Origin of the sequence: Sphingobacterium endophyticum (assembly GCF_009733535.1) — a bacterium.
GTDB lineage: Bacteria > Bacteroidota > Bacteroidia > Sphingobacteriales > Sphingobacteriaceae > Sphingobacterium > Sphingobacterium endophyticum.
The window spans coordinates 230,686-288,356 of record NZ_ML771899.1 but is presented as its reverse complement, the minus strand read 5'-3'; the positions used below and the strand labels follow the sequence as shown (position 1 = coordinate 288,356).

At 37.9% G+C, this 57,671-nt stretch carries 47 protein-coding genes (2 of these 47 only partly in view); 16 read left to right on the top strand and 31 right to left on the bottom strand.

Going from position 1 to position 57,671, the window contains the following annotated elements:
• Positions 1-1,102 carry the 5' portion of an amidohydrolase gene (locus E0Y80_RS01370; RefSeq protein ID WP_156305610.1) on the bottom strand. The gene continues 611 nt to the left of window position 1, outside the view, so 1,102 of the gene's 1,713 nt are visible here — the first part of the coding sequence; it begins with the start codon at positions 1,100-1,102; the stop codon falls past the left edge of the window.
• 307 nt (positions 1,103-1,409) lie between these two features.
• Between E0Y80_RS01370 and E0Y80_RS01365 the strand changes: the two genes are divergently transcribed.
• Positions 1,410-2,048, top strand: coding sequence for a response regulator transcription factor (locus E0Y80_RS01365; RefSeq protein ID WP_156305609.1), 639 nt, complete (start codon positions 1,410-1,412; stop codon positions 2,046-2,048).
• Here the strand turns inward: E0Y80_RS01365 and E0Y80_RS01360 are convergent.
• From E0Y80_RS01360 to E0Y80_RS01345, 4 genes are all read right to left on the bottom strand, one after another.
• Complete coding sequence (locus E0Y80_RS01360) at positions 2,045-3,229, bottom strand: glutaminyl-peptide cyclotransferase (RefSeq protein ID WP_231595880.1); 1,185 nt, start codon at positions 3,227-3,229, stop codon at positions 2,045-2,047. The two genes, E0Y80_RS01365 and E0Y80_RS01360, sit on opposite strands and share 4 nt — an antisense overlap.
• Before the next feature lie 63 nt (positions 3,230-3,292).
• Positions 3,293-5,272, bottom strand: a complete 1,980-nt coding sequence (dnaG, locus tag E0Y80_RS01355) for a DNA primase (RefSeq protein WP_156305608.1) — start codon at positions 5,270-5,272, stop codon at positions 3,293-3,295.
• Between the two features lie 714 nt (positions 5,273-5,986).
• Entirely contained in the window at positions 5,987-6,181 is a 195-nt protein-coding gene (locus tag E0Y80_RS01350) for a hypothetical protein (RefSeq protein ID WP_156305607.1), read from the bottom strand.
• 239 nt (positions 6,182-6,420) lie between these two features.
• Positions 6,421-6,615 (bottom strand): hypothetical protein, encoded by a 195-nt coding sequence (locus E0Y80_RS01345; RefSeq protein WP_156305606.1) that lies wholly within the window; start codon positions 6,613-6,615, stop codon positions 6,421-6,423.
• Positions 6,616-6,703: 88 nt separating this feature from the next.
• Here E0Y80_RS01345 and E0Y80_RS01340 point away from each other — a divergent pair, with 88 nt between their 5' ends.
• A complete protein-coding gene (locus tag E0Y80_RS01340) occupies positions 6,704-6,961 on the top strand; it encodes a hypothetical protein (RefSeq protein ID WP_156305605.1) in 258 nt (85 codons plus the stop codon).
• 1,508 nt (positions 6,962-8,469) lie between these two features.
• Here E0Y80_RS01340 and E0Y80_RS01335 read toward each other — a convergent pair.
• Positions 8,470-8,772, bottom strand: a complete 303-nt coding sequence (locus E0Y80_RS01335; RefSeq protein WP_156305604.1) for a hypothetical protein — start codon at positions 8,770-8,772, stop codon at positions 8,470-8,472.
• Between the two features lie 352 nt (positions 8,773-9,124).
• On the opposite strand from E0Y80_RS01335, the gene E0Y80_RS01330 reads away from it, so the two are divergent.
• The gene (locus E0Y80_RS01330; RefSeq protein ID WP_156305603.1) at positions 9,125-9,382 is read left to right on the top strand and encodes a hypothetical protein; all 258 of its coding nucleotides are present in this window, start codon (positions 9,125-9,127) and stop codon (positions 9,380-9,382) included.
• A gap of 528 nt (positions 9,383-9,910) precedes the next feature.
• On the opposite strand, the gene E0Y80_RS01325 is transcribed toward E0Y80_RS01330, so the two are convergent.
• Positions 9,911-10,063 (bottom strand): hypothetical protein, encoded by a 153-nt coding sequence (locus tag E0Y80_RS01325; protein ID WP_156305602.1) that lies wholly within the window; start codon positions 10,061-10,063, stop codon positions 9,911-9,913.
• A 205-nt stretch (positions 10,064-10,268) separates the two neighbouring features.
• Entirely contained in the window at positions 10,269-10,541 is a 273-nt protein-coding gene (locus E0Y80_RS01320; RefSeq protein WP_156305601.1) for a hypothetical protein, read from the bottom strand.
• Between the two features lie 376 nt (positions 10,542-10,917).
• Here E0Y80_RS01320 and E0Y80_RS01315 point away from each other — a divergent pair, with 376 nt between their 5' ends.
• The 3 genes from E0Y80_RS01315 (at position 10,918) to E0Y80_RS01310 (ending at position 12,637) form a co-directional block, all read left to right on the top strand.
• Positions 10,918-11,094 (top strand): hypothetical protein, encoded by a 177-nt coding sequence (locus E0Y80_RS01315; protein ID WP_156305600.1) that lies wholly within the window; start codon positions 10,918-10,920, stop codon positions 11,092-11,094.
• A 307-nt stretch (positions 11,095-11,401) separates the two neighbouring features.
• Positions 11,402-11,524, top strand: a complete 123-nt coding sequence (locus E0Y80_RS20850; protein ID WP_262885843.1) for a hypothetical protein — start codon at positions 11,402-11,404, stop codon at positions 11,522-11,524.
• A 51-nt stretch (positions 11,525-11,575) separates the two neighbouring features.
• Positions 11,576-12,637: a fatty acid desaturase family protein gene (locus E0Y80_RS01310; RefSeq protein ID WP_156305599.1), complete on the top strand. Its 1,062-nt coding sequence runs from the start codon at positions 11,576-11,578 to the stop codon at positions 12,635-12,637.
• An 896-nt stretch (positions 12,638-13,533) separates the two neighbouring features.
• Here the strand turns inward: E0Y80_RS01310 and E0Y80_RS20965 are convergent.
• The 8 genes from E0Y80_RS20965 to E0Y80_RS01270 all read right to left on the bottom strand — a co-directional run bounded on the left by E0Y80_RS20965 (position 13,534) and on the right by E0Y80_RS01270 (position 24,128).
• Positions 13,534-13,809 (bottom strand): LytR/AlgR family response regulator transcription factor, encoded by a 276-nt coding sequence (locus tag E0Y80_RS20965; RefSeq protein ID WP_394350213.1) that lies wholly within the window; start codon positions 13,807-13,809, stop codon positions 13,534-13,536.
• 86 nt (positions 13,810-13,895) lie between these two features.
• Entirely contained in the window at positions 13,896-14,246 is a 351-nt protein-coding gene (locus E0Y80_RS01300) for a LytR/AlgR family response regulator transcription factor (protein WP_156305596.1), read from the bottom strand.
• Positions 14,247-14,495: 249 nt separating this feature from the next.
• Entirely contained in the window at positions 14,496-14,816 is a 321-nt protein-coding gene (locus E0Y80_RS20960) for a histidine kinase (protein WP_197091442.1), read from the bottom strand.
• 871 nt (positions 14,817-15,687) lie between these two features.
• Positions 15,688-16,287 (bottom strand): hypothetical protein, encoded by a 600-nt coding sequence (locus E0Y80_RS01290; protein WP_156305592.1) that lies wholly within the window; start codon positions 16,285-16,287, stop codon positions 15,688-15,690.
• A 407-nt stretch (positions 16,288-16,694) separates the two neighbouring features.
• Positions 16,695-17,294 carry a hypothetical protein gene (locus E0Y80_RS01285; protein ID WP_156305590.1) on the bottom strand — a complete coding sequence of 200 codons (600 nt, stop codon included), beginning with the start codon at positions 17,292-17,294 and terminating at the stop codon, positions 16,695-16,697.
• 849 nt (positions 17,295-18,143) lie between these two features.
• Positions 18,144-19,106 carry a discoidin domain-containing protein gene (locus tag E0Y80_RS01280; protein WP_156305588.1) on the bottom strand — a complete coding sequence of 321 codons (963 nt, stop codon included), beginning with the start codon at positions 19,104-19,106 and terminating at the stop codon, positions 18,144-18,146.
• 13 nt (positions 19,107-19,119) lie between these two features.
• On the bottom strand, positions 19,120-20,946 hold the full coding sequence (locus tag E0Y80_RS01275) for a RagB/SusD family nutrient uptake outer membrane protein (RefSeq protein ID WP_156305586.1): 1,827 nt from the start codon (positions 20,944-20,946) through the stop codon (positions 19,120-19,122).
• 8 nt (positions 20,947-20,954) lie between these two features.
• Positions 20,955-24,128: a SusC/RagA family TonB-linked outer membrane protein gene (locus E0Y80_RS01270; RefSeq protein WP_156305584.1), complete on the bottom strand. Its 3,174-nt coding sequence runs from the start codon at positions 24,126-24,128 to the stop codon at positions 20,955-20,957.
• 605 nt (positions 24,129-24,733) lie between these two features.
• Between E0Y80_RS01270 and E0Y80_RS01265 the strand changes: the two genes are divergently transcribed.
• Positions 24,734-25,129, top strand: a complete 396-nt coding sequence (locus tag E0Y80_RS01265) for a DoxX family protein (RefSeq protein ID WP_156305582.1) — start codon at positions 24,734-24,736, stop codon at positions 25,127-25,129.
• Entirely contained in the window at positions 25,101-25,475 is a 375-nt protein-coding gene (locus E0Y80_RS01260; protein ID WP_156305580.1) for an iron chaperone, read from the top strand. The genes E0Y80_RS01265 and E0Y80_RS01260 overlap by 29 nt, the downstream gene beginning before the upstream one ends.
• Positions 25,476-26,238: 763 nt before the next feature.
• On the opposite strand, the gene E0Y80_RS01255 is transcribed toward E0Y80_RS01260, so the two are convergent.
• Positions 26,239-26,829, bottom strand: coding sequence for a hypothetical protein (locus E0Y80_RS01255; RefSeq protein WP_156305578.1), 591 nt, complete (start codon positions 26,827-26,829; stop codon positions 26,239-26,241).
• Positions 26,830-27,089: 260 nt separating this feature from the next.
• Here E0Y80_RS01255 and E0Y80_RS01250 point away from each other — a divergent pair, with 260 nt between their 5' ends.
• Positions 27,090-27,737 (top strand): WG repeat-containing protein, encoded by a 648-nt coding sequence (locus E0Y80_RS01250; RefSeq protein WP_156305576.1) that lies wholly within the window; start codon positions 27,090-27,092, stop codon positions 27,735-27,737.
• Positions 27,738-27,961: 224 nt separating this feature from the next.
• Here the strand turns inward: E0Y80_RS01250 and E0Y80_RS01245 are convergent, their stop codons facing one another.
• On the bottom strand, positions 27,962-28,147 hold the full coding sequence (locus E0Y80_RS01245) for a hypothetical protein (protein WP_156305574.1): 186 nt from the start codon (positions 28,145-28,147) through the stop codon (positions 27,962-27,964).
• A gap of 609 nt (positions 28,148-28,756) precedes the next feature.
• Between E0Y80_RS01245 and E0Y80_RS01240 the strand changes: the two genes are divergently transcribed.
• From E0Y80_RS01240 to E0Y80_RS01220, 5 genes are read left to right on the top strand one after another with little or no spacing between them, the layout of a single operon-like run.
• Entirely contained in the window at positions 28,757-31,963 is a 3,207-nt protein-coding gene (locus tag E0Y80_RS01240) for a SusC/RagA family TonB-linked outer membrane protein (protein ID WP_156305572.1), read from the top strand.
• Between the two features lie 10 nt (positions 31,964-31,973).
• The gene (locus tag E0Y80_RS01235; RefSeq protein ID WP_156305570.1) at positions 31,974-33,674 is read left to right on the top strand and encodes a RagB/SusD family nutrient uptake outer membrane protein; all 1,701 of its coding nucleotides are present in this window, start codon (positions 31,974-31,976) and stop codon (positions 33,672-33,674) included.
• 1 nt (position 33,675) lies between these two features.
• Entirely contained in the window at positions 33,676-35,592 is a 1,917-nt protein-coding gene (locus tag E0Y80_RS01230) for a heparinase II/III domain-containing protein (protein ID WP_156305568.1), read from the top strand.
• Between the two features lie 4 nt (positions 35,593-35,596).
• The gene (locus E0Y80_RS01225) at positions 35,597-36,868 is read left to right on the top strand and encodes a DUF2264 domain-containing protein (protein WP_156305566.1); all 1,272 of its coding nucleotides are present in this window, start codon (positions 35,597-35,599) and stop codon (positions 36,866-36,868) included.
• Positions 36,869-36,879: 11 nt separating this feature from the next.
• Complete coding sequence (locus E0Y80_RS01220; RefSeq protein WP_197091441.1) at positions 36,880-38,121, top strand: glycoside hydrolase family 88 protein; 1,242 nt, start codon at positions 36,880-36,882, stop codon at positions 38,119-38,121.
• Between the two features lie 55 nt (positions 38,122-38,176).
• On the opposite strand, the gene E0Y80_RS01215 is transcribed toward E0Y80_RS01220, so the two are convergent.
• From E0Y80_RS01215 to kduI, 3 genes are read right to left on the bottom strand one after another with little or no spacing between them, the layout of a single operon-like run.
• Entirely contained in the window at positions 38,177-38,947 is a 771-nt protein-coding gene (locus E0Y80_RS01215; RefSeq protein ID WP_156305564.1) for an SDR family oxidoreductase, read from the bottom strand.
• Between the two features lie 6 nt (positions 38,948-38,953).
• Positions 38,954-40,069 (bottom strand): DUF4861 family protein, encoded by a 1,116-nt coding sequence (locus E0Y80_RS01210; protein WP_156305562.1) that lies wholly within the window; start codon positions 40,067-40,069, stop codon positions 38,954-38,956.
• Position 40,070: 1 nt separating this feature from the next.
• A complete protein-coding gene (kduI, locus tag E0Y80_RS01205; protein WP_156305560.1) occupies positions 40,071-40,916 on the bottom strand; it encodes a 5-dehydro-4-deoxy-D-glucuronate isomerase in 846 nt (281 codons plus the stop codon).
• Positions 40,917-41,130: 214 nt separating this feature from the next.
• Here kduI and E0Y80_RS01200 point away from each other — a divergent pair, with 214 nt between their 5' ends.
• Complete coding sequence (locus tag E0Y80_RS01200) at positions 41,131-42,699, top strand: MFS transporter (protein ID WP_156305558.1); 1,569 nt, start codon at positions 41,131-41,133, stop codon at positions 42,697-42,699.
• On the opposite strand, the gene E0Y80_RS01195 is transcribed toward E0Y80_RS01200, so the two are convergent.
• The 7 genes from E0Y80_RS01195 to E0Y80_RS01165 form a co-directional block, all read right to left on the bottom strand.
• The gene (locus E0Y80_RS01195; protein WP_156305556.1) at positions 42,689-43,714 is read right to left on the bottom strand and encodes a LacI family DNA-binding transcriptional regulator; all 1,026 of its coding nucleotides are present in this window, start codon (positions 43,712-43,714) and stop codon (positions 42,689-42,691) included. The genes E0Y80_RS01200 and E0Y80_RS01195 overlap by 11 nt on opposite strands.
• A gap of 814 nt (positions 43,715-44,528) precedes the next feature.
• The gene (locus E0Y80_RS01190) at positions 44,529-44,726 is read right to left on the bottom strand and encodes a peptidase associated/transthyretin-like domain-containing protein (RefSeq protein WP_156305554.1); all 198 of its coding nucleotides are present in this window, start codon (positions 44,724-44,726) and stop codon (positions 44,529-44,531) included.
• A 625-nt stretch (positions 44,727-45,351) separates the two neighbouring features.
• Positions 45,352-46,101, bottom strand: a complete 750-nt coding sequence (locus E0Y80_RS01185; protein ID WP_156305552.1) for a 6-phosphogluconolactonase — start codon at positions 46,099-46,101, stop codon at positions 45,352-45,354.
• Positions 46,102-46,142: 41 nt separating this feature from the next.
• Positions 46,143-46,883 (bottom strand): glycoside hydrolase family 16 protein, encoded by a 741-nt coding sequence (locus tag E0Y80_RS01180; RefSeq protein ID WP_156305550.1) that lies wholly within the window; start codon positions 46,881-46,883, stop codon positions 46,143-46,145.
• A gap of 1 nt (position 46,884) precedes the next feature.
• Complete coding sequence (locus E0Y80_RS01175; protein ID WP_231595879.1) at positions 46,885-48,327, bottom strand: CBM96 family carbohydrate-binding protein; 1,443 nt, start codon at positions 48,325-48,327, stop codon at positions 46,885-46,887.
• A gap of 24 nt (positions 48,328-48,351) precedes the next feature.
• The gene (locus tag E0Y80_RS01170; RefSeq protein WP_156305546.1) at positions 48,352-49,725 is read right to left on the bottom strand and encodes a RagB/SusD family nutrient uptake outer membrane protein; all 1,374 of its coding nucleotides are present in this window, start codon (positions 49,723-49,725) and stop codon (positions 48,352-48,354) included.
• 11 nt (positions 49,726-49,736) lie between these two features.
• Positions 49,737-52,832 (bottom strand): SusC/RagA family TonB-linked outer membrane protein, encoded by a 3,096-nt coding sequence (locus tag E0Y80_RS01165; RefSeq protein WP_156305544.1) that lies wholly within the window; start codon positions 52,830-52,832, stop codon positions 49,737-49,739.
• A 232-nt stretch (positions 52,833-53,064) separates the two neighbouring features.
• On the opposite strand from E0Y80_RS01165, the gene E0Y80_RS01160 reads away from it, so the two are divergent.
• Positions 53,065-54,099 carry a LacI family DNA-binding transcriptional regulator gene (locus tag E0Y80_RS01160; RefSeq protein WP_156305542.1) on the top strand — a complete coding sequence of 345 codons (1,035 nt, stop codon included), beginning with the start codon at positions 53,065-53,067 and terminating at the stop codon, positions 54,097-54,099.
• A gap of 1 nt (position 54,100) precedes the next feature.
• Here the strand turns inward: E0Y80_RS01160 and E0Y80_RS01155 are convergent, their stop codons facing one another.
• The 3 genes in view from E0Y80_RS01155 to E0Y80_RS01145 are tightly spaced (at most 23 nt apart) and all read right to left on the bottom strand, a layout consistent with a single transcriptional unit that may run on beyond the window.
• Positions 54,101-55,429, bottom strand: coding sequence for a sugar MFS transporter (locus E0Y80_RS01155; RefSeq protein ID WP_156305540.1), 1,329 nt, complete (start codon positions 55,427-55,429; stop codon positions 54,101-54,103).
• A gap of 23 nt (positions 55,430-55,452) precedes the next feature.
• Positions 55,453-56,988, bottom strand: coding sequence for a beta-N-acetylhexosaminidase (locus E0Y80_RS01150; protein WP_156305538.1), 1,536 nt, complete (start codon positions 56,986-56,988; stop codon positions 55,453-55,455).
• A 4-nt stretch (positions 56,989-56,992) separates the two neighbouring features.
• Positions 56,993-57,671 carry the 3' portion of a substrate-binding domain-containing protein gene (locus E0Y80_RS01145; protein WP_156305536.1) on the bottom strand. 386 nt of this gene lie beyond the right edge of the window, so the window shows 679 of its 1,065 coding nt (coding positions 387-1,065); its start codon lies off the right edge, out of view; it ends in the stop codon at positions 56,993-56,995.

Genomic DNA, 57,671 nt, shown 5'->3' with positions numbered 1-57,671 from the left:
CCTTTGAAAACACTGCCTTTAGGTCTTCATACAGCCTTTCGTCCGAAAAGATCGGAAAGCCCCTGTAATCGGGCCCCTTTCCCTCCGGGGGGATCAGGTAGGGTTGGGTTAACCAGGCCGTCTTTCCCTGTGGGGACCCGTCATTGGAAAACTTGAAGCCTGCAAACTTCAACCTGTTCTCATACCTCATATGGGTGGCGGCAAAATCATCCTGTGCGCTCTTGTTGGCCTCATAATCCGGAAAATAAACAACATCTGCCTTAAGCAGACCCATGGAGGCAGCCTTTCTCAGGAGGTCCAGGCCCACCCCCATTGTCCTTCCGTCGCAGATGGTCGTCTGTCCAAAACTCAGCCATTGCTCCTGGGCCCTTAGGAAATCCTCCAGGTCGCTCGGAAGGCCGGAGGCAGCCGAATCCTTTGGCAAGAAGGAAGTTAATTTCATGAGCGCTTCAAAGCAGGCGTTTTCCTCCAACTTTCCGTTCAGGACATTGGCACTGTCCCTGCCATAGCTCCCTCCTTCAGGGTCTTTCACATCCTCTGGAATATCCAATAGCCTCAACATCGCACTATTGGCCACACTTGCATGTCCGGATGCGTGGACGACCATTATGGGGCTACTCAGGCTGACCGCATCCAACTCCCGTCGGGTCGGATGTCTGTGCTCCGCCATGATTGCATCGTCGTAGCCGTTTCCGAGTATCGGTACCGTCGGCCCACTCCCCTTTTGATTTACAGCCTCGGCCAGGACAGCCTGAAGGTCCGAAATACTGTTGACCCTCCCATAGGGGGAGGGTGCCAGATCCAATGCCCGGATCATCCCGGCGGCAGAGGTAATGTGTCCGTGAACATCTATAAAGCCGGGAAGCAGGGTACCATTGTGCAGGTCTACCCTAACCGTCCTTGCTGTGATAAATTCCTGAGCATCGTCCCAGCTGCCCACAAATGTAATCCTGCCATCCTTAACGGCCAGGGCCTGTGCAGTCCCCTGACCATCCTCCATCGTCAGGATCGTACCATTAAAATAGACCGCATCACTCCCCTGTCCATAGGCGAAAAAGCAGAGCGATAAAAAGAGGGGTAATGAAACATTGAAAACCTTCATGGCATGAACTTCTTATTTAATCGGCAGAGGCCCTTTGGACCTTTGTTTTAAATTACAACTCAAGCCGCAGTATTGTTTTGCTAAACTGAAAAAGTTCCCGTTCTGGAACTTCTGGTGCGGTCAGAAAAGTTTGCTGGGAATGTGCCGTGTAGGGGCCAGGATGGGCGCCAAAATATGGGCCTGGCTGCCAAAAAGGTTACCGCCCCTCCCATTATTAGGATAGCCATTTATAGCGAAATTTGGTTTTCGGCAACTTATTGACGAAATCTTATATATCTTTAGGGAAATAACTTAACATCACAACCAGATGACTAACAGTAGGGCCTACTCCATTGCCATTGTTGATGACCATTCCCTAATCCTGCAGGGACTTGTCGGCCTATTGAGCCGCATCAGGAGTTACCAGGTAACTGGAACCTTCACCAGGGGCAGCGAGCTTCTTGCCTTCCTTGAAACCGACCCGGTGGATATTGTTCTTCTCGACATTTCGCTGCCGGATATCAACGGCATCGACCTCTGTCTGGAGATTAAAAGAATTGCCCCGTCGGTCATAGTGCTCGGCCTGAGCAACCATACTGAACGGAGCGTAATCCTAAATCTTATGCAAAACGGCGCCTCGGGATACCTTTTGAAGAACATCGACATTAACGAGCTGGAAAAGTGCCTGGACCTGGCCATGACCAAACAGATGGTTTTCAGCGGGGCCGTGCAGGAAATCATCGCTAATCCTAGCAGCACCGATCTTCCCCTGCTTCCAAAACTGACTAAGAGGGAGACCGAAATCCTCAAGCTCATAGCACTGGGAAGGACCTCCGTCCAAATCGCCGATGAACTTTTCCTCTCGCCGCTGACCATCGAAACCCACAGGAAGAGGATGATGAGCAAGTTCAAGACCAAGAACATGATGTCGCTGATCAAGATCGCGACGGATAACAGGCTGATCTAGCGCTCGTTTATCCGTACCTCAAATATTTTTGTCCAGTGCTTGCCCGTGACCAACAACGTCCCGCTGTCGGCTTTATAGGCTATGCCATTCATCTCGTTGTCGTAGGGTGCCCGATTCTCGCTATATAGGCCCACAAAGTTTATCCTTCCCTCCACTGCCCCGGAAAGGGGGTCGATTATGACAACCTCGTCCCGGTCTCCATAGTAAAGGTTAGCATATACCTTTCCCTCTATATATTCCAGTTCATTTAGGCTGTCGACCGGTCCATTTTCGTCAAATACGGATATGGAGCCCGTCTCGGCAAGGGTTGCCGGATCCAGAAAGTACAGTTTATTGGAGCCGTCGGATTTAATAAAGCGCTTTCCGTCATGCGTCAGTCCCCAGCCCTCCTTACTATTTTGGTACTCAAAAGACTTCAATAGCCTAAAGCTGTTCTTATCATAGACATGTCCCTTATTGTTCTGCCAGGTCAGTACGTACATTTTGTCGCCCACTACGGTCATTCCCTCTCCAAATTCGTCCGACGCCATATCTGCTTTCTGAAGGACCTTTCCGGTTGACAGATCCACCTTCCTCAGCGTAGACTCCCCCATCTGTCCGGTGGTTTCAAATAGATTTCCCTGATCCCAGTAAAGACCTTGGGTAAAGGCTCCTTGGTCGTGCGGAAACGTACCGATGACCTCAAAGGCGTATGTCCTGGCCGCCGGAGGAACCACCGTTACCTCCCTATAGGCAATGTCTTCCTTGCCCTGTGCGTAGACCTTTGCACTCAGGCGTATATTTCCATAACCGTGGGTATCGCTGTCAAAGACAACCGCAGTGGTATCCGTCTTGCGTTCAAAAACATCGCCGTCCACCGAATAGACCACCGAATCCACAAGGGGATTTGGAAACTTTAGTCTTACCTCGACCTTTTCTCCCTTCAATATCCTACTTTCATTGCCGGGGCTTACAAATTCTAACTTACCCTGCTGGGTCTTGCAACCGATAACCATGCCGGCCGACAAAATAGCCAACATGCCGGCAACTAGATTTAATCTTCTATACATATGCTTAATTTCCAAAATGCTCCATTTTAATACCCATAATTCTTTTCCGTCTTCACTAGCCAACATGGCCCTCCTCCAGATTAAGGTGACCGAGGTACGATCAGGGACCTTATTTTTTTTAAGTGCATCCACCTTGCCCTCTTTCCAGACTGTGGTGATAATCCTGCTTTGGGCCTTTCCTAAATCCCTATATGGCTACTTTACGATCGTATTGCCCAGAAATTCCCCCAGCAACTTCTCCCCCTCCTTGAGCTTCTGGTATTTCGCAACCAGGATCTGAATATCACCCGGATCGCTGCAGTCCTTCAGTTCCTCACGTATCTTGTGCATCTGCTGCTCGATCTTAATCTTCTTAACGCGATAGATCAGTTGGTTCACAAGGTCCTTTAACTGATCCTTCTCCTGGGGGACAAAGATCTTCCTTTTGTCGTCGTTCCAGTTCGGACTGATTTCATACTTGGTGGCAATACAGTCGATCGCCAGCTTGGAAACCTCTTGGTCCTGGTGAGAATAGAATAGCTTGGCCTCGGGAACCTCAAATAGCTCGGCCTGAGCCTTAAATTCCTCGATGATCTTGATGCATGCCCGATCCTCAAAGGTCACATCGTCCATGCTGGCCAACAGATAGGGAGCGACAGGGATATCGCCATCACCCTCCCATGATACCATCTCGCGCCCATAATTCAACAGGACGCGGACCAATTCCCGCTCCATCAATATCTCCGAGGAGATTGGCTTGACTGCCTGCGGCGGGGCAATTCCCTCAGATTCCATCGCAGCCAGCATCTCGGCTGGAATAAAGTCATCCATAGGTTGGTGCATGGACGGTTCGACATCCGGGCCGGAATCCTTCCTTCCCTTAGCCTTTGCCTTATCCATACGGATCTTGTTCAGCTCGGTCAGCAGAACGCGTTCCTCGATGTCCAACAACCCACTGCACTGGCGTATATAAACCGATACCTTGATCTCATCGGGTATCAGGGCGATGCTGTTCACGACCTCACGGATGACCTGGGCCCTCTTGATAGGGTCTCCCTGTGCATCGCGCAGCAGGATATTGGTCTTATAAAAAACAAAATCCTCCTGATGCTTGCTCAGGTGCTCCTTAAATGCCGAGGCACCAAATTGCTGTATGTACGAATCCGGGTCGTTACCGTCCGGGAAGAGCAGTACCTTTACGTTCAGGCCCTCCTCCAGCAGCATATCGGTTCCGCGTAGGGAAGCCTTGATTCCGGCCTCGTCACCGTCGTACAGGATTACCACGTTCTTGGTATATCTAGATATCAGGTTGATCTGCCCGGTTGTCAGGGACGTCCCCGAAGAGGAGACGACGTTCTCGACTCCCGCCTGGTGACAGGACAAAACATCGGCATAGCCCTCAACCAGATAGCACACATCTCGCTCCGAGATAGATTTTTTCGCAAGGTGCAATCCATAAAGTACGTTCGACTTATGGTAGATCTCCGACTCGGGTGAATTAACATATTTCGGCACGTTCTTGTCCGTCTTAAGGGTCCGCCCACCGAATCCGATCACACGTCCGGTCAGGTTGTGAATCGGAAAAATTACGCGCCCCCGGAAACGGTCATATAAGGACTTATCATCCCGGTCAATTGCCAGACCGACCTCTGAAAGGTATTCCCTGGAGAAGCCCTCGGCCAAAGCGGCATCGACCAGGCTTGTCCAGGCCTCAGGAGAATAACCCAGCTCAAACTTCTGGATCGTTTCCTCGCGATAGCCACGTTCCCTGAAGTAGCTCAGGCCGATGCTCTTGCCTAAATCGGTTTCCCATAGCTGGTTCCTGAAGTACCTTCCTGCCCATTGGCTCAGGACATACAGGCTCTCGCGCTTATCCTGCGCCGCAAGCTGCGCCGGACTCCTTTCCACCTCCTCAATCGGAATCTGGTACTTATCGGCCAGGTAGCGGATGGCCTCGGGATAGGCGTACTTCTCATGCTCCATGACAAACTTTAGAGAATCGCCCCCAGCACCGCAGCCAAAACACTTGTAGATCCCCTTTGATACCGAAACATGGAAGGACGGCGTCTTTTCATTATGGAACGGACAGTTACCGATGAGAGATGTGCCCCGCTTTTTCAGGTCAACAAAATCACCCACAACCTCCTCTATGCGGGCGGTATCTAACACCTTCTCTATGGTTTCCTTCTTGATCATCCTAAAACAAAGATAGCAATATTGGAATATTATCCCTAGGTCTATTCCCAGTACTTAAATTAGGTAATTGGCCCTGTCTGCAGGGATCCTGCTGCTTTACCATAGAATATTGAGGCCTTTTCAGTCCTTTTTTTTGTCATCTTTAGCAGGTTTTCCTCTTTCATTTTCAATTTTTTATGATTAAACAGATAATTGAGTTCGAGAGTTCGACCCAATACAAACAGGAAGGATGCAAGAATTTTATACGGTTTGTTTTTGATTATAAATTAAGAGTGTGATTCAGCTAAACAGCAGGTAGTTCACCAGATTTTTTTTTGCCGTATCTTTTGCCGTTGAAAAGTGTTTTTAATAGTAATTGTGATAGCACGCAATACAAATTTGCAAAGCGTTATGGGTTACTAGAACAAAAGGAGGTTGAAGTTAGATTTTGGTTTGAGAAGGTCTCCAAGAAGAGCTTAACAATATGTTATATTCTTCTAAACTAATCAAGACATCATTCAGTGTGTAAAGAAAACACATTTACTCGGTCCTTTTTGGAGCATCTCTCAAAAGTTCAGATTTCAGAATTGAACCATCCTTCACAATGGTAATTGTTTCAATGCGGCCTTGCGCATTATAGTCTGTTTTTTGGCACATATTTTCATTGTTTTAGTGAATATGCAATTTACCAAAAATATCGCAAGGTACTTATTTGGCTACAAGCCTAACCCAAAGTTAGGCTTTATATTTCACCAAGGCCAATTCCTCATCACTCAATTTTAAAGCATCTTCCAATATTACTATACTATCATCCTTTTCATCTAAAGTGTCAAGGTATTCCCATAAACCATCTTCAACTTTGGTAGGCACCCCATTTTTAAGAATGTGATATCCTTTAAGGATTAAAAATTTAACTTGATGTTTAGTCATATTATAAATTTCTATTTTTGTAACTATGTAAGAAACCATCGATAAAATACTTTTAGCAATAAACGAATACCAAAATCCAATCAAGAATACCGAATCGTGCAATAATCGAGACACTTTCCTTTCGGATATAAGCTCAGACCTTCTCGATAAAACAAGGGAAGAGATTGAATGCTATTCCCGTAACGAAGATGAAGCAAGTTCCTTAAATTGGTTCTATACACGATTCATCAGTTATAGGATTATTTAGAGGATTGTTTGTTCCCTTTTTTTACCACCGTTTTAATATCCTCCAATACAAGTTTTAATACTTCTGGGTTATCTTTGAGGACCTTCATTGAGTATTCTGTTGCTTCTTTTTTATTTCTAGTCCTAGCTATCCACACCGCGTATCTACTTACGAATGCCCTTAAGTCTAATTTCGAGTCTTCATCCATTTTGTTTATACATAGAACAAATCAGAGTCAAAATGTTTTGATTTATAATTTATTTAACACCATTTATCCTTAGGAGTGTTCAACATATATGAAGAAGATACCAAAAGAAACAATTCTTTCAACAGCAAAGAGTTTGTTGCGCGGAGGAATAGAGACAAATAGGAAAAAAATCACTTTCCCTGTTACATTCAGCGGTGAGTTATTTTATTCTAAAGAAGCTGAAATAGAAGGTTTTGATGGCGAAATGTGGACCATGTATACTGTAGATGGCAAACAATGGATAATAAAAATAGATGAAGTGTTTTATAATTTAGGAATATATCCGAATGTTTATACAGGTGCTTGATTAAAAGACTACCTTACCAAAGTTGACATCGTCTCATTCACGATGCTGACGACTTACTTTCTCAGTCAGTTAACACTCAGTTTTGTTCATGCATTATGAGTGGAATCCCTAAGACAGAAAAGGGATTATTTCAAAGTGAACCCTGCAGATCAACGCAGGGTTTTTTAAATTCATTTTGAAGTTTATTATATTAGTTTCTATTGTTAGTCCCTGGTCTAATCTGTTCGCGACATATCAGATGGATCGGAGATTTTTTAATAATAAAGCCACTGGGTAGAGTAGCTTTATTATTAATTTATCAATGAAATTGTTTTGAAATTAGAGATCTGAGGCAACGGACGATCAGAATTAACGCTCAAGGCCATTAAAAAATCTTTTTTTAAATGGGCAATTCAAAAATTCCTTCCTATAACTTTTCTTGGGTTCCAAAATACATGAGCATAACCCACCGTTAGGCTTTATACTTCCTTTTTTTCGATATTTTTAAGCATAAGGTCGCCCAATCGCTTGATATCATTTTCTGAAAATGTAAGTACATCATTCCTTAAATCTGTGGATTGGTCGAATTCACCAACCATTAAATAGACCAGATATAAAATCTCCGCAGTAAACTTTCTGTCCTTTTCCCAAAAATCAATTATTTAATGCAGGTAAAATACCAATGCGGAAATATGATCCCAATCTTTGACTAATTTTATTTTACGATAAACATTAAGAAAAAATAAACCTCCCGTATTATTTTCATTACGCTATAATGAAACAATCTCCTTCACTGTCATGAAGTTTCATGATCCTAAAATCTGCACATAAGGTTATCTCAAGTAATAACTTTTCCAAATCATCAGGATTTAAAGACAGGTTAACTTCTCATGCTCCAAACTTAAAATCTCTCCGCCTGTACTTTCCTTCATAAAACTCTGTAAGAAAATCGATTTTCTGCGCTTTTGTTGCTTTAGAAAACATAGAAGTTTAAATTTGTTGAAATTTTATAACACAAACTCCATGATTTAAACGCTTAATAGCAGCTTAATTGATAGATGCTTAAACATTAATTATAGAATATTGATTCACAAGACAATTATTTTTTCAATTTTTATAATTTGCAAATATTTAACCAATTAAAAGCTATGTAATTAACATTAACTTAATATTAGTATTATGTTTCAATAATATTTAAGGCGTTTTATACCTGTCCCTTTATAAATTGATGAGATAGGTGCAGTCAATTTTTTTTTAATCTCCTCAACCTTTTCTATTGATTGGACTATTAAAAAGTCCCTTAAGTCTATTTCCTTCTTTAATATCATATTTTTTTCTAGCAGGAATATATTAAGAATGAAGGAAATAATACATAGAAGTATTACTGTGGTAAATATTACTTTTCTCATCTAAATTGCAGAATATTATTAATTAAGCCACCTTAATAGATGGCCTGAATTGAACTAATTGCTGAATACCTATGATAAAAAATTTTTAATATTACACTTAAAAAGCAAATAGTTTTTAAATTATTTCTTAACCTTAAACTCTGCATTATATCCTTCCAGCTTCTTTAAGATTTCCTGCTCCCTTTGGTTTGCAATGTCAATCCATCTTTCACACAAGCGTACTGCATACATAGGGTTAACGATCTTGAATTCCTTGAAGTTGTTGACTTTGCCGTCTGAGTGTACTACCTTAATCCAGTTCTCTTCAAATTCTTCCAGAGTATAGAGTCTTTGATGCCTCTCATGATATATCCAGAAACCGTTAACCCTTACTGTCTTAATGAGCGAGACAACGTCACTAGGCGTTAGCTTGTTCCTGTTCATCCATGCTGGCTGTGAAATGGTTCAAAATTGCTAATATTTTTAGCAAATACACTAAATAGATGGAGTAAAATAAAATCCTATCCTTTGTCTACTACTTCATGAATATCTTCTAAAACAAGATTTAAAATTATTGGATTATCATTTAAAATCTTCTGTGCGTATTCTCTTGCTTCTTTTTTCTTTCTGTTCCTAGCTATCCATACCCGCATATCTACTTACGAATGCCCTTACGTCTAATGTCGAATCTTCATCCATTTTGTTTATACATGGAACAAATCAGAGTCAAAATGTTTTGATTTACTTAATGATATTTTATTCTGACACAAATATCTTAAATATTTGTTTATAATATATGAAAAAGATCCCAATAGAAACAATCCTTTCCACTGCAAAAGTAATACTTGACGAAAGTATCGAAACGAACAGGAAAAGAATTACATTTCCTGTTACAATTCAAGGGCATCCTTATTATTCTCCTGATGGGGAAAATAAGGAGATTCAAGGTGAAATGTGGACCATGGACACTGTAGATGGTAAACAATGGCTGATCAAAATTGAAGAGCAAGTTAATAATTTAGGAATATATCCGAAAGTTTATACAGGTGATTGAATTAAAGACTACCTTACCAAAGTTGACATCGTTTCATTCACGATGCCAACCTATTAAATTCTCAGTAAGTTACCGCTCAAATTGCCTTTGGTTAAATGAGTGGTATCCCTTAAACGGAAAGGGATTGTGTTACAATTGAACCCTGCAGATCAACGCAGGGTTTTTAAGAAATTGTTTATTAATATCTATTGTTAGTCCCTGGTCTAATCTGTGCAGATGGATCAGGGATTTTTTAAAGCCGTAAATCACTTGATGATTTTTCATATACCAATTCCCATCTACCGATGATTTGGTTTCTTCAATAATATCCCCATGCTCTAAACTTGTTATGGGGATATTTTATAGTCCACCTCTTTACTTATATTATTTTATATTTTTACCAATCTCAAAAAACCACCAAAATAGTATAATTATAAGAGCTGCTGCGCCAATGAACCAACCTATATTGTTGACAAATACAGCCCATTTATCCGGAACTGACTCTTTGACAATATGATTTTCCTTCTGAACCTCTTTTCTGCCTTCATTTTAGATACTGTCCTTCTTTTGGTTTAAAATTGAAATAATATTATTCACAATACGCCTTGCCTCAATGCTGTTCCTTTTTGTATTCTGGATTATACTATCGGGCTGAAAGGTCATTGAACCATCAGGATTCAATCTTATTTCAGTTCCTTTCATTGGGTAGACCTTTGTCTTTTAGTCTGTCTGAAGATTCGATTTCACTTCTATATTGGTCCTATCTATTTTTTCTTTTCTGTTTCGGTTGAAGCCCTTATTTCTTTCGAAACTTCAACAGATTTTAAATGATTTGCCGATCATTTTTGACTTTTAAAAAGTCCACATCTCGATAACAGAATACAGATTATGATTATGACCAGATTTTTCATAGATCTTTTAATTTTTTGGTATTAGCCTCTAACTTTAAACTAATATAATCAAGTGGCTGGATTATTTCGTCAATTCGTTTGGCAAACTTGTGTTCTTCAGTTTTCCTGTAGGGGATTGTTGATACCCTGAGTAACAATACCGTCATTAGTAACCATTTCATCTCTTGGCTCCTTTCTTTTAGTTGTTGGGCCACACTGTCAAGCCTAACCACCGCACTATGTACTTTCGTTGAGGATTCATTTACCTTGTTGAATGCTGGTGTGACCATATCGATCACTTTTTCATATAACCTTTCCTGCTGCTCGAGCTTTATCGTTCATCTTTCTTTCAAAATCCCTGAAATCATTATTTATATAGATTACTCAGGAGAAAAGCATCTGGAATGCCCCAACAACGATTATCAAGGAATAGGTAACGGGCGAACCCATCACCTGCTTGAATGTTGCCTTTGGCTTTTTTCCGTTATTTTGACCATCCTGTGACTCTCAGAAATTGGAGAGTTTTCATTTTTCATCGCTGCTTCAACATCTTACCGTAATAAGCTGTCCTATTAATCCTGTCCTGTAATCCATTTGAACCGCCATTGACACGTCGGAAAATGGCCAGGATACTTGATTGGGAATAATCCTTGGCAAAGTTTCATAATGCGCAATCCATCTGAATGGTTCCTGGACCGGAACCAACTTGGACAAATCGTTTACAATCCTGTTCAAGGAGGATGCTTTGATGGACTAGAAGAGGATACAGTCAATATCAATCAAGGTACAGAACCAACCTTGAGTTATCTATTGGCCAGACTTATAATGGAACCCTATGGGTAGTCAAGTGCCATCTCAAAATTTAACGAACATAAGGCACTGAATGTCAATTATTATCATTACCTTTAACTGAAAGCCTGCTACTTACTTACCCCCATTCAGCAGATCGTACATGAAATAGAACATGTTGTTTTATTCTGAAATTTTTTAGATTGTTCTGTAACAATCCCTTTCTTTCTAAAGCAAATGAAATTTTTCAAATCGCTAGGACAAATTATTGACCTGTCCGGTTCAGGCCAACCCTGCTAAAGGCCAATCATAGGAAATGATGGGCAAGCAAAAGAAACGAACAGTATAAAGTATACCCATCATGAGTAAAGATCAGAAAAAAGCAAAAAGTACGAAAGTGAAGACTCAATCTTCCTATCAACAGGAAAAAGATTCGACTCCAAAAGAAACAACAGCAAATGTGTTTAGCAAGAAAAAGAAATAGACTCTTACACTGAACGACCCTTATCTTTCTTAGTACCCATAACAATTCCACATGTCACCAACTATAAAATTCAGCAATGCAAATACGTTATTTTCAAAATCGCTCAGAATAAGGATAAACGAATACTTTAAGATGAGCGGTAAATCTAAAACAGGTGACTGGAGGATCGGCCTCAAGGCAGCCATCCTCTTCGCCTCATTTATCGGTCTTTATGCGATTCTAGTATTTGTGCAGCCATATTGGCCGATCAGTATCCTATTTTGTGTGCTACTGGGAGTAAATTTTGCAGCAATCGGCTTTAATATCATGCACGATGCCGGACACAACTCTTTATCGCGCAATACTAAGATCAACACCTTGCTCTCGTACTCGCTAAACCTTGTGGGGGGCAATATATACCTCTGGAAACTGAAACACAATATTGCTCACCATACGTACACCAATATCAACGGAGAGGACCATGATATTGAGATTAAGTTTATGCGGGTTCACCGCGGTCAAGTGCTCAGGGGCTATCATAAGTATCAGCGGTACTACTTCATCTTCCTGTATGGTATATCTTACCTCGCATGGGTTTTCTTTCAGGACTATGAAAAGTACTTCCGGCAAAAGCTTGGTAAAAATTCTGAAAGATTTGCTTTCCCGAATAAAGAGAAAGCTATCTTTTGGGTGAGCAAATTGTTCCATTTCTGTATATTCATAGTCATTCCTTTGGTCATTGTCGGATGGTTGCCGACCCTGATCGGGATGTTAGTGACGGGGATAGTTTGCGGGATCTGTCTGGCGACCGTGTTCCAGCTTGCGCATGTAGTCGAAGCAACAGAATTTAAGTCCATAGCTGCCGACAAAGTGGAGGAAGAATGGATGGTACACCAGGTCCAATCGACAGCTAATTTCGCCACTAAGAACAGGGTATTGACCTGGTTGCTCGGAGGATTGAATTTCCAGTTGGAGCACCATCTTTTCCCCAGGATCTGCCACGTGCATTATCCTGCTATCAATAAGATCGTAAAGGAAACCTGTAGGGAGCTAGGTATAAAGAACGTGGAATACGCGACCTTCCGAGAGGCATTCAAGTCCCATGTCCGGGTTATCCGCAGCATGTCGCGATAGCAGCCTGTTGATGTTTTACCTCACCTATTGCGTAGCAAACCGAAGGATCGGTGAAATAAAAACAACAAAATTCTTCCATTTACAAACAAATGAAAAATCTTTCTCCTGCTTTCCGAGCAGGTTATATAATTGCTGACCCAAAACTGATCGAATTTTTGCAAAAGTCCGTTTAGTAGTTGATCGCCAAGGAGATCAAATTATGGACAATACAATGGCTGAATTGATTGAAGATGGAACTTTTAAGAGATATGTGAAAATCCATTGTTCTATATACAGAAAGACGGGATATAATTTGTAAGTCCTTGAAATCTGAATTACAAAAATTTGTATAATTTGAAATCCCCAACGGAGTTTTAGTTGTTTGGGTAAAATTCTCACCAAAAATAGATTTGCAATTACTCTCAGAAAACTGTCAGAAGTATGATCTTTTTATTTCAAATGGTCAGTCTCTTAGGTATGATGATTTCAACATAAATGGCATTCGTTTATGTTTTGCATCTTCAAATAAAATTGATTTAAAAAATGCAATTGGAATATTGAAGATGATTTTGACGAAATAATCATAATAATTGGAATAGTAATGATAAATATTTTTAATACTTGACAATCAAATTTCCAACCAAATTAGGAAATACAAAATTGAATTTATGGCTTCAATCCGACCGTCAGCTTTATCATGAAAAAAATAACAAACCAATTCTTTGTAAGAACAATTAACCAAAACTACATGCAGCTTTTGATATTTTTTTTAAAAGCTTTTACCTTATGATTGGATAATTAGCAATTCTAATAATTGGGTAAATTTTAAAAAGTTTTATCATTAGAAAAATGAACCTATTTATTAATTAAGTGATTTTCTATCCTACTCTAAATATGACCACACTTATGCTTTACATTCATATATAAGATTCCTTGAAAAATAATTTAACTTTTTTCAAAAAGGTTTCACCAATTGGAATCTGAACATCATCAATATGTACCGTATTCTTGAATAATTTAGTGACATAATTCTTATTTATTAGGCACGACCTATGGACTTGAATGAAATCCATAGATTTTACTAATTCATTAATATCTTTTAAGGAATGATTACCAAGTACTTCCTCATCTTTCATTATAATCCGAACATAATTGCCTAAAGATGTTACATACATAATCTCTTCGATGTTGATCCGTATCAGCTCAAATCCTGATTTTACCGAGATTAGTCTTATCTCTTTCTTTTCAACTGGTTTAACGATATACCGTTTTGATCTTTCTAAACTTTTTTGAATCGTATAGCCGAAAAAGGTTTTAAAAGATAATCTATTATTCCCAGGTCATATCCCTCAAGGGCATAATCTGCATGTGCCGTTGTAAAAATTACAGGAGGTCTTTCGGTTAGATTCCTATAAAATTCTATTCCAGATTGACTAGGCATATTTATATCTAAGAAAATCAGATCAACTTTATTATATTTTAAAAATTCCTCTGCTTCCTTGGTATTGGAGAAGGATGCGATCAAATGGAACTCTTTATGATAATCTAAAAAAGTTGATAGCATATCAATAGCAAGAGGTTCATCGTCAACTGCGATTACTTTTAAGGCCAATTCTTTAGAATGATCCATCTCCCTTATAATAATTTAATTTTAAGTAATAAATGATATTGGTCGGTATCAGACCATAATGATATTTGTTGATTACCGGGATAAAGAAGATTAAGGCGCTTCATTAGGTTGTCCAACCCAGTTCCTAGTCCATTCTTAATTGTTTCTTCATTTAAATGACGGCTATTAGAAACGTTCATTTCCAATGTAGACTCCAAATACTGCAACTTTATTTTTACCTATGAATCATTATGATTGCTGATCCCAAATTTATATGCATTTGCGAGAATTGGAATTATATAACATTGGAAAAATAAATGCTTCTCCATCGATCTCCCCAATCTCCACTTTATTTCGTATGTTGTTAGCATTTGTCAATCTTTCCTTTTGCAACAAAAGATAGGACTTCAAAAAGCCAATTTCTTGACTGAGGAATACCTTTTCTCTATTATTAACCAAAGTCATGTATCGCATGATCTCACTTAATCTTAGTATAGAATCGGCTGTTAGATCAGCTTTTTCTCTCAAGGCAAAATAATAAATTGTAATCAACGTATTGAATAAGAAGTGCGGGTTGACTTGAGCGGTCAACAATTGTAATTCTGAGTTTTTTTATCAAGTTCAATTTCCAGACCTGTATTACTAGCGCGTTCCTTTCTTATAATGAAATAGAAATAGGTCAACGGAATTACCTGAATTACTATTATGGAACCAATCAGAGCAATGATCCAAACATTGTAACCGGAGGCAATCCTTATCTACCAACTTCACTAATTTGGCGCATAGATTTTTGGAAGAACTATTTCAACTAGAGTTTTGAAAAGCTGAAAATTAACATTACGATTGAATACGATGGAACAGTTTTCAGTAAATTCATATCTAATTTTAATTCCTCATTTTATTACCTTAAAGCAACCAATTACGTGGCCTTATCAGTTGCATTCACAATCTCCAATATCTATAACAAGTTACTGCTCAAACATACAGTTGTTTTGTAAATAAATTTTTAAATAATTGATTTTATATTGGTCTTATTACTTTAATTGCGTAGTGTTCATATACTGATTTGGTGTAATACGGTTACCACTTTACTAATTGTCAATGTCAGATACTTTAATAAAAAGATATTAAGCAACTTGCTTTGCAGTCACAACCCTTGATTCATCCATATTTTATCGCCAATTTTCCTCACGTTCAATGGCGATTCTATGTTTTTGGAGGAATCACAGCATCATATAAAATGGTTTCCACTCTTATGATGTTGTTTAAATTATCAAAAAAATCACTGAAATTTCTAAATTTTAGATTGCCGAACTTAATCAATGGGTGATACAATTTCATTTTTCAGTGGCTAATTGAACAATTTCTTAAGAACAGATTTCACACAGCATCGATTCCAGAAGAAACCGATGCTCGATGCATAATTTATAGTTGAATATCTAGGAAAAAGCGGAATTAAATCTTAGAGAATACCCATCTGCCTACAGTCTGATACATACAGGCTTTCCTTATATTTGAATGATTGATTAATATGTTTTTTATTCATCTTGATAAATGGCTTAGCTCTATCACTGTAAAGAATTGAAATAATTATTGCTGGTCTTCCATCTTTTCGCATCATGAAAACATCTACATTAGTATAGTCTACAGGAGAAGATTCATTTTTAGGCAGTTTAATTTTATAGTTAATTGCCATGTCTGCGTTAAACAGTTTCTTGATCTGTTGATTATTATATCTTTCAACTAGTTGATTGAATTTTTCGGAGTTAATTTCACCATATGCTGACTTTAAATCAGTTTTAAGTTTATGGATTAGTGGATCCGGATCTAAAATCTTTGTTTTATCAAAATTTAATGGATCTCCTGGAACATTGTAGGATAAATATGAGACAACCTGCAAATAAACCCGACTTTCTTGATTATTTATTTCAAATCTATTAATTTGGCATGATAAAACTTGTTTTAAAATTTTATCATCATCATAACAATCTGTACTTCCCTGTATTTTTAAAAATTTTGGAGGATTAAACTCTAAACCCAATGAATCTAGATATTCATCCATAGAATACTTCTTTTCTTGAGTTAGGGTGATACTTACCAGAAATAATAAACATGAAGAAAATAGTAATTTCATATTATAAATCTATAGTAAATAACAAAATTCTGATTACCTTCAAAAAACTTAACACAATTTATTACGTATTAATTAAAAAAATAACCGCCACATTAGTCGCCTCTAGTGAGTGGCCTAATAACTAATTGACAATTTAGAATAAAACTATTGTTTTTTCACTACATGTAAAACGCGAATAATTATTTAAGTTAAGTTATAATTGACCTGGTATGATAGATGAACCTTGCCTTAACTCCAATTCCAAAACTAATCGGTTCCTTCCATGTCCACGATATTCATGGTATTTAGTTTAAAATAAAAAAATCTAATTAATTATAAATAGGCCCCTATTATAACTACAACTGTTCTGTGTAAATATTTATAGTATTTTTTTCCACCAGATAAAATTTTCCCGATTCATATTTTACTTCACAGCATTTATCGGTAAAATTAATTCCTGGATTAGAAAAATCTCGCTTTAGAAAAGACCCGTCTTTTAATATTCCGTACGTATAACTTTTTACAATTTTCCTTTTTTTTCCGTCATTAACATTTTCTGAAATGGGTGGCAAATATTTTATAATACAAATTATGGGATGAATTACTATTACTGTTACATAGGTAGAATCATTTCCAGCAAAGTGCTTTGTTCCTTCGAACAGAATTTTTGTATAGATATTTTTGTTTGAAACAAAATCGGATCCTTTCTTTTTAATTAGGTTTTTTCCAATTTCAGCTATATAATTATTAACTGGACCTCCCAAAATAATCCTCTTAGGCAGTGAGTCTGACTTCGGAGAACTGGGTGAATAAATGTCAACCTCATTATCAAGGTCATTATCGTCAACAGGAAGTGCCCCCCGTGAACCACAAGAAATGGATACGAGAAATAATACACATATCAAATACAACTTAAATAATACAACAATTCTATTTGTTAGGCTTGCTTTTAACATGATTTAAATTTTTTGAAGGTTAAGTCTTTTAAGAATTAATTACGAAAGTTTTGATGATCTAAATTAATTAACCAAATTAATTCGTCGAAATTGTTGATTAAGAAAATATTTCTTAATCGGATGAATAGATAACCTACCAATATGTTTATTGCTCTTCCAATACTGGGGTCATTAAAGTTTTTTGAATCAGTTAACAATCTTTCCATTTCTTTGGGTTCGTTGCCGAATTTATATAATACATTATTGTCAGTCCTTGGTTTTTTGTCATTTTTGGAAATTCAAACCAGCAGTCGCTTAGGTAAATTTTCGATAGAATTTATCAATTTGGAATGATTGTCTTAAAGGTTATGATTATAATTAAAGTTGCATGGATAAAGAAATTTATTAAAAAAATTATAAGACAGAAAGAATCCGTAAGTTTTCATTTTTGTAAGTGTTTTATTTTATATTGACATATCAAGGATGTATTGAATGGTCTTTTTCCATAAAAAATCTTACAATATATTTATTTCAACATTAGGAATATTTTGGCAGATCATGAGAAAATTAAAAAGAATGAAAGAGTTTAATTCAATCTACAAACTGTGAATGCTAAGTCATTTTTATAGGTAATGACAAATATTTCAGTTCACTTGATTTTTGTTCTGAATCAAATTAGGAGTTTCTCCTTTACATGTTCACCTTGATAATTTATTTTGTGATTGGATGGGTATTATGTTGCAATATTATTCCAATAATATAATCCTCCCACAATGAATTATTATAAATTTAAGACACATTGCATATATGAAAAAATGGCCGTTCTAAAAGAACGGCCAAAACCAAATTATCCACCATACTAACAGACTCTTAATAGCCAAGCACATCAATTTCCCCAAGATGCGTGGATTTCTGACCATTAAAATTATCTTTCATTTGAATCTTTATCTTTTTAAGGTATTGAGGAACAATTTCGAACTTTTGCATCTCAATCTCCGTTTGATTCATGACCTTATCAGTGGCAATTGTCTTCCAAGTGTTACCATCAGAACTTCCCAGAATATCAAAGGTCTTAAAACCATTGGTGTTGTTCTGCCTCCTGGTGAGACCAATCTGTGTCACATAAAGATCGGACTTGAAATCAACCTCAATCCAGTGGGGAAATGGCGGTTCGGAGCCCTGCCATTGTGAATGCCAAAAGGAATTAATATTATTGTCGATTGCAAACTTAGCCTTACCGTTGGCATCACCTTCCCCTGTCAGTTCTTCAGAATCCGCCCGTGCTTCCCAATTTGTTTTCGGAAGTAGCTTTTCTTCTACTGCTGCATAATACAGGATTGTCCTGCCATTTGGATGAAAGGAGTAACCTTGATCATTTTTTGCAGTAAGTGCAAGCATATACTGTTTGGAAAGGTCGAATTTTTCAGGATTATAGGTCAGTGTCAAATATTCAGAACTTGCATGCCCCTTAGTGATCGTAACAGACTCCTTGTCTAAGCTGTAACTGCCCGCTGGAAATGGCAAAAGCTGATCTAATCCTTCATTCTGGCGGATTTTATTAATACTGTCCAAAGCTTTTTGATCTTGGGAAAAAGTAACTATTAAATCTTCAGAAGGAAACCCTACCCCACCATAATTTACCCTAAAAACATCCTTTCGTTCATCTACTTGAGGAAATAAGACAAGATCCTGTCTTCCATCCGTCGCTTTCTGGACATTCAGCTTTGCCTCAGTCTTGGTATCGTTCAATTCTTCATAGGTTGGTACAGCTTCCTTACAAGAAACTAGTAGGAAGAGTACCATCAAGAATATAAATGAATTATTTTTCTTCATAATTTTTTAAATATTAATAGCCAGGAATCTGAACTAACTGCTTATTTCTATCAATTTCCATCTGGTGCCAGGGCATAAAATAGTTTTTGTCCTCCCACTGTGCCCTTAGGACAGCAGGTACACGTTTGTGGAAATCTGGACTGTTTATTGCACTTCCTTTGGTCATATCCATACCCGTATAATTGCCCCCTTGCTTATAACCTTCCTGATCAGCTAATTTCCATCTTCTTACATCAAAGAACCTTTTACCTTCAAAACACAATTCTACCCTCCTTTCCAATCTAATTTCCTCGCGCATGCGAGATTGAGAAAGTCCTGGACTAAGAGCTGGAAGTCCCGCACGAGTCCTTACCTTATTTAGATAAGTCAATATATTGGGACTGTTAGGCTGAGATTCATTAAGTGCTTCCGCATAATTAAGATACAGCTCGGACAGCCTGATCAGCATCGCTGCACGATTGGTAGCATTGGAAGGATTGACAGAAAATGATGGATGGATGTTCTTTCTCGCAGTATAACCGGTTTTAGGCCAATCCCTTGGAGCACCATTCTTTCCTGAATTTCCGGTTGCAAAGAATTCGACCCATTTCATTCCTGACTTTGGTGCACCCGGAATCAGCGATCCGTTAAATGTAATATATGAATAGAATCGCGGTTCACGGTCAGTGTACATCTTATTGGTTCCCTCAGCATAATATCTAGTCTCTTGCTGAGAATATGTATTCTCATTGTACGAACTGCTTTGCTGAATTGATTGGCCGTTCTCCATCCTGAAGTCATCTACAAGCTCTTGGACTACTGCCAAACCATTATAAGCTGTTCCTGAGATGGCTCTTGGAGAGGCATGGATTTCCCATTGATGGCGATTTGTGGAAGGTCTAAGCCAAATGCCTTCCTTTTGATAGCCGTCCCAAAACACATCCCTGGTCGAGAGATAGGCCGTCTCGAATTCACTTGAACCATTCTTCACATATAAAGCCTTTCCATTCGCTTCTGCTATATCAATCGCTGCTTTTGCCTGCGCAGCAGCTTTCTGCCATTTGGAAGGATCGTATGTAGGGTTAATAAGTTGCTTTCCATCGTAATTTCTCCAATTGGACATTGAGGTGTTTCCATTGTAAAGTGGGCTTGCATGAAATAGGAGGATTTCTGACTTGACCGCTTCTGCAACCATTTTGTTGATCCGCCCTAGCTGCGTGCCGTCAACAGTTGTGGTACCCATGAGGAAATGTTCTGCCGGCAGATCCTTTAAGGCTTCATCTATCTGAGCTAATACAAATTCAACTGATTCATCCCACGAACTTCGGGGAATCTGATAATTCTCTCCTGCAGCATCATCACTGTTCAGGGGTAATATTACTACTGGGCCATGCATTTTCATAACGGACCAATAATAAAATGCCCGAAGAAACTTAGCTTCAGCCTTATACTCCTTAACAAGGGTCGAACCATTTTCCGCAGTCAGCAGTTCCGTACACTTATCGACATTGTCAATAAAGATCTGGCACTGTCTGATCTTATTATAATAGTTCACATACATGGTATTAACATTATCGGCAGATAAAGCTCCTGAATTGGCGGGAAATTCCTGCCAGTTGGAAACATCTATCTCATCGGTGATCGCTGACCAGAAATAAGTATAGGGTTGGTCCCAAACATCCGGTATGGGTGAATAAAGACCTCCCCAATAATTTTCCGTCTGTGCCCTATTTGAAAAAATGGTTTCTATATTAAGCAGGTTATCCGGCTGAGCATCAAAGAAATCATCGTTACATCCGTTCATGGACAAAGTTGCTGCAGCCAACAGCATCGCCATCTTTATTTTCTTATATTTTATCATTACAATTCTTATTTAAAGTTAAGCCTGATTCCCATATTGTATACCCTGGTAATTGGATAGGCTGTACCCCTACCGTCACCCATTTCTGGATCCCAGAAATCCCATTTTGATACCGTAAATAGGTTCGTTCCGTTAAGATATATCCTGAATTTTGACACTCCGATCCTATCAAGCCAAGACCTCTCCGTAAAATTGTATCCGAATTCAGCCTGTTTCAATCTTATAAAATCGGACCTTTTGATCCACCAGGTACTCCCATAGTAATTTGTAGTAACCGTTTCATTTGTTGAAAGCCTTGGATACAGTGTTTGTTTTTCGGGATTTTCAGGATCCCATCTGTCCAGGAGATTGGTGTACATATTCCCGTAGGTTGCCCCTTGAGAAAATGGGGTAACAGCGAAACCACTTGCATAATTCAAGTCGACCATTCCTGCCCCTTGGAAGAACAGGCTCATATCGAACCCCTTGAACCCTCCTCCGAGTGTAATCCCATAGGTCAAAAGCGGAGTAGAGCCGTATCCAATTGCAGTCTGATCGTTTGAATTAATGATACCATCTCCATTAAGATCCTTGTAACGGATATCCCCCACCCTGACATCGCCTGCTTGGGAAGCCGAATTCGCAATTTCTTCGTCACTTTGGAACAGGCCCTGATCGATATACCCAAAACGCTGTGAAATACGATGTCCCTCTCTATTTAAATAAGGGAATGCCCATGGAGGGAGATTATCCTTAACTGCCCTGTTTGAGTTGTAGTTCATCGTACCCCTTGCCATGAAGAAACCGTTGGTCATTTGTTTATTATAGTCAAGTGTAAGGTCAATTCCTTTATTGGCCGTCTCTCCGATATTTTTGTAAGGGACGTTACCTGAATTGAAGCCAGAAGCATATGGTATATCCAGACCCTGCATTAGGATTCCTTCCCTGTCTTCTTTGAAAAGTTCTGCGATGAACTGAAGTTCGCTGTTGAAGAGATTGATTTCGAATCCAATATTGTGCCTATAAGAGGTTTCCCAGGTTACGTCTCCCCGCATAAGTGATTCTACATATCCCGTAAAGCCCCTCTGTGAACCGGGGATACCGAAATTATAGGAACCGCCACTTTGACCGTATCGAGTTAGGTAAAGAAATCGGTTCCCAGTATTTGAGTTACCAGATGAACCATAGGAATACCTTAGCTTAAGGTGGTTAATATGATCCTTTATAGGTTCAAAAAAGCCTTCATTGGAGATAACCCAACCCAGTCCAATTGACGAGAACAATCCAAATCTATTATTCGGCGTAAAATTGTCGGAGCCTGAGTAAGAAAAATTTGATTCAAACAAATATTTTCTATCATATGCATAGGTTGCCCTTCCGACCAATGCCCGGTTTCTGTAAGGGATGGCCGCCTGATAAGAACCTACGTTGGAGGCAGCATCGGAAAAATCTGTCTGGTTGAACAAAAGAAGCCCTCCGACCTCATGATTTCCAAATGAACGGTTATAGTTTAGAGAAGCTTCCGCATAGAGCCTTCTTGTTGAAGATCTTCCAAGCCCAAAACTTAAATCCGGAGATCCTGTCTCTGTATTGTTTAGGATCAGGTTACCCTCTTCGTCCCTTCCTTCAGCAAAGTAGGACGGTAGGTTTCTAACCCTGGAAAGGACAGACTGTACCGTTGCATCAAATGCAAAAAGTCCATTGGCGCTCAATCCTTCAGTAAGAAATCCTAACTGCTGGGTCAATCTTAAGTTAGACCGAACAACGTTATCATATCTATTGTTTATGCCTGACTGTGTAAGTGCCTTATAAGGATTTTCCGTAGCCCCCTTAACAAATGGCCACGATCCATCCGAGTATCGGACAGGAATTACATGGGGCGAAGTCTGGGTAGCAAGCGCAAAAATATAATCCCTTCCCCTAGCCGGTTCATTGTAATTCTTTAAATATCCATTTATTCCAAAATCAATCTTCGTATTGGCAGTGACGTTAACTGTCAGGTTACTCGTAAAATTAAACCTATCCTCCTTCAGTGCTGAATTATATGTATCAATATCTTCAGTCCTGAACTGGCCTGTTTCGTTATAATATCCCAAAGAAAGGTAATATTGGGCAATGTCTGCGCCACCGGTTATATTGAGGTTTGCCCTATTGCTAGTTGCATTGTCCTTAAAGAGGACATCATACCAATCAACATTGGGATAAAGGTCCGGATCAGCCCCACTTCTGTGGAGTTCTATCCTTTCAGGGGTATAGAACGGCTGCTTGCCCCGCATTGTCAGCCCTTCATTGAAAAGTTCCATGAATGTAGGCCCATCCACAAATTCAGGAAGGTAGGTAAAGCCTGTAATACCTTGCTGCAGTTCGGCAGATATGGATGGTTTCCCAGCTTTACCCTTTCGGGTATTTATTATTATGACACCGTTGGCCCCCCTGGTTCCGTAAACGGCGGTCGCAGTCGCATCCTTGAGTATCGTAAAGCTTTCTATATCTTCAGGGTCAATGTTATTAATATCGCGGTCCGGCACACCATCAACAATCAAAAGAGGCGACTGTGGTGAGCTCGCAAATGTTGACACTCCCCTAACAAAAAGGTTCGCACCACCACTACCTGGCCCTCCGCTCCTTTGGGTGGCCACGACCCCAGCCAACCGTCCGGCGATGGCAGTTGTAAGATTGGCAACGGGAACTTTTAGCTCCTCCCTCTTGATGGTTGCCTGGGATCCCACGTTGCTCTCTTTTTTCTGGGTACCAAATCCCACGACAACAACCTCATCAATTCCTGCCAAATCTTCATTCATTGTTATCGATATGTCCTTCTCTTCTGAGGAAAGCGGCACTTCAATCGTTTCAAAGCCAACCAGTTTAAAGATCAGCACGGAATTGGCAGGTACTTCAGCAACGAACCTTCCATTTGCGTCTGTCGAAGTTAGGGCTTTAGTTTGACCTTTTATTGAAACGGTCACACCCTGCAGCAAATTTCCAGAAGCATCTTTGACAGTCCCGGTGAAAATGCTCTGGAAAGCCCGATAATTGTTTCTTTCAAAAGTACGACCTGTTAGGTCAGAAGGATGGTTGCTCGCAAGCGTTGGGTGCAGGGAGGCCAGCATCAAAGCTAACATCGAAACCTGCTTCCATTTTGGCACAAAATGGGCCAATTCGGAGATAGGATCCCCTGTCGGTTTACCTCTTTTCTTTTTCATAATTTAGGATTACAAATTGATTAATGAGAACAAGTATAAAAAAGTATTTTTTATTTTTTTTCCAGCAATCGATTGCGCAATTTTTATTTTTTTTAAATGGAAAAAAATTATTTCAATGCCCCTAATAATATGAAATTAAGAATGTTGATTGCTAAACCCTTTAACTAATACAGCTGTAATTGACTGTATTGGACAGATATTTTTTTGTTCAGACTGATTTGATTACTATAAATACATTTTGGTTTTGAAAGGGGTATATTATGAATTATCAAAAGATCATATTGAATTTATTGACCTTCAAGTTAGGGATCCCAAGGTCAAAAATTGGAATGAACATTCTGAAACGGAATGATTTTGCACGGAATGGTTCAAAAATATGGTGCATTTGAATCTGGTACCTGCGCTAGCTTGCCAAAGTTAAATAATGGGTCATCCAGTTTGGAACTTAACTAATATGGCAATTTGCTTTCTTTAACCTGAAGAAGATTGAATACCAATCTAAATGCAAGATCCTAATTATTATATAATTAATTGTCATATGACAAGTTTCGAGCAGTAGAATATGTTTAAACTTGCATATCAATTCACCTAAAATATTTAAAGTAATGAAAAGAGATAGGATCATTTTCTGGATTTCGACAACCATTATATTCTTGTTTGAAGGGGTGATGCCGCTGGCAGCGTTCATTTTTTCTCCAGATAGCTTCAATGCGGGCACCAAGCCCTTGGGTTATCCGGATTACTTCGCCTATGGACTAATCGTTTGCAAAGTATTGGGTTCAACAGCTCTCATAGTCCCAAAATTAAATCCCAGGATTGTTGAATGGGCATATGCAGGATTGATATTTAACCTGATCTTTGCCTCTTTCAGTCATTTGATGGTGGACCGGATCATGGGCTATGTGCTTTTCCCGATAATTATCCTAGCAATACTTTCAGTTTCATATATCTTCCGCATTAAAATAAGAAACCATGGCAAAGACCAATTTCAAAACAATTGATGAGTATAACGGAACATTTACGGGTGAGGTTCTTGAAAGACTGGATATTATCCGAAAGACAATTCTTGATCTTGTTCCTGATGCTGAGGAATCCATCAGCTATCAGATACCTGCCATGAAGGTGGGGAAGAAAACCTATCTGATACATTACTGTGCATTTCCTAACCATATCAGCCTATCAAGCCCTTGGACCGAAAGGTTCTTAAAGGAATTTGAGGAAGATCTAAAGGGGTATAAGTTGTCAAAATCAGTTATCCAATTTCCAAATGATAGAACATTGCCATTGAAATTAATACAGAACATCATATTGTATAGATTGAAAGAGATCAAAGGCGGCTTGGGTTAGTCGATAATTTTCTTGTATATTTCTAGTTTATTTTTTGAATATATAGATTATATTTGTTTATGGCCACGATCTCAATGTTATAATAATTTCTTTTAAGTTCTTTCTTCAGCTGCTCCCTATACTATATCTTTACATTACAGTGTTTCATTCATAAAATTTATTGTTAATTGCGACTTGGGGAACATTCTTTTGTTAACAAAGTCGATAGATTAAAACATTATGTCAGAAATATTAACCAGGGATGAAATCGAACATTTTATCATCAATGATTTCGTTCTTTGATAATGCATTTAGCCAAGAAATTGCTGATTCTGAAGTAAACACCTTAGATTAAACTTCCTCGAGATCGAAATGATCCAAATATTTGGAAAGTGTCTGTAATACGCTAGGTTAAATAATCTCTATCAAGTTATTTTGACTGATTGTCCGAAAGTCACCAGGTCACAAAGTTCCGATTTTAATCAGACTCAAAAATATTTGCTTTGTCAAGCAGATTATATAATCTTATAGATAGTGTCAATAGTCCATTAACTGATATAAAAAACTATCTTTTTGCGTGAAGTGATCATACAGCTCAGCATGGAACAATGGAATATTTCTTCTTGTCTATTGGCAGAACATAAAATAAATCCGTTTCAGTGGATAAAACACACATTTCGGAATACCTCATTGATGAACCAAAAAAACGTTAGAAATTTATCCAGATATCTTCAGAAATTAAGTAGAGAATATGACATTAGGTCAGATACGCTGTGACTGTTTTTTATCGTTGAACAACTGCTTTTTCACCTCGGAGAATAATTTGATTTCGGTCATCTATGTTTTTTTTAGATTTAGTCAATAATTTTATTAATCCTATCTCGATGTTTCCGTTGGTTTGCAGTTTGTCAATGACAATCGTTAAGAGGTTATTTTCATCGACAAAATAGCTTCCTTCGTCTGAATTAATAGTTTCTCCATCAAGGGTAAATACTACCGGCATTCCTTTAAAGCTTGAATATTTAGACTTCAGTTCTGCTAAAGAAATAAATTCAGGTTTAAATTCATCTTTGGTCTTTATATGAATTTGACCTACATATGTTTGGTTATCTATTATTGTGTCAATTTTGACTATATCTATCTTTTCTATAGTTTCAGGTCTTATTTTTCGCTGGCCCTTTACAACAGTACCATTAATTAAATATAGTGGTTGGTTTATCTTTTTTTCCTGGTCAACAACTATCACACGTAGGGAACTATCACTTTTTTGATTATTCATAAAGAGTGTTACTCCTGGTTTACTCAAATCTTTTGCTGTTTGAGCAAAGGAATTTGTAGCAATAAATGCGATAAGGATTAAAATTAATTTTTTCATAATTAACATTTTCAGATTAATAATGTACATTACACCAATTTAAAAAATATTTGTGATTTGCTATTTAAGATAATTTGAATTTTTTAATTAATTGAATATACCCTGAAGTATACCATAAGACCATCAAATTTCAACATAAAAACATCATAGGTATCTCTGGAGGATACTCAAAATCTTATTGCAATGCAATAAGAGAAGCAAGTAGGTCTATGCCCAACTTAAGCTTCCTGAAATGAATTGATCCATTTAATCTTTATTTTATGAAAGCATTTGTTTATTTTATTTTCGGGATTTTTAGTATTTCTTTCTGTATAGAAGATGTATATGGTCAAATTGAAAATTATGAGCTCTTAATCAAAATCTCAAAAAGAAAAGCTAAGAGTGTTCTCAACGATATTGCGTTCATTAACAATTATGGTGACACTATCATTCCTTTTAATAAATATCAGTATGCATTCCCAGATACAATAAGAGAAATAGGATTTGTTTCTGATTTAGGTGAGTGGAAAGCAATTGACAATTCAGGAATGGAATTGTTTAACGTTTTTATAAATAGTGAAGGTCCAGATATGGCATTTGAAGGTCTGTTCCGAATTCTGGACTCTGAGGGGAAATTCGGTTTTGCGAACATGAAAGGGCAAATCATTATTAATACCCAATTTGATTATGTAACACGATTTCATGAAGGTTATGCATCATTTTATGTAAATTGTAAGGTAGATTCCTTTGAAAGACGGACATCTATTGATCCGTCAAAAAAAATAAAAGTTGGGTTAATAGATAAAACTGGGAGGGTGATAGTAACTCCAATTTATGATTACATTTCATTTTTTAAAAATGGAAAAGCTCGAGTCTCTATTAATAATAAGAAATTTTACATTGATAATACTGGAAAAGTTATTAATTGATTTAACAGGACCTATATGATAAAAAAAATAAAATTAGCATTTAAAGATTTAGAAAAAGAATTAGCAATCATCTCTTCTTATATTGGACTCCATTTTTTTACGATTTAATATTTGCTCAAAAGTATCCGATCTCCGGTTTAACTTTACGTTACAGCTTTTGGATATTAGGTATTCCTAGCCAACAAGAAGTAATCAAGTTATTGTTGTAGCCCTATTAGACCTCGTCATAATTTATCTTTATTCATGCTCGTACCTATGGGCATTGCTCCACATGCCAAAATCATACCTAGCTTATTATTAGTTTCAGACAAAAAAGAATTTGTCTTTAAGCGTCCCCCTGTTCTCCAATTTACATGTCCAGATACCAAATCTTCCTTTGCCACAAAAATACCACTTGTCGGTCTAACCATTTTGTTCTCTTTTGCAATGCTTTATAGGGTGGAGTTATTTTCGCTATCAATAAGAAAACTTCCTTTCCACCCCTAAGAAATGTTTTTAAAACCTGAATGTCTAAAACGGTTATTTGCCTATTTGCTTCATTTACACCTTAAAAATACAACCTAATTTTTGTATTGATCAAAATATCTAAAATCTGCCAATGAAGCTTGGGTAAGATAAACATTTCGAATTGTTAAGTTGCCGATCTGCAGATAAATCAAGTTGAATCCTGAATATTCAGTGTTCGACTTTGGCTCCTTAATGATTGGTCCGATAAGATCAGAAGACTTAAATATGAAATGATATTTAACAATTAAAACTTTTTTATTCCCAATAATTTACTAATGACAACTACTGATAGATTTATTATTCAATTGAAGAGTATTTGGTTCTTTCTATTTTTTTATCCCTCCAATCAAGAATATAATGATTGGATACATTAATATTAACCATTATCAGTTCACAACTAAACAGATTAATGAAATCGTTTTCGTTAAATTTTTATTGAATAGCCTATATCCTGGTCTATCTTGGAATTTATATCCAATTTATTACAGAACCATATATAAACTATCAACACAATGAAACTAAATTCCGCTCTTTTGAAAAAGGGAGTACGGCAGCTCAATCCAAAAGTGAGCTGGCCCCTACTGCTATCGATTTGTTTGGCTAGTTCCCAACAAATTAACGCCTATGAAATTAATTTTGAAACAACCGAAAATCTTTCCAACAGGGTTCAAGAAACTATCAAGGGGAGGGTTGTAGATCCACAAGGAAATCCTATAACTTCAGCAACCATCCAGTTTAAAGGAACCGATATTGGCACAAAATCAGATGCTGAAGGTAATTTTGAACTAGCGAGCGTTCCAGCAAACTCGGTTCTTCAAGTGAGCTCGGTAGGATTTGCTTCAAAAGAAGTCGCTTTACAGGGCAATGGTTTTTTAGAGATTACTTTGCAGAGCTCCTCAACTGATGTTGAAGAAGTCATAGTGGTCGGATTCGGCACTCAACGTAAAGAAAATCTAACCGGTGCCGTGTCATCCATTCAAATGTCAGACGTTGTTGGCAGTAGACCGATTACATCGTTATCATCGGGTCTAGCGGGTCAGGCACCGGGATTGTCGGTTACCCAAGGATCAGGTCGACCAGGAGCGGACGGTGGCTCTCTACGGGTTCGTGGTCAAGGAACGCTGAACAATGCTAACCCATTGGTTGTCATCGATGGAGTTGTTGGCGACATGAACCTGATCAATCCTCAAGATGTTGAAAGCATCTCCGTTTTGAAGGATGCTGCATCAGCGTCGATCTATGGATCCAGAGCTGCAAATGGCGTTATCTTGATTACCACTAAGAAAGGAAGAAACAATGATTTTAAAGTAATTTACAACAATTACTTCTCTTCCCAGAAGCCTTCCAATGTCATGACGATGATTTCCAACTATGCGGACTATATGGAATTGGTTAACGAAGGCTACAAAAATGGTGACGCAAACGCAAAGCCTATCTTTTCCCAAGAAAATATAGACCTGTGGCGAGCTAATGAAAATGGAGATCAATTAATGTATCCCAACACTGATTGGGTAGAATCATTGTTTCAAAACAAAATATCACAAAACCACAATCTATCCTTTACGGGAGGAAGTGAAAAAATCAAGTTTTTCGGTTCTTATGGATTATTGGATAATCCAGGTATTGTTGAACAAGCTACTTATAAAAGACATACGGGAAGGATAAATCTTGAGGCGGACATAAAACCTTGGTTGACATTAGGAACCAACATCAATGGTGTTGTTTCCAAAACCATGATAGGAACCAACCTGATCAATGATGTTTTTTTGTATGCTGCCGCGAGTTCTCCGGGCATGGTATTAAGGGCCCCTGATGGTAGATTTGGTTCACCAAACAATCCAGAAGACGACCCGCAATCAAACAACATATTACATCGTTTATACGCTCAAAAAGGGGATATAAACAAGAATAGGTTTGTCAGCAGATTCTTCGCTAAATTGAGACCTATCAAAGGTTTGAGTTTAGAAGGTTCCTATACTTATACTTATAACGATGACTTTATATATAGTCAGCCTGTTTTCAATGACCGGTGGAATTTCTTGACTAATTCCGTTGCAACAGCTGGAACTGGAAGAAGTTCGGTGACCAATCAATCTGTCAAGACCTACCGTTATTACATTGATGGTATTGCTAAATATGAAAATACTGCAGCAGATAGCCGTCTGAAGTACGAGGTTATGGTTGGTGCCAGCCAGGAATATTTAAAAGATGGTTGGTTTGCCGCATCAAAATTAGATTTAATAGATCCTTCATTGAGCGTATTGAATGCTGCAACGATGGATGCATCAGCATCGGGGAACACCACGGACTGGGCTATGCGTTCATTTTTCGGTCGTTTAAATCTATCTTGGGACGACAAATATCTATTGGAAGCGAACCTGAGGACAGATGGTTCATCAAGATTTATGAGCGGCAAAAGCAGATGGGGGACATTTCCATCAGCATCGGTCGGTTGGAAAATATCATCTGAAGATTTCTACGATGTAAGCTGGATGCCCACGCTTAAGCTGAGAGCTTCCTATGGATCTCTAGGAAATAATGGAACGGTCGATGATGTGTTTTTTTACAACGGCGGAATCAACAACTACGAATACCAAACATTGTACAGTTCAGCAAACTACATCCTGAACAACCAATTATTTGTAGGATTTGCTCAAACCGGATTAAGCAATAGCCTATTGACTTGGGAGAGCACAAACGTACTGAATTTGGGGTTGGATTTTGACTTATTGAACTATAAATTGAGTGGGTCGGTTGATGTATTTGATAAAACGACCAATAATATCCTGATTAATTTACCTGCTCCTATGGTGGTTGGAGACGCATCGATTCCCAGGACCAATGCAGCAAAAGTTAGAAATAGAGGTATAGAAACCAATTTGACCTATCGCGATAAAATCGGTGAGAACTTTAACTTTAATGTTGGTGGAAACTTCACCTTTATTGACAACAAAGTCATCAAATTCAAAGGAGATGATCGCTCTATTTCAGGGGCTAACCTACTTCAAGAAGGATATGCCATTAACACCCAATTTATCTTGCTTCATGATCGGATCATCCAAACCGATACGGATTTACAGTTGGTGGAAGACATGATCAAAAATGCGCCAGTAGATCCAGAAACTAATCAACAGTTAAATCCATTTGCCGCTTACGGTAAGCCTGAAAAAGGTGATTTGCTATATATTGACTCCAATAATGATGGCGTAATCAATGATGAGGATAGAGTCGCAGTTGGGCACGGGACAGCGCCAAGAATAACTTATGGTTTCAATTTGGGATTTGATTACAGAGGTTTTGACTTCAATGTATTTTTACAAGGAGCTGCTGGGAATAAATTAGTATACACAGATTTGCATTATACTCCAACCGTTCGATGGGGTTACCAATTGAATCAAGAAATTGTGGGTGGACGATGGACAGAAGGAAGAACGGATGCTACCTATCCGAGGCTACTACCATATACCAACACACGAAACACCATTAACAGTGATTTTTGGTTACAGAACAAATCTTACATGCGTATCAAGAACATTCAGCTGGGTTATACTTTTCCCAATGAATTAACACAAAAGATTGCTGTTCAAAATCTACGTGTATTTGGTTCAATGGAGAACTACTGGACATTTACAAAATACAAAGGATTTGACCCCGAAGTAAATGGAACCAATTATCCGACCATGAAACAAGTAGTATTTGGAATTGGATTAACCTTCTAAAAGATTAAAAATGAAAAAGATAACATTATTATATATTTCAGCTTGTTTGGCATTGAGTTCATGTTACAAGCTGGATACCGTTCCATACAACCAAGTTAGTGGGAACACATTTTGGCAGACTGAGGATCAGGCTTTGGCAGGCGTTCTTGGTATCTACAATGACCTTAAGAAAGAAGGGACTTTCGGGATCCAGTTTGCATATGATGATTTAACAGATGTTGGAATTGGTTATGATGTTGGCTTCGGCGATATCATTGCAGGAACTTTCACAGACAGAACCGGAACAGTTACCAGTAGATGGAAAAGTGGATATGATTTGATCCAACGTGCTAACCATGCCATAGGAAATATCCAGAAAATGGAAATCGATGCAGAAAGGAAAAAAATCATGATTTCTGAAGCTAAATTTTTGCGTGGCTTGATGTATTTTCAATTGAGCAATCTATTTGGAGGATTACCGATTTATGACGAGTCAGTTGATCTAAATAAAGATTTTGCAGACTTGAAAAACCCTAAATCTTCCTTAGCTGATGTACAAAAGTTTATCATTGACGATTTGACTTTTGCAATTGAAAATTTGCCTGTTAAATATGACGACAAATATACAGGCAGGGTAACAAAAGGTGCTGCAGTGGCTTTAAGAGGGAAAGTCTATCTTTATCAAAAAAATTGGACAAATGCGATCAAAGATTTTGAGGATGTAGTGTACAACAAAACTTTTCCATATAATTATTCTTTAAGTTCTGATTACAGCTCACTGTTCCAAATGGAGGGAGATAACAGCGCTGAGGCTATTTTTTCAATACAGAACATGGGTGGGACTGGTTTTCCTTACGGTATGCCGATGGCCTTTTACATGGGGTCAAGATCAACATTTGGAAGCTGCTGGAACAACGTGATGCCAAGTACAAGGTTTGCAGACAGCTATGAGAACAAGGATGGCTCACCATTTAATTGGGATGACCATTATGCTAATTATAATGCCGACAACGCTGTTAAAAGAGAGGCAATGATGGCTACGCATACCAATGGCGCTTTTACTCATCTACCTGATACGGCCAAGATCAGAAGCATCTATGCAAACCGAGATCCTAGAATGAACCAGTCGTTAATTGTTCCTTATTCTGACTATTTAGGTTGGAATGCAAACCAAGAAAGGAACATGAAATTAGTTTTGGCAACTGGCGTCAATGAGAACTTTGGGCAAATTAGAAACAACCGCGGCTGGCTGACTTATATGTGGAGAAAATTTGTACCAGAAGGCAATCTTAAAGGAGCAATTACAGATCGTGCACATACACCTATCAACTTCCCGATTATCCGGTTAGCGGATGTATTCTTGATGTTAGCAGAGGCATACAATGAAAGCGGAGATCTGGGCAAAGCAATTGTAGAACTTAATAAAGTTAGAACTCGTTCTTCTATGCCAGGTCTTAACTCCGGATCGGCATTTTTAGCAGTATCAAGCAAGCTGGAGATGCAAAAACGGATTTCCCATGAAAGGAAAGTCGAGCTGGCAGCAGAAGGCCATCGTTATTTTGACCTGAAAAGATGGAATCAGCTTACCGAAGTTTCCAATAATTTCATTGAGAAGAGTATTGTTGGTGACAACCTGTTAACTCGTGGCTACCAAACGAGACATGTCATTTGGCCAATACCCGGTGCTGAAATAGAAATGAACCCAAATTTAGTACAAAATCAAGGATGGTAACATGAAAAATCTTATCAGCTACACACTTGTTTTCTTTATCAGTTTTTCTGCTTTTTCAAGCGGAAAAACTGATAATTCTTTGGATTTATTGTGTAAAAATTTCAGTCAAGAAGACCTAAAAAACAGTTTATTGAAAACCGCACAATGGGTTCCCTATCCTTCCTATTCCGATCGTGAAGGCTGGAAAAAATTGACCGGACCTGTACTTTCCAATATTATTGAAAAGGGTGAACAGGCATTGACCTATCAATGGCAAGTTGTAAAAGCTACCGATTACTTAGCTTATGAGCGAGATGGTTCTAGGGTCATCATGGAGAAGCCGATGAATGAGAATGCCACTGCGCTCAGCAATTTATTTTTTGCAGAATTGGCAGAAGGAAAAGGCAGGTTCTTGGATCAGATCATAAATGGGGTTTGGTATTTTACAGAAATGAGTACATGGTCATTATCTGCTCATGTTCCGGCGTTCCAACCCTCCAAAAGAACTTTGGCACAAGCAGGTGTTCATGTAGTAGACCTGATGGCGGGTGACATGGGTTCATTGTTGTCTTGGATTCACTATTTCCTAAAGGAGGACATGGATAAGGTCAATCCTGAAATCAGCAGCAGGTTGAAAAGCAACATTTATTCTAGAATAGTTGAGCCATACCTGAATAGAAATGATATGTGGTGGCAAGCACTCGAACTTAAGGAAAATAAAATGGTGAACAACTGGAATCCCTGGTGTAATTTCAATGTCCTGACCTGTTTATTATTGGTTGAAGACGATGAGAATCTAAAAGTTGAAGGTATTTATAAAACCATGAGGTCAGTTGATAAATTCGTCAACTACGTGAAGATCGATGGTGCATGTGAGGAAGGCCCATCCTATTGGGGCCATGCCGCAGGAAAATTATACGATTATCTTGAATTACTGTCCTTATCTACCAGCAATAAAGTTAATTTATTTGAGCAGAAAGTCATCAAGGACATGGGGGAATATATTTCTCAATCTTATATCGGAGGTGATTCTTGGGTGGTTAATTTTGCAGATGCTTCTGCCAAAGGGGGTGGCGACCCGTTACTGATTTATAGGTACGGTGAGGCTGTAGGAAGCCTTGAGATGAAACAGTTTGCCAAATATTTATTGGCAAATAGAGCTAATAAAATATCAATAACCAGAGATGCCTTCAGAAGTTTGGAGGATTTGAGAACTGTAGAATCTATACAAAATGAAACAGCAAACTTACCAAACAACCCTTATAAATGGTATCCTGAGACTGAGTTTTTATATATTCGAAATAAGGACTTATTTTTTGCTGCCAAGGGGGGATTTAATAATGAAAGTCACAACCATAACGATATAGGGACTTTTATCCTTTATAAGGACAAACAACCCATGTTTATTGATGCCGGAGTAGGAACTTATAACAAGAAAACATTCAGTAAAGAGCGCTATGATATTTGGACGATGCAGAGTGGTTACCATAATTTACCACAAATAAATGGTTCTGAACAACCATTCGGTGCAAAGTACAAATCAAAAAATGCTTCTTTCGATGCCAAGACCAACGAGTTCAAATTAGACATTGCAGGTGCTTATCCTGAGGAAGCTAATATTAAGTCATGGATTAGGAAGTATAAAATCAATAACAACGAACTTATTATCACAGATGAATTTGATATCTCAAACCCTATAAAAGAGAACATCATTCATTTTTTATTGGCTTCAGAACCAAAAATTGAATACGGTAAAGTGATTTTGAATAATGGCAACTCCTCTTTAAAATTTGACCCTAAGTTATTTGAGGCCACACAGGAAACTATCGAGCAAGATGACCCGAGACTAAGTAATGTTTGGGGACCAAGAATTTATAGACTATCTCTGAAGGCAAAAAAGTTAAATTCGAAAGGAAGTTATAAATTTATTATAAACTAAAATTATGAAACGGAGAACATGGATTCAAAAAGCGGGCTTACTTTTTGGGGGATTTACCCTTGCAAATACCAACCTTGATGCTTCTGAAAAAAAAGCGCAAAGTAGCATTCCTGAATATGACACATCAAACGATAGAGCATATTGGGTTTCAGTGATCAGCAAAATGGCTACGCCAATTCTTGAAAACATTAGCAAAGGTACTTTTCAGAAAAATATGCCGATGATTGCTTCAGAATCGTTTGATAGCAGAAATCCAAAGGTTGGGTATTTGGAAGCTTTCGGACGTTTAATTGCTGGTATTGCCCCTTGGCTTGCATTACCTTCAGACAATAGCAATGAAAGCAAAATAAGAAGTAAGTTTTTACAACAAGCTTTACTGGGTATTCAGCATGGAGTCGACCCCAGCTCTCCGGATTATTTTGCATGGAGAGACAAGTCCACACAGACTTTGGTAGATGCTGCACATTTGGCCTTAGGGCTACTGCGTGCACCAAAAGCATTATGGGAGCCACTTGCTGAAAACACTAAGAAGCAACTTATTGAAGAGTTTAAGCATATCCGATGGATTACGCCCAATCAAAGCAATTGGCTACTGTTTGCCTCTATGACAGAAACATTTTTACTGAGTGTTGGAGTCGAGCCAGATAGAGAGAAAATTGACCATGCAATCGATAAATTTGATAAGGATTGGTATGTTGGCGATGGATGGTATAGTGATGGAGCTAGGTTTAGCTATGACTACTACAATGGATATGTCATTCATTGCATGTTAGTAGAAACATTGAAACATAATGCCCAGGTTTCTCCTGCATATCAAGAGAAGTATGACCGTGCATATAAAAGGATGCAAAGGTATGCTGAGCATTTGGAAAGAATGATTTCACCTGAAGGGTACTATCCTGTAATCGGCAGAAGTTCAACCTACAGAAATGGCGGATTTCAACCTCTATCAGCAGTTGCATTGGATAAAAAATTACCGGCAACCTTAAAGCCATCTCAAGTTAGAGGAGCTATGACCGCTATGCTCAAAAAGATATATAGCCATGATATTTTTGATAAGTACGGTTGGTTAGTTTTAGGTTTAACATCCCCACAACAAGGAAACATTGCTGACTCTTATACCAATACAGGCTCTTTGTATGAAGCATCATTATCCTTTTTGGCATTGGGATTGCCGGCGGATGATGAATTTTGGGTTGCTAAAGCAGAGCCCTGGACTTCTCAAAAAGCCTTTTCAGGACAAAAATTCCCTAAAGATTATTATGTAACTTATTAGAACCATCAGATATGAGAATTAAAATCACATCATTATTAGCTGCTGCGGCATCCGTATTGATGATCAGTATGAAACCGCATCAAGAGGATTTCATTCCTGAAATTTTCAAGAAAGCCGACAAACAATATAATTTCTTAGCTAAACAAGCAGATGTATTGAACGAATTCCCAAGAACTACAAAAGACGGCAAACTTGTAGGTACAGACGAATGGGATTGGACCGGAGGATTTTTCCCGGGTTCATTATGGTATTTATATCTTCAAACCGCGAATGAAGAAACTAAAGATGAAGCAGTTAAATGGACAGAAAAACTAGAAAAAGCCAAAGACCTAGACCAACATCATGATATAGGTTTTGTCATGTATTGCTCGTATGGAAACGCAATTAAATACTTAAAAGATCCAGCGAAGGTTAAGGAATATAAAGATATTATTATCCATTCTTCGAATACAGCATTGAAAAGATTTGATGAAAAGGTTGGAGTAATCAAGTCATGGAACGAAAAGAAAGCTTGGGACAATGAGACCATTTGGAAATATCCTGTCATTATCGACAATATGATGAATTTGGAGATGTTGTGTTATACTTCAGATATAACGGGCGACCCGAAATATAAAAAAGTAGCGATCAGTCATGCCGACCAAACGATGAAAAATCATTTCCGCCCAGATTACAGTACCTACCATGTTGTCGATTATGATGAAACCGGAAAAGCTATACATCATCAAACAAATCAAGGTTATGCTGACAACTCGACTTGGGCACGTGGACAGGCATGGGCAATCTATGGATTTACCATGATGTTCAGGGAGACCAAAGACCCTGAATACTTAAAAACTGCTCAACAGGCGGCGAGATTCTACATGAATCATCCAAAACTTCCATCGGATAAAATCCCAAATTGGGACTTTAATGCCCATCAGGAAGGATTTAAATCAGATGTGGATTTTACAGGAAGGAATATCTCTCCTATACCGAGGGATGCTTCTGCAGCGGCAATTGTTGCATCAGCCTTGGTAGAACTTTCTACATTTTCTAAAGGAAAGGATAAAAAGGCATTCTTGGATTTTGCAAAAGAAAGCCTAAAGACTTTATCTAGCCCTGAATACTTTGCTGACTACAAAACGAATGGTGGTTTTCTATTAAGGCACAGTGTAGGAAGTTTACCACATAATTCGGAAGTAGATGTACCACTTACCTACGCAGATTATTATTACCTAGAGGCTTTAACTAGGCTCAAGGAATTAAAATAAAGTTGATAGTTATGATAAAAAATAAGGGGTTATCCATTGGATAGCCCCTTATTTTTTATCTGCCCATCCAGCCACCATCGACTGTCAGGATGGTTCCATGGACATAATTGGAGGCTTCAGAGGCAAGAAACACCGCCGGACCTTTAAAATCCTCTGCTTCACCCCACCTTCCAGCCGGTATACGATCAAGGATAGAGGCTGAACGACCGGCATCATTCCTTAAAGCCTCGGTATTATCAGTAGCAATATAACCAGGAGCAATAGCGTTTACGTTGACACCTTTGCTTGCCCATTCATTTGCAAAAGCTTTTGTGAGCGATGCTACAGCACCTTTAGAGGCAGCATATCCCGGCACATTCACTCCTCCCTGAAATGATAGGAGTGAAGCGGTGAATATAATTTTGCCAGATCCACGTGCAACCATCTCTTTTCCAATTTCCCTTGTCAGGATAAATTGGGCATTTTGATTTATTTCAATTATCCGGTCCCAATATTCATCGGGATGTTCTATTGCCGGCTTCCTTAGAATATTGCCAGCATTATTGAAGAGAATATCGATTGTAGGATGCGAACCCTTCAGCTTTTCAATAAATGAATAAAGATCTTGCCTTTTTGAAAAATCACACTGATAAGCATAAAAATTCCTACCAAAGGCTTTAACAGATTTTTCTATTTCTGATGCCTCTAATTCTAGATTTGCAGAAACTCCGATTATGTCTGCTCCTGCTTCTGCTAAGCCTTCGGCCATAGCTCTACCTATTCCTCGTTTGCAGCCTGTCACCAAGGCCAGTTTTCCCGTTAAATCAAATGAACTTAAAATTGACATGCTATTTTATTTTAATTCTGTTTTTAGTGGATGCTTTAAATTCTCCTTATAGATTTCAACTGCTTTATTCCATTCATTCTCATTCGTTATTTTCCCAGCTTTATTCCAAGCAGCACCGTTAAAATATATGAAGTCTTTTTTATTTTTGACTTTTGAGATCATTAGGGCTTGTTCTGGGCTGGCATTGCTATATTTCACCCCTTTTTCCGGAACTATTAGTGCCACTCCTATTTTACCGCTGTTATTGATCTCCGGTTCCCAATAAGTCAATGACATAGGATTCTTGGCAAATGTCAGTAATGGGCCTTCTTCTTTTCTTTTTACAATGCCAATTGCGATTGGTGTTTCACCCTTGTTTTGATTTTCAAATTTTAGCGTGATTTTATTAAAGTTGCTCCCTGCGTCCAAACTGAATCTTTTACTAAAGATTATATGTTGCCCATCCACATTTTCAGGATCAAATTCTAACTGAAAAGTCGTTCTTAATGGTCCGTTATCTAAGACTTTATACCTACGATAATGTTTAGTATACATCAATGAGTCATTGATAAACAGACCTATATCTCCAGCTCCCAGGGTCTGCCCTACCGAATAGTAATCCAAGCCTTCACCGTGATCTTTATGGTAATCTTCTGTTTTATACCACTTGTCAATGACTAATTTATCCGTTCTTTTTGCCCATACATCCATTCCTTGGGCATCATCAGGTCTTCCTTCCAGGGCCTTACCGTACATTCTGAAAGCAAGGACATCGTTTTCCCATGCGAAATCATCGAACCTTTCTGGGACATATCGGGCAAACGTTTTGGGTTCAGCAGCTGGGCTTGCCGTTTGATCTACTGAAAGCTTGAGTTTAGATTTAGGTCCAATATTGACTAAAACAAGTACATTGACCGGATGTACAGTGCCCAATTTCTCCAACTGATGGGGGAGGACATTGCCTTTTTCATCTTTAATAGTAAAAGTACTATCCATCAGAAAATGGGACGTAAACTTATCATAAGGAATAGAAACCAATTCATTTCTATTATGGGCCGTAGGATTGCTTATTTGAATAAATTTCTGAGCATATCCATGTGCAGCAACAGTTATGGTCAGTATGGTTAGCCAAATCTTTTTCATATTATCTAAGTTCAGTTATTGGACTTTTGTCCATATCGTCATAGTCCATATTTTCACCTGCCATTCCCCATATGAAGGTATAATTGCTTGTGCCTGCCCCAGCATGGATAGACCAAGGTGGAGAAATTACAGCCTGTTCATTTTGCATCCAAATATGGCGGGTTTCATTTACGGGACCCATGAAATGAGAAACGGATTGCCCCTCAGGGAGATCAAAATAAAAATAGACTTCCATTCTGCGGTCATGGGTATGGGCAGGCATGGTATTCCATACTGAACCTAATTGAAGCTCTGTCATGCCCATCTGCAATTGACAGGTTTCAATAACGGTATGTAGCATCATCTGATTGATAACCCTATGATTTGAGGTTTCCAATGATCCAAGTTCAATTTTATTCGCCTGTTCTTTTGTTACCTTCTTTGTAGGATATGAATGATGCGCTGGGGTTGAATTCATATAGAACTTTGACGGATTAGAGGGATCGTTACTAATGAAATAAACTTCTTTGTTCCCCTTTCCAATATATAATGCTTCCTTAAAATTGAGTTCGAATAGTTCACCATCGACTTCCACTTTACCATTTCCACCAACATTGATAATTCCAAGTTCTCTTCTGCTCAAGAAATAATCCTCCTTCAGAAGTGGTTCAATAGTTTCCAGTTTTAGTTTTTCGTTGACCGGCATAGCTCCACCAGCCATATAGCGGTCATAATGGCTATAGGTAAAATGAATTCCGTCTTTCAAAAATAATTGTTCGATTAGGAAGTTTTTTCTTAAACCTTCAGTATCCAGGTTTTTTGATTCATTGGGTCCGATTGCGTATCGACTATCAAAGGTTAATTCCATTTTTAATTTGTTTTAGAAGTTATAAGTTACCATAAGTTTAAATGGATTGGTATTAATATCTGCGAAATCGATTTCGATTTAGGGAAATATAAACATTGTATATAAAGAATGTTCTAAAATCTTCGAAAACGTTTAAGTAGATATTTCTTTTTATTTCGATGTATTATTTTGATAATTATAGTAATTATAAACTGTTAACCTTATAGACAGCCATATGAGTGACCAAAAAGCCAGCAAATTTAGATGGACTATATGTGCCCTCTTATTTTTCGCAACGACCATAAATTACTTGGACAGGCAAGTATTATCCTTAACCTGGAAAGATTTTATTTCTCCGGAATTTCACTGGACCAATAACGATTACGGCCTGATAACTGCCCTGTTCTCGATTTTCTATGCAGTTGGGATGTTGTTTGCCGGTCGATTTATTGATTGGATGGACACAAAAAAAGGTTTTCTTTGGGCGATTGCTGTTTGGTCAATTGGAGCTATCCTGCATGCATTCTGTGGAATAGCAACATCAGGCATTGTTGCAGGTGAATGGTTTGTTGGATTTGAAGGAGCCAAGGAAGCCATAAAAAACGTCCATGATTTTTCTAGGGTCATCAACGTCAGTGTTGTCTTATTTATTTTTGCCCGGTTTGTTTTGGCCATAGGTGAGGCTGGAAACTTCCCGGCAGCGATCAAAACAACGGCGGAGTACTTTCCAAAAAAAGACAGAGCGTTTACCACAAGTATATTTAATGCCGGTTCTACTATCGGTGCATTGATTGCTCCATTGTGTATTCCAGTCATAGCAGAATACTGGGGTTGGGAAATGTCATTTATAATTATTGGAGCTTTGGGATTTGTATGGATGGGATATTGGATATTCATATACGATAAACCAGAGTCACATCCAAAAGTAAACCAGGCGGAATTGGAATATATCCAACAAGATGACATCGTAGAAGCGCAACAGCACGATGTTAATATACCTTTTACCCAAGGGAAGGTGAGTATACTCAACTGCTTAAAACACAATCAGACTTGGGCATTTGCGGTAGGTAAATTTATGACCGACGGAGTTTGGTGGTTTTATTTATTTTGGATGCCCGCATATTTAAGCTCCGTTTATGGAGTTAAGTCGTCCGACTTAAATGGCCAATTAGCTCTGTTTGTGCTATATAGCATCACGATGCTTTCTTTGATAGGTGGCTGGTTGCCTTCATATTTCATCAACAAGGGAATGAATGCATATGCCGGGAGGATGCGTGCAATGTTGATATTTGCATTTTTCCCATTATTGGTTCTATTGGCGCAGCCATTTGGGCATTACTCTTTTTGGGTTCCAACAATCTTGATCGGTATCGGTGCAGCTGCACATCAATCTTGGTCAGCCAATATATTCTCGACAATTGGAGATATGTTTCCCAAAAGGGCTATTGCTACCGTAACTGGCATAGGAGGATTAGCTGGAGGACTGGGTTCATTTTTCATCAATATCTATTCTGGAAAGCTATTTGATTACGCTGAGACACATTGGAGCAAGGTAAATGGCGAAAATCTTCTGAACAGATATCCTGAAATAGCTAACCTAGATACAAGGAAGGGATTTTTTGAGCAAAATGGCGTTGCCAATATTGAAGAGTTCCTGAAGCAACTTTCTTCTAAGGGCGAAACCGTAGCCAATGGTATTGACCAAGGATATATGATCGTATTTACCTTTTGTGCCTTGGCCTATTTAGTCGCATGGATTATCATGAAAATTTTGGTTCCTAAAATGAAACCCGTCAAACTTTAGTTGAGTTTCGGGCAACGATAAATGTATCTAGGATAGTTGTGTCAAAATCCATTTTGAACCTATCCTTTGATTCAATGAGTTGGATTAATTTTTCAACCCCTTTCTGCCCTATTTCAAAAGCAGGTTGGATGATTGTGGATAAGGATGGATTTAAGGACTCTGCAGCCTCGGTGTTTGCAAAGCCAATAACCGAAACTTGCTCTGGTACTCTTATCCCTAGGTTTGATAGAATTCCGAGACAAGAAACCGTCAGGGTGTCTGTTGTACCTAATATTCCCATAGGACCAGAATTTTGATTCAATTTATTCTTTAAAATTTGAGTTAGGTTTTTAATTAAATCTTCTCGTGATTGACCATAGTCGACTTGGATTATATTTTCCTTATTAAAAGGGATAAAATTAGCCATCAATGCTTTATTATATCCCGATATCCTTTTTTGGTTGATTCCAATATTCATTCCGCAGAGCACTAAAATGTTCCTACGTCCTGAATTGATTAAATGCTGAGTGGCATCATAAGATCCTTTTTCACTGTTCACACCAATTTTAAAAGTCGGCAAATCAAAATCTATTCTATCAACGAGGACTAGCGGACAGATTTGATGAAATTGTTTTAGATATTTCAGATTGCTGTTTGCAGAGGGAGTAATTATCACCCCGTCTACATTTTGTTGGTTCAAAGTTTTTAAAGATTCTTGTTCGAGCTTCGCATTTTCCCGGCTTTGCATAAAGACAAGTTTGTAATTCCTTTCATAGGCAGCTTGGTGAGCACCTTCCAAGACCTGAGACTGAAATGGATTCCCAAAATAAGGAACAATGATAGCAATGGTATTATTGTACCCTGTTTTTAGACTTTTAGCCACCAAATTCGGTTTATAATTTAATAGACTGGCAGCTTCTTTAACCCGATTTTTTGTAATCTCACTAATTTCAAAGTTATCGTTAAGAGCTTTAGAAACTGTTGAAATAGATAAGCCCAATTCAAAAGCTAGTTCTTTTAAGGTAATTCTGCTCATAGAACAAAGATAAAATATTTAATAAATATTAATATTGAAGCATATTTGGACTCGTGTCCTTTCTTGGAAATATTTATTAACTATTCAATTTACGTAAAAAATCAATTATTAAAATTAATTTGACATTTCTTAATAAAGAAAAGATTCAGCATTATAAAATAAACCTGTAAAGGTCATTTGTTGAATTAAATTTTATCTTCATGGGTAGTGTAAAGCTAATTCCATATTTTAATAGTATTAATAACTGAGTTTTTTTAATCTCAAACTGCATGCTGATTATTGCACATTTTTAAATTCAGCACTGCTTTCTACCAGGTACGTTCCCCTTTTAAGAACTGTTGTTTCACGCATCCAATTTGAATTGGTTACCAATGGTTTGTCTTTTTCTATTTTTTTGATTTTCCGAATGCGAACCGCTAATTCATCGTAAGCATCTCCAGTTTATTGATTATTTTGTTATGCTTATTTAAGTTGTCAATACGGTGAAGAGAGCTTGTTTACCGTATTGATAGGAAATGACGGCTGCGCTAAAGTTTTCTGAAAAAGGATTTTAGTATTGCTTGAAATTTATTGAATCTTTACGCCTGAGATCAAACTTAATCCGCTTCAAAAGACCTATTTTGTCCCGCATCTCCGATTTTTCAAAGCTGTCGAAATTTATATTGTCATTTATAGGAAATTGTCTAACAGGAAGTGTTCCAGATAAATCTGTTTCAGCAATTTTCATCCGAATGACCGTAGTGCCTTATTCGATAAAATTGTACCTTATCCGCGCCCCTGCCTGAGGCCAGACCGAAGGAATTGATTCCGTTAATTATCCCTGCCCAAAAAATATCAATGTGCCTAGCCAATCGGGACTTCTGCTGAGTTTGAAATATCCGTTGCTGTCGGACTTGGATCTCCTACTGTCCATACTTCCTACTTCAAATACGGCAACCCATTCAATTGGTTTGCCGTTCTCGTCAATTATCTTGCCTTGATAGTAATTATTGGATGTTCTGCAAGAATACAATTTGAGCACAGTCAGGGAAGAAAAAACTAAATTGAATTTATCGCTTCACTCCGACCATCAGCTTTCTTATAAAAAAAACAAATCAATTCGTTGTAAGAACAATCACCCAAAACTGCATGCAGCTTTTGATATTTTTTAAAAGCTTTCACCTTATGATTTGATAATTATCAATTCTAATAATTAGGTAAATTTTAAAAAATTTTAGTGCAAAAAAAATGACCTATTTATTAATTAAGTGATTTCCTGTCTTACTCTAACTATGACCACACTTCTGCTTTACTTTCTCTTATAATATTACTTGAAAAATAATTTAACATTTTTAAAAAGGTCTCACCAATTGGAATCTGAACATCATCAATATGTACTGTATTCTTACTTAATTTAATGACATATTTCCTATTTATTAGCTACGACCTAATGACTTGAATGAAATCCATAGAGTTTATTGATTCGCTAACATCTCAATGCATCCCTACCAAATTTCAGGGAAGTCACTGAGAAGTTAGAGAAACAATTATAAAAAACTAAAATAAAGTACTATTTAGATTTACCTCTTCTTCAATTTTTCAAGATTGCGAAAGCAAAACATTGTGATTCCAGGACAAGACATTCACAATCGCAAATACTACCGGATCATCTCCGCGGCTTGTTTATCAAAATAAAACCTACAATTTGGATGGGTTCGTAGAACAGTGGAGGGCCATTCTTTGGATAATTCACCATTGATAGTCTCATATACAGCTTGGGCTTTATGCTTACCGGAAACAATACAAAACAGCTCTCCGGCGTTCATAATGGTTGGAATCGTTAAAGTTAGAGCCCTTAATGGCACCTCCTCTAATTTTGCAAAGCATTTATCCGTTACTTGCTGTTCTCTACAAATTAAATCTAATTCTACAGCTTTGATTACTGCCGTATCGTTAAAATCAGCATAGGGTGGATCGTTAAAAGCAATATGACCATTCTGACCAATCCCAAGTATTACGAGATCAATAGTTGATTCAGTTATAAGCTTGGTAATACGTTCAATTTCTTTTTGTACGTCATGACTCGGATCAATAAGATGAAGTTCTTTAACATTAACTTTTGAAAATATCCTCCCCTTCAAATAGGAGGCGAATAATTGTTCAGAAGAAGGTGGCAAACCAATATATTCATCCATATTTAAAGCAATTATACGATTCCAAGGAATAGATTTAGAATCCACCAAATAATCCAGGGTATCGTTTTGTGAAGGTGCTGCGGCAAAAATAATGCGGATTTCTTCTTTTTCCTTCAATAATTCTATGATTGCCTTTTCAATTGCTCTTCCGGAGGCAATTCCTGCCTCTTTTTTAGTATCGAAGATTGCAACCATTTTCTCGTTTACATCCATATTAAAAACAATGATTTAGATTGATTATAACTTTTTATTATTTATCGTTCAAATGAAACACTATCAATTACAATTTCTTGTTCCTTCAAATTAGAGGGTATTTGTCCTTTAAAAAGCCAAAGATTCAAGCGCATTTTTTCATTTGAGGGTTTTGGAGTTTGAGCGCCTACATATTTCCAACCGGCAAATATTTCTTCATTTGAATTAATATTAAAACCACTTGAAAAAATCACTTGATCTGCCTGCCAATTAAACTCATGTTTAGTAGGCCCAGAATCGGCAGGAATATCAAATCTAAATTTGTTTCCAGCTGCATCGGAAGGTTGAATAGCATATTGTGCATTCTTGTTATCCGAAATAGACCATTTAGAAAATTCAATATCGATTTCCTCCATATCATTAAGATACGTAAATAAACCGGCGACGACATTTTGATCCAATTTTGTTATATCTGAATTAATATAAAATGTGTATTTCCCATAGCCCAAAGGTTGTTTTGCATAAATTCCGGCACAATACCAAGTACCTCCTTTTTGAGTGATCCTCAGGTGTAATTTTCCTGAATTATCTATCCAAACATTATCCTCTGAATCGGAAAAATAATTAGGTCCCGGACCTTGTTTTGCATCATTATTTCTGACTATCCATTCAAAACCTGAAAAGTGGATCACACGATCCGTAGTTTCAATAGGTTGTTCTATTACCGGAACTTGTGATCCACAGTTCATCAGTAACAGAACACCTCCAAAACCCATAAGCCCTCGATAAATACTTCTTCTCATGCTATTTAACGGAAATTTTCAACTCAATATTTTCTAAAATGGCACCGGCTTTATCTCTTGCGGTTAACAAAAGAGACTGAGAACCTACATTTTCTCCATCTTGAATAAACAAAATGTTCTTTAAATCTAAATCCAATTGAGAAAATTTACTCCCTCCTTTCAGCACATCTGCACCTTTTAACAACCAACCGAATGTCGGTACTTGTTCAATGGTATATATAATATCAGCAGCGGTAGCACCCGAAACTTGTAGATTATCTTTTGAAAGAACATAAACACCGCCTTTATCAACTAGAAACGGACTGATTTTCTCTAATTTCAATTCTGAATCACCTGAAGCCAAAGTAGCAATAAGCATAGGTGGTAATAAAGTAGTATGCTCCTTTGTAGCGATTTCATCCGTTTCATCTGACCCTGCCTGTCCGTCCAGCATTAAAGAAACTAAACCTTCAGGATTTCTGCTTTTATAATAATCTGTCAAATCAAAATTAAAGAAGCTTACCTTACTTGTCTTTATGGTCGCGATCCTTGGACCAGTTGCAAAGACCATGTTATTGAATTTAATTGAAGATTCGGACCAGGTTGTATTTGGGGTTTCAAATAAATTAAGATCTACTCCCTTTGCATGGGTGAAAGAAACCGAAAGCTGAAGACGCATATCAGTAACGACCCCCTGTTTCTTAAAGTCTTTGAAATCGAACATCATAACCGCTTTACGATCATAATCTCCATCCCCTTCAACATTTTTTACTTTCATCAAATTATTGGTTCCAAAATTCTTATCCGAATCAATCCCTCCATTGATATAAGAATCATGTTTAGGAAAAATGGTGTCCAGTAATAAATTTGGATTTACTGCATTTGCATCTCCGGTTGGTGCCGAATAAAAGGTAATAAAGTTGGTCACGTGCATTACACCATTCGTAGGAATCAGATTAGAAGTTCTGATTTGCCATTGTCTATTTGTCCCTTCATTGATAATTCCAACAAAAGTACTGCTATGGGATAGATACATTGTCTGCCCATTTTCAGTCGCATATGCAATTGGTTTATTACTCGAGGATAAAGCCGGATCGTTAAAATTCACTAATCCATTCACAATATGATATTTAAGCATATTTTTAAGAATTGGCTGAGGAATTTCATTCAAAGTAGCATATCCATTATCCTTCAAATACGCACGAAATGCCTGATTATTAGGCGCAATAAAAGTATACTCCTTGTTGCCTGCGTAGAAACTTTCCATTCCGGCTAAGCCTACTGCTTCCTTTAAATAAGAAAGCGAATCATTTCCGGAGATATAGGTTAAAGCATCTACGGTTAATTTACTATTATCAGGTCCGGGTATATATTCAAAATTCTCCTGTATTTCACAGCTATATAAGGATCCAAGAATCCCAACTCCCAGTAGGATTTTTGTTATCGTGTTTTTTGTCTTTTTCATAAACATAAATAATTCGTTCAGTGATTATTTATAGAATTCATTCTGTTGTAGCTTCGGATTACGGAGCAAGGCATTCTCATGCAATGGCCAAACCAAATTTCGTATATCCGTTAATCCATTTATAGGTTTCATAGTAGAAATGGCTTTGTCAGTACGAACTAAATCAAACCAGCGGTGACCTTCAAAACATAACTCTATAGATCGTTCATGTAATATGGCAGATGGTAAATCTGTGTAAAGATTCTTAGCAGCTTCTAAATCAACAGTGCTTAAACCGGCTCTTTTACGAATACTGTTCAATAATGTTAAAGCTTCTTCGTTTTGATTTAATTGAGCATGTGCTTCGGCCTTTAACAGCATAATATCGGCCAGTCGGGTTAAAACGATATTATTGGACGATGGATCTGCGCTCTCATCGTTAAATCCTACTCCAAAGAACTTCCATACTTTTCTAGGTTGAACTTCCTTAACATCATAAATAAGGCTTTTCCTTAAATCACCTTCCTCAATAGAAGCAATGAATTTATTACTGGGCACATAATCAGCATCGGATCCTAGGGCGTATAAAACTCGTAATGAATTTGTTTGAACTTCGTTATAGCCGATCTCAAAAATACTCTCAGAACTAGCCCCTTTATTAAAAATGCTGTTCCAATCATTTATTGACACCAGGCTATATTGACTCTCATCCATCACTTTCTCCGCATAGCTCACAGCATCCTGATATTGCTTTTGCCACATCGCTAATTGGGTTAAGAAAGCATTGGCTGCTCCTTTAGTCAAAAACACTCTATTTCTATCACCATTATAGCTGTCAGCACAATTTTCAGCAGCGAAAAGCAAATCTTCCTGTGCTTGTTTAAGGACTTCAGCTTGAGTATTACGATTAACAAAAAGTTCCTGATCCACACTCTCGTAAGGTTCTAGAATTAATGGAACATCTCCCCAAATTCTTACCAAATAAAAATACGCAAGTCCCCGAAGGCCTCTTGCTTGACCAAGTAATTGATTACTCAGAGCACTGTCATCGGATTCAAATACTGTAGGGATATATTTAATTGCATAATTTGCCCGAGAGATCAAAGTATAGAAATTTTCCCATCTCGCAGAATTAATAATTGGAGTTAAACTATTTTGCTGCAATGCGAATGGGTCACCCGAATGCCTTGTCGTTACATTGTCTGCCCTTCCCTCACCCCAGTAAGCAAAGTTGGTGCGGAAAAGAGATTGTAAGGAATTGTATATACCATTTACTCCGGCTTGCGCGTCTGATGCACTTTTATAAAATCCCTGACCAGAAAAATTACTGATAGGTTCTTTATCAAGCATGTCGGAACAAGAGCTAATTGATAAACTAAGTGCTAATATTCCTATAATATATTTAAATGATTTTTTCATTATTCGTAGAATTAAAGGCCAAAGGTTAAACCAAACATAAAGCTGCGACTCTGTGGATAAGATCCCTCATCCAGACCTACTCGTAGTCCGGAATATGAATTCACATCAGGATCAAAACCGGTATATTTTGTCCAGGTAATTAAGTTAGATGCGTTGATAAACGCATCAACTTTACGCAAGCCAAGCTTTTGAATCCATTCCGGTTTTAAGGTATATCTTAGATTTACATTCTTCAATTTAATGTATGAACCATCTTCCACCCAACGGCTTTGAACTCTTGAATCTGATTGTTTTGGATCATCACGAATCAAGCGGGGGAAATTGGTTACATCTCCTTGCTCACGCCATCTGTCCAATGCATCTGTAGAAAGATTATTGTAACGGACAATGGAATTACGCTGATGATTTAACTCGCTATAAATCTCGTTCCCTACCGAATATTGTAAGAAAACATTTAAAGAGAAGCTTTTATAAGTGAAATCATTAGAAAATCCTCCAAAGAACTTAGGTTCTGCATAACCAATAATTTCCCTATCATCCTGATTGATAATATCATCTCCATTCAAATCCTTCCAAATAGGGTCTCCACCCACAAACACAGGTCCGCCAGCTCCATTTGTCACCTTGTTAACATTCTCTTCATCCCTTGAATAAACACCCATATAACGCCATCCATAAAATACGCCGATTGGCAATCCTTCTTTCAGAATATGGAATTGCCCATTTTGGATATATCCGTTTGTTAACAAGCTTTCAGGAAGTGAGGCAACTTTATTTCTATTCAAACTAATGTTCAGTCCTGAACTCCAGGTGAACGCTCCCTGTAGATTCTTAGTCTGTAAACTAAATTCCAGTCCACTGTTTTCTATATTTCCGATATTTTGGGTTATGTATTCGAAACCTACAGTATTAGGAATTGGTACATTATATAATAAATCCTTAGTTCTCTTTAGATATGCTTCAGTAGTAAATAAAACTCTATTGTTCCAAAATCCTAATTCCAGCCCTAAATTATATTGATATGTTGTTTCCCAGGTTAGACTGGCATTTGGCATGACCGTAGGTGCTGCACCGGAAAAATCAAGGTAGTTAGTTCCCAAGGTAAATTCACCTTGTGAGGTATAATCACCAATAGCTTCATTACCGGTACTTCCTAAACTAAACCTTAGCTTGCCATCGCTCAACCAATTAGCATCTTTCAGAAATTCCTCATCTTTAAATCTCCAGCCTGCAGATGCCGAAGGGAAAAATCCAAATTGGTTATTCTTACCAAAACGCGATGATCCATCAGCCCTAAGATTAAATTCCAATAAATACTTACCCCTGTAATCATAGGTAGCCCGACCAAAGTACGAAAGCATAGCATGTTCTGAAGCCACATTGACGCCTTGGTTTGATATAACTGATGCAGCATTTAAAGTACGGATATCATCACTAGGGAAAAACATCCCATCCAGACCGGTGCGGTCAAAACGCCATTTTTGAAAACTCATCCCTAAGACCCCACCAAAGTTATGAACATTGTCCAAGCTCTTTTGATAGGTAAAATAACTCTCATTTCCCCAATTCAAGTTACCTATATTGCGAACAGCACCCGTGTTATAGCCCTCACGATAATCAAGGATAGAAGGCATAAACTCCTCTTCTTTCATAGATATATAATCCAGGTTAAAATTGGATCGGAATTTCAGATCTTTCAGGATATCAACCTCCACATATTGACTACCGATAATCCTATTGCTTTTATTCAAATTGGTAGCATATAATGCCATTCCAACAGGGTTCCTCATACCAATCATGTAACCATTAATTGACCCGTCGGGCAGATACATAGACATATTAGGAGGACGAACCAGTAAACTTCGAATAATACTTAAGTTTCCCGTACCGGCCGCATTGGTTCTATTATTCACCCCATTGGTATAAGAAATACTTTGTCCAACACGGATATAATCTGTAATATCAAAATCAACATTCAGACGAGAGGTAAATCGCTTATAATTTGAATTGAGGATAATACCATCTTGATCTAAATAAGAGGTACTCCAGGCATATTTTGCGGCCTTGCTACCACCCCTGACCGAAACATCAATTTTATATTGTTTTGCAGTACGGGTTAAGGCGTCTTGCCAATCTACATCTCCGTTATTCATTGGATTTAATGAATCTATAATCGTATAGTAAGGTTCTTCTGGATTTGGCAGTGCATAATAAGAATCCAATACGGCCTCTCTATATTGCTGTCCATTTAGAACACTTAATTTTCTTGTTAAATTGCTTATGCCTGTAGTGGCATTCACCAAAATTTCAGGTTTACCTTCAGCTCCGCGTTTAGTAGTAATCATAACTACCCCATTTGCAGCGCGTGAACCGTAAATTGCCGTAGAAGCTGCATCTTTCAAAATTTCGATGGACGCAATATCATTGGGATTGATATCCGCAAGAGGGTTTAAGCCAAAATTCTCTGTTCCATTTAAAGATGAAACAGAATTAGATTCAATTGGAATACCATCGACTACAAACAGGGGATTGTTTCCCGAATTTAAAGAAGAACTTCCCCGAACTCGAATCGTCATCTCTGAGCCTGGTGCACCGGAATTAGAAGATACCTGTACCCCAGGGGCACGTCCCTGCAATATAGAAATCGGATCTTGAAGGGTTGTTTTTTCAATCTCAGAGGAACCTACCGAAACGACCGAACCGGTAAGGTTTCTTTTTTTCTGTCGTCCGTATCCAACTACAACGGTTTCTTCAATAGCTGTAGATGCAGAACTCAAGACCACATTCACTTCGGTCTGGTCATTGATCTTGATTTGTTGATTGGTGTAACCCAACAATTTAAAGACTAACTCTTGGTTATTGGTTACGGATTCCAAACGGAAAAATCCTTTACCGTCTGTACTGGTAGCTTGAGACGTCCCCGATACTTCCACAGTAACACCTGCAAGTGCAACATTGGTGTTTGCATCTTTCACATAACCTGAAATTGAACGCTGCTGCGCTTCAGAGATTTGACAGGTAAAGAAAAGAATACTAAAAAGCCACAATGCTCGTGATAGAGGTAGACAATCCAATTTAAGCTTAAATCGGTTATTGGTTTTTATCATAATTTCAGATGAAGAGTTAACAATCTGTTATTTCGAAAACCAAATTAGCTATTTGAATATATTTATGCAAACATTTGCATAAATATATTTTAACAAACAAATAAAAACACGTTTAAATTGATATTTATAACATTATTGTATGCAAACAATTGCATTATATTGAATGTTTCGCAAAATTTGATTAACAAAAAAATTACATTAAATTAGGCTTCATAAATAACACAAAGACTAAATGAAGAATTCAGATTCCTCGCGCATTACGATAAAAGATATTGCCAAGGCATTAAATGTCTCCGCTTCTACCGTATCTCGCGTACTATCAAACCATCCAGCAATCAGCGAATCCACAAGAAAGCTGGTAAATGACAAGGTAAAGGAAATGGGCTTTTCTATTGACCCTATAGCTTCAAGTTTCCGAAGCAAGAAAACGAAATCAATTGGCGTAATTTGCCCCAGAATAGATATTGACTTTCATTCCAAAGTAATAAGCGGCATTGAAGACTATGCCTATAACAATGGATATCAGATTACCATCTTTCAATCACAGGACAACTATAAAAAAGAAAAAGAAATCGCCAGCATGCTTGAAACATCCTTAGCGGCAGGATTAATAATCTGCCCCGGGTTGCAAACTCATAAATATGATCATTTAAAGAAATTTAAAAAGGCCAATATTCCCTTAGTTGTTTATGACCGAAGTACTGATGGATTAAAGACCAACAAGGTTATGATCAACGATTTTGAAGCATCGTTTAAAGCAACCGAACATCTAATCAAATCAGGCTGCAAAAGAATTGGCCATATTTCCGGAGATCAATCAGTTAGCATCTTCAAAGCTAGACTACAGGGATATTCTGAAGCCTTGATTCAAAATGGGCTACCTATTGAGGAGAAGCTAATAAAAGAAACTAAAAACCTGAGTTATGAAGAGGGGTTAATATCAGCCAATGAATTGGCTAATACGAATGAAAGGATTGATGGTCTAGTTTGTGCGAATGATTACACCGCAGCAGCGGCCATTAAGGTATTTAAAAAATTTAATTACAATATCCCTGAGGAGATTTCGATTATTGGATTCAGCAACTACCCCATCTCAAAAATTGTTGACCCGCAACTCTCGACTATTGATGACAATGCATACCATATGGGGAAGGTAGCCTCCAAATTATTGATTCAACAAATTGAAGATTCAGATTTCGAACGATTGGATTATCAGGAAATTCTGATAAAAACAGAATTGATTATCCGAGACTCGACCAAAAAATAGATCAGTTCCTTTTCCAGCTTCGTAATTTAAATCCGTAAAAGGCATAATACATTAAATACGCATAACAGGGCAATAAAACCAAATAGGCCTCTCGTAGACCGACTTTATCTGCAAAATATCCGTATATCATCGGGGTAATTGCATTTCCACATAAGGCCATCACTAGCAAAGATGCGCCTATTTTCAGGAATTTCCCTAAATCAGACATCGCCAATGGCCATACTCCTGCCCAAATCATTGAATTTGCAAAACCCATCAACACCAACAACCAAACAGAAATATCGATCTGATACCCTAGAAAATTTACATTCTGGCTCAAAACGAGGATTCCTATTGACAATAATAGACCTAAGCATGTACAAAACCTCAAAGCTGTCAACTGCGTTAAATATCTTGGAATTAGAAAAATACCTAAAAGATACCCTACAATAGTTGCCGTTAAAGTGTAGGATGGAAAAGTTTTGGCCTCATAAAAAGTTAAGCCGTGATGCTGGGCATAATTGATGATACTATCCACGGCAATTACCTGGGACCCGACATGGAAAAATATTGCAACACTTCCTAAAACAAGATGTGGAAAGTCTAAAATGCTTCTCTTCGCATTTGCGGATGGGCCGACCATTACGCTTTCGCTTTCTTCATCTGTATTTATTTCCGGAAGTGGCGATAGTTTAACCAATGTTCCTAAAGCAATTAAAACACAACCAACAATTGCATAGGGTATCATCACGCGCTGCAGCAATCCATTCAGGGCAAGATCTTTCTCGGAGCTGGTTAATGATTCTATGGATTCGAAAAACTCCCTGTCTTCGGGCTTCAAGATAATTGCAGCAAATAAAATAGGCGCTAAAATACCGGCCAATTTATTGCATATCCCCATTATACTAAACCTTTGCGCAGCACGTTCCTTTTCCCCAAGAATAGTTACATATGGATTAACCGCAGTTTGCAAAACCGACAGCCCCATCCCCAATGTAAATAACCCCAATAAGAACAAGGGATACGACCTAATAGCTCCTGCCGGCACGAAGAGAAAGGCACCAACGGCCATCACAAAAAATCCGGTCATCATCCCCGTTTTAAACCCAAACCGCTTCAAAAGATAGCCTGATGGCAATGACATCAGCAAGTATGCAATATAAAACGCAAATGCTACAAGATAGGACTGGAAGTGGTTTAGGTCAAATGAGAGTTTAAAATACGGTATTAAAATAGCATTAATCCAGGTCACAAATCCAAAAACGAAAAACATGACCGCGATAATTAGCACCGACATTCGTTTTTGAGCATTGCTCATTGAGCTAACAGCAATTTCTTGAGGAGATTTCATAAGATGGTTCTAAAAGGTCAATTTTACTGCTTTGCTCGAGATAGTCTTTCGTACAGAAGATTGATTTTGCGATTACGTAATTCATTTTCATCCTCAATTTCGCGAGGATAAATGAAATCTTTGTTCAAAGCCGCAAATCGTGCATTGAGGTTATTATCCTTTAATTTTTTGAGTTCAGCGATGATTTCCTTTAATTGAGATTCATTGAATTCAGGTTGATTTAATTTCTGTTCGATCAGCATACAGCTCAGATACCGAGCTCTTATCTCGGCCATTAAAGGATAATGTGCAAACTCATTTTGATTTAGCTTCGGCTTAAGGTCATTCAACTCTTGGAGAACCCAATAGGCACTATCTTTAACAGACTTGATCTTTAAATCTGAAGAGCCAACTTCACCTTGGTTTATTTCATAGGGATTCGCTTGCAAAGCTTTCCAAAATCTTTTGGATTCTTCATTAGAAAATCCATACTGTTTTTTTGCATAGCCCAATACAAAATCATCTACATTTAATGGTTTTTGATTATTTACAGCATCGAAATAAGCAGATATTAAAATATTAAATCCTGATAATGGATACACCCTACGGACAGGGTAAAGTTCAACCAAATCTCTTGGTGACTCCCAAAGACTTGAATATAATCCTGAAGTTGACCAAGATGTAATAACCATACCTTTGTAGCCGAATCCCCGAGCAAGAGGAATAAATTCCCGAATATTTCTAAAATGCTTTTCCCATTGGGTGTTGTAGAAATTGTCAGGATGCGACCTCAACGACGGAGCCCCCCAGATTTCAAATCCAGACTCCAATAAATTGCTATGTTTCCCAAACATATTGATATCCCAACCATAATTCCAGTCCACAAACACCGTTTCCTGCGGCAAACCTTGTAGTGCATCTGGATATTTCATTGCTATATCTGCCCATAAAACTGGTTTTTTACCCAGTTCGACAACAAGTTCACATAATAGTTTGATATAATCTCCGTACAACCTCCCCTTTCCTAATTCTGCCACCTTTTTTTGTGACTCCTTGGAGTGTCCAAGCAAATAGGTCTCATCCCCTCCAATATGGATATAATCGGATTTATGGGTACTTATCATATCGCTGAACAAATCCTTAAATAAGGATCTGGCAAGATCTTCCTTCAGAGGGTTTATCTGAGAAAAATCTTTTTGGTCCTCTCTTAATTCTTTATATCGATAGTTTCTTAAAATGTATTCAACATGACCAAAACTTTGTTGCAAGGGAATCACGTCGATTCCCAACTCTTCACAGTAATTCACAAAATCAACCACTTCTTCTCTCGTATATGCATATTGGTTGGGAATTAGAGGATGGTTTTTAAAGGGATAGGTTCCCTCCCATTCCATAATCAGTGTATTCATACCCCCGTCTTTTAACTGCTCTGCAAATTTTTTCAAGGCAGGCATTTTCATCGCCTGTACCCTAAGATCCAAATGGAATCCCTTAACAATAAAATCTGCATTCTTCGTCTGTCCTGAAGTTTGGCATAGCAAAACAAAACTTGCAACAATAGTTAATAATAGGTTTTTCATGTTGTTAATTTTCGTAGTAGGAATAATTCTCTTTACATATAATATCAAGAGGCATAAAATTTATTTTTTGAGCTGTCAGATTAAGGACAATCTTATTAAACAAAGATTTGACAGCCATATATCCTTGCTCAATAGGTTTGTGACAAATCAGGAAATCAATAACTTCTTCTTTTAGATACTTCAAATTATCCGGCATATAATCAAAGCCAATTAATCGAACATCTTGAATCTGCCGATCTTGAAGGAAGCGGGCGACAGAAGAAACCCTGGAATTACTGACAAAGACCACCCGAGGTTTGAGTTCTTCAAATGCCGAATCAAGCTTTTTTGCAATTAAACTGAAATCGGTCCCCTCAATAAACAGTCGTGAGATTTTTTTCCCGAAATCATGCTCCTCCAGATAGGTCCTCAGCCCTTCTTCCTTTCTTAAGACATGGTGATCCTCTTCCATCTCTTTGGAAACATGGACAATCAACAACTGATCTCCTGGTTTACTAAGCATTTTTATTAAGCTCCCGGCCAGGTATCCACTTTGGAAGAGATCCGGCCCGTAATAAGCTACATTATTACAATCCTTTAGGTCCGAATTAATAAAGCTATATTGAATTTTGTTTTCATCGCAATATTCACAAATAGCAATTGACTCTTTCAAAAAGGTAGGTGCAAGGACCAAACCATCGGGT

Coding starts and splice junctions, on each gene's coding strand:
- E0Y80_RS01250 (WP_156305576.1), top strand. CDS start 27,090: ATGAAAGCATTTGTTTATTTTATTTTCGGGATTTTTAGTATTTCTTTC.
- E0Y80_RS01180 (WP_156305550.1), bottom strand. CDS start 46,883: ATGAGAAGAAGTATTTATCGAGGGCTTATGGGTTTTGGAGGTGTTCTG.
- E0Y80_RS01325 (WP_156305602.1), bottom strand. CDS start 10,063: ATGAAAGGAACTGAAATAAGATTGAATCCTGATGGTTCAATGACCTTT.
- E0Y80_RS01195 (WP_156305556.1), bottom strand. CDS start 43,714: ATGAGCAGAATTACCTTAAAAGAACTAGCTTTTGAATTGGGCTTATCT.
- E0Y80_RS01245 (WP_156305574.1), bottom strand. CDS start 28,147: ATGGTTAGACCGACAAGTGGTATTTTTGTGGCAAAGGAAGATTTGGTA.
- E0Y80_RS01280 (WP_156305588.1), bottom strand. CDS start 19,106: ATGAAGAAAAATAATTCATTTATATTCTTGATGGTACTCTTCCTACTA.
- E0Y80_RS01275 (WP_156305586.1), bottom strand. CDS start 20,946: ATGATAAAATATAAGAAAATAAAGATGGCGATGCTGTTGGCTGCAGCA.
- E0Y80_RS20850 (WP_262885843.1), top strand. CDS start 11,402: ATGAGTAAAGATCAGAAAAAAGCAAAAAGTACGAAAGTGAAGACTCAA.
- E0Y80_RS01210 (WP_156305562.1), bottom strand. CDS start 40,069: ATGAAAAAGATTTGGCTAACCATACTGACCATAACTGTTGCTGCACAT.
- E0Y80_RS01310 (WP_156305599.1), top strand. CDS start 11,576: ATGTCACCAACTATAAAATTCAGCAATGCAAATACGTTATTTTCAAAA.
- E0Y80_RS01185 (WP_156305552.1), bottom strand. CDS start 46,101: ATGGATGTAAACGAGAAAATGGTTGCAATCTTCGATACTAAAAAAGAG.
- E0Y80_RS01255 (WP_156305578.1), bottom strand. CDS start 26,829: ATGAAAAAATTAATTTTAATCCTTATCGCATTTATTGCTACAAATTCC.
- E0Y80_RS01200 (WP_156305558.1), top strand. CDS start 41,131: ATGAGTGACCAAAAAGCCAGCAAATTTAGATGGACTATATGTGCCCTC.
- E0Y80_RS01365 (WP_156305609.1), top strand. CDS start 1,410: ATGACTAACAGTAGGGCCTACTCCATTGCCATTGTTGATGACCATTCC.
- E0Y80_RS01290 (WP_156305592.1), bottom strand. CDS start 16,287: ATGGATGAATATCTAGATTCATTGGGTTTAGAGTTTAATCCTCCAAAA.
- E0Y80_RS01160 (WP_156305542.1), top strand. CDS start 53,065: ATGAAGAATTCAGATTCCTCGCGCATTACGATAAAAGATATTGCCAAG.
- E0Y80_RS01265 (WP_156305582.1), top strand. CDS start 24,734: ATGAAAAGAGATAGGATCATTTTCTGGATTTCGACAACCATTATATTC.
- E0Y80_RS01300 (WP_156305596.1), bottom strand. CDS start 14,246: ATGGATCATTCTAAAGAATTGGCCTTAAAAGTAATCGCAGTTGACGAT.
- E0Y80_RS01335 (WP_156305604.1), bottom strand. CDS start 8,772: ATGAACAGGAACAAGCTAACGCCTAGTGACGTTGTCTCGCTCATTAAG.
- E0Y80_RS01350 (WP_156305607.1), bottom strand. CDS start 6,181: ATGACTAAACATCAAGTTAAATTTTTAATCCTTAAAGGATATCACATT.
- E0Y80_RS01345 (WP_156305606.1), bottom strand. CDS start 6,615: ATGGATGAAGACTCGAAATTAGACTTAAGGGCATTCGTAAGTAGATAC.
- E0Y80_RS01340 (WP_156305605.1), top strand. CDS start 6,704: ATGAAGAAGATACCAAAAGAAACAATTCTTTCAACAGCAAAGAGTTTG.
- E0Y80_RS01260 (WP_156305580.1), top strand. CDS start 25,101: ATGGCAAAGACCAATTTCAAAACAATTGATGAGTATAACGGAACATTT.
- E0Y80_RS01320 (WP_156305601.1), bottom strand. CDS start 10,541: ATGGTCACACCAGCATTCAACAAGGTAAATGAATCCTCAACGAAAGTA.
- E0Y80_RS01170 (WP_156305546.1), bottom strand. CDS start 49,725: ATGAAAAAATCATTTAAATATATTATAGGAATATTAGCACTTAGTTTA.
- kduI (WP_156305560.1), bottom strand. CDS start 40,916: ATGGAATTAACCTTTGATAGTCGATACGCAATCGGACCCAATGAATCA.
- E0Y80_RS01175 (WP_231595879.1), bottom strand. CDS start 48,327: ATGAAAAAGACAAAAAACACGATAACAAAAATCCTACTGGGAGTTGGG.
- E0Y80_RS01285 (WP_156305590.1), bottom strand. CDS start 17,294: ATGTTAAAAGCAAGCCTAACAAATAGAATTGTTGTATTATTTAAGTTG.
- E0Y80_RS01235 (WP_156305570.1), top strand. CDS start 31,974: ATGAAAAAGATAACATTATTATATATTTCAGCTTGTTTGGCATTGAGT.
- E0Y80_RS01155 (WP_156305540.1), bottom strand. CDS start 55,429: ATGAAATCTCCTCAAGAAATTGCTGTTAGCTCAATGAGCAATGCTCAA.
- E0Y80_RS01220 (WP_197091441.1), top strand. CDS start 36,880: ATGAGAATTAAAATCACATCATTATTAGCTGCTGCGGCATCCGTATTG.
- E0Y80_RS01165 (WP_156305544.1), bottom strand. CDS start 52,832: ATGATAAAAACCAATAACCGATTTAAGCTTAAATTGGATTGTCTACCT.
- E0Y80_RS01230 (WP_156305568.1), top strand. CDS start 33,676: ATGAAAAATCTTATCAGCTACACACTTGTTTTCTTTATCAGTTTTTCT.
- E0Y80_RS01330 (WP_156305603.1), top strand. CDS start 9,125: ATGAAAAAGATCCCAATAGAAACAATCCTTTCCACTGCAAAAGTAATA.
- E0Y80_RS01270 (WP_156305584.1), bottom strand. CDS start 24,128: ATGAAAAAGAAAAGAGGTAAACCGACAGGGGATCCTATCTCCGAATTG.
- E0Y80_RS01150 (WP_156305538.1), bottom strand. CDS start 56,988: ATGAAAAACCTATTATTAACTATTGTTGCAAGTTTTGTTTTGCTATGC.
- E0Y80_RS01240 (WP_156305572.1), top strand. CDS start 28,757: ATGAAACTAAATTCCGCTCTTTTGAAAAAGGGAGTACGGCAGCTCAAT.
- E0Y80_RS01215 (WP_156305564.1), bottom strand. CDS start 38,947: ATGTCAATTTTAAGTTCATTTGATTTAACGGGAAAACTGGCCTTGGTG.
- E0Y80_RS01315 (WP_156305600.1), top strand. CDS start 10,918: ATGCGCAATCCATCTGAATGGTTCCTGGACCGGAACCAACTTGGACAA.
- E0Y80_RS01225 (WP_156305566.1), top strand. CDS start 35,597: ATGAAACGGAGAACATGGATTCAAAAAGCGGGCTTACTTTTTGGGGGA.
- dnaG (WP_156305608.1), bottom strand. CDS start 5,272: ATGATCAAGAAGGAAACCATAGAGAAGGTGTTAGATACCGCCCGCATA.